Raw genomic sequence first — 56,206 nt, 5'->3', positions numbered from 1 at the left:
ATTTCGCGGCCACCGACCTGGCGATCGAACTGCTCTACCTGGTCGAGGCGAACACCGCGGCGATGGACGCGTCGCGCAAGCTGAACCAGCGGCTGGACGTGGCGCGGGTGGCCGCGCAGGAACAGGCCTATACCGACACGCTGACGGGTCTGAAGAACCGGCGCGCGCTGGATCATGTCCTGGCGCGGGTCGCCGGGCATGGCCGCGATTTTGCCCTGCTGCACCTGGACCTGGATTTCTTCAAGACCGTCAACGACACGCTGGGTCACGCGGCCGGGGATCATGTCCTGCAGCAGGCGGCCCGGATCATGGTCGCGGAAACCCGTGCCGAGGATACGGTGGCGCGGGTCGGCGGCGACGAATTCGTGCTGCTGTTCAATCGCGGGCTCGATCGCGCGACGTTGCGCGTGATCGCGCAACGGCTGATCGGGCGGCTGGAACAGCCGATTCAGTTCGGCGACCGTACCTGCCGGATCTCGGCCAGCATCGGCGCGCTGCGCAGCGTCGATGCAACCGCGCGCGATCCGGCGCGGATGATGCAAGAGGCCGACCTCGCGCTTTATGCGGCCAAGAACGCGGGCCGGGGCTGTTGCCGCATCTTCCCCGAAGGCGCCGGCGGCGCGGGGGCGCCCGGGTCGCCAACGGTGGTGCGGCGATCGGCCTGACGGGTGCCACCCGCGCCGCCGGGTCGCCGTCTGGCCGGGAGGTCGCACCGGGCCTGTCCGGCGGCGGCGGCGGGGCACTGGCCCTGTGCGCTTGCGGATTTGCCCGGCCGCGGCGTAAGATCAGACGCAGGGCCGGCCCCGGCGCGGAGCGGCCGGTCTGATCGGGGTCAGGTTTTCAGGTGCAATGCGATTTGCGGTGACACTCCTTGCGCTCTTGCTGATTGGCATTGTCGGGGCGTCCGCCTTTCTGTTGCTGCAATCCTGCGGTCTGCGGCTGCCGTTCACCGACCGGGTTCTGTCGGTCTGCGAAACCGCCGAAGACCTGAAGACGCGCGACGACCTGGCCGCCGCGCTGGACGACAGCCGCGCGCTCGAGGACCGGATCGCCTGGCTGGAGCGGCGGCTGGCGACGGTGCCCTGCAAGGCCACGCCGCCCGATCCGCCGCCCCCCCGCCAGACCCGAAACCCGAACCGAAACCCGAAAGCACGCCTTCGGGCCTTGCGCCCGATGCGTTCGACCGCGACGATATCTCGGTGATGGAAGGGTGCTGGCAATTGTCCACGGTCTATGACGTGCGCGACATCCGCACCGGCGCGATCACCAAGTTCCGCCATTGGCAGATCTGTTTCGACCGCGATGGCAAGGGGCGCGAGGTGATGCGCGCCACCAACGGCACGCGATGCGAGGGGACGCTGACGGGACAGCTGAGCAGCGGCAAGCTGACCATGCACGAACCCGGCAACCTGCGCTGCGACAACAATTCCTATATCTACCGGCGTGACATCACCTGTTCGCTGGATGCGGCCGGCCGCGCCCAATGCAACACCTACCAGCCCGAAACCCGTGGCCGCGGACGCGCCACACTGCGCCGGGCAAGGAGATAACCGCCATGGCCGATCATTTCCTGTCCAAGATCACCGTCGCGCCCGCGGACCTGGTGACCGCGGGCGACCGCCCGGTGCTGGAACGGCATGCCGAGCTGCGCGCGCTGCTGGCCGAACGGGCCGGGCCCGAGGTCGCGGCGATGTTTGCCGAACCGCTGGTCAGCCGCGGCAACGACGCCGCGCCGCCGACGGTGTCCTGGTACACCGAGGCCGAGGGCGAGGCGCGGCCGCTGTCGGCCTTGCCGCCGGGCGAACGCGATCGCGCCGAACGCTATCTGGCGGATCATCTGCGCCCCCTGCGGGTGCTGGCCGAGGATCCGGCCACATCCGATCTCGCGCTGGGGGTGCTGTCGGTGCCGGGGGGCGACGACATCCTGGTGGTGGGCGGCAAGCCGGTGATCGTGAACTGGGGGCTGTTGCCGGGGGGCGACGGCGCCAATGCGGGCAGCCGGCCGGCCCATTATGCGGACACGCTGGGGCGGTTCCTGCCCCTGACCCCGCCGGTGCCGGGAACGACGCACACGGCGCCGCATCCGCCGACCGCCGCTGCCGCGCTGGGCGCAGGCGCCGCCGCAGGGACCGTAGCAGGGACCGCAACGGCGGAAACGGGCGGCGAGACCGGCGCAGAGGGGCGGCCGGACCGGCTGCGTGTCATCACCCCGCTGGCCTGGGTGCCGCTGCTGGTGCTGCTGATACTGGCCGGGGCGATCCTGGCCTGGCTGCTGCTGCCGGGGACGCGGCTGTTTCATACTGGCGACACCCGGCCCGTGATTACCGACCAGGCGGCGCTCGACGCGGCGCGGGCCAACAATGCCGACATGCGGGCGCGGGCGCTGCTGCTGCAAGAGGCGATCGACGGCGCGGTCTGCCGTGCCGACGGGGTGCTGGTGGTTCCCGGCGGGCTGACGCCCGAGGGGCTGACCCCGCCGCCCCTGGGCACCGAACCCGAACGCCGCGCCGGTGCCGCGCCCGATGCGCTGCTGCCCAATGACGCGCAACGGGTGGTGGTGCCGAACCGGGGCGACGGCGAAACCGGCGAAACCACGCTGCTGCAGCTGATCGAGGCGCGGACCGTGCTGGTGATCGCGCGCGGCACGGCCAGCAAGACGACCACCGGGTCGGGCTTCGTGATCGGGCCGGGGCTGGTGGTGACCAATCAGCATGTGATCGCCTCCGCGCAGGGCGAAGGCGGGCAGATCGTCGTGACCGGCGCCGCGCTGGCCGAACCGCAGCAGGCGGACCTGCTCAAGGTGATGGGACCGCTGCAGGACACCGGCGGCGATTTCGCGCTGTTGCGGATCGGCGATACCAGCCTGCCGCCCTTCATCGTGCATCGCCCGACCGGATCGCTGAAGCTGACCAACGTGATCGCGGCGGGCTATCCCGGCGATGTGCTGGAGCTCGACGCGGCGTTCAAGGCGCTGAAATCCGGCGACATGACGGCGGTGCCGGGGCTGACGGTGACCGACGGGACCGTGAATACCGAGCAGCAGATCGGCCCCGCCACCCATATGCTGATGCATTCCGCGCCGCTGTCCGAGGGCAATTCCGGCGGGCCGCTGGTGGATATGTGCGGCCGGCTGGTGGGCGTCAATTCCTTTGTCAAGCAGGGCAGCATGCAGAACCGGGGCTATGCGCTCACCACGGGTGACCTGCTGGCCTTTCTGAACGGCACGCCCGCCGCGCCCGAAATCGTGTCCGAGGCCTGCGCGCCGCTGATCGTGCGCCCGCAGGTGGCGACAGTGCCCGCGTCCGACCCCGGGACCGACCCCGAAACCGACCCCGAACCGGCGGAGAACTGAGCGCAGATGTTCGAAGCTCTCCTCGTCACCACCTCGTCCGAAGGGTTGCAGCCGCTGGGATCGGCGGCGCAGCGGTCGTTCGAGCTGTTGACCGGGACGTTGCGGGCCCGGCTGGGCGAGGATTGCGCGCGGCTGCTGGCCGAACCGGTGGCGGCGGAACATGGCGAACAGATCGACTGGCATGCGCCGATGCCGGGCCGGGCGGTGGCCTTTCCCGACCTCGATGCCGGGGACCAGGCGCGGCTGAAGGCCGCGCTCGCGCCACGGATCGCGGCGATCCGTGCCGAGGCCGAGACGCTGGCCGCCAGCGACGCCCCCGAGGATCAGCGACTGGCCGAGGCGCTGGGCAATGCGATCGAGATACCCGGCGAAGAGATGATCTATGCCGTGCGCGGCGACGATGGCGCGGTCCACCCGGTGCTGGTGCACTGGGCCTGGGTCCGGCAGGAACGGCAGGCGGTGCGCGGCGTGCTGACCGCGATGATACCGCGCCCGGCGGCGGCGGGCGCCGGCGCGACGCTGGCCGCGGCGGCCCCGGTCGCGGCGCCGGGCCTTGCTGCCTGGGCCGGGTGGTGGTGGCTGATCCTGCTGGGCTGGCTGCTGCTGGCGGCGTTGCTGGCGGCGATCCTGTGGCTGCTGGTCGCGCCCTGCGGGCTGGATCGCAGCGGGCCGTATTTCTGCCCGGCCGACCCGCCCGAGATACATGCCGCGCTGAGCGAAAGCCGGGTCCTGGCTGACCGGGTGGCCGGGCTGGAGCATGAACTGGCGCTGCGCAACCGCATCTGCAAGCCGGTGATCCCGCTGCGCGGGGCCGAGGCCGCGCCGCCCGTGGCCCCGTCTGCCCCCACCGCCCCGGCACCCGCACCCGTGCCCGCGCCTGCCGACAAGGCCGAGGCACCGGCGGGGCTGGACGACCGCCTGCGCGAACGCGGCGCGGCGCGTGGCGCGTTGAACTTCACCCTGGTCTGGCACACGCGCGACGATATCGACCTGCGGGTCGAATGCCCGACCGGGCAGGAGGTGTCCTATCTCAAGCGCGATGTCTGCGGCGGCCGCTACGATCTCGACGCCAACCTGCGCGCCGATACCGCGATCGAGGATCCTGTCGAGAACGTGGTGTTCGACGCGGCCCGGCCCGGGCTCTACAAGGTGCGGGCGCATCTGCGCGGCGAACGGACCGACGGGGACAAGGCGGTGACCTTGCATGTGCTCTATGGGGATGGACGGGCCGAGCAGTATTCGGGCACGGTGAACGCCAGGCAGCGCAGCTGGGTGACCAATATCAGCATTTCGGGATAGGCATGACCATCAATCATCAGCATCTGGCACCGCTCACCGACTGGCGCGACGAGATCACGCTGGTGCCGTATTCCGGCATCCAGATGCTCGATTTCGGGTTCCGGCTCGACGATCTCGACCTGAAAAGCGCGCGCTTCGTGGAACGCCCTGTGGGCGGGACCGACGAGGCCGAGGAATGGGCGCTGCTGCCGCTGACCGGCGATGCCGAAACCGATGCCGAAATCGAGGCCGCCGCCACGGCCGAGGATGACGAATATTCGATCAGCAGCATCAAGGCGCTGGAGCCGTTCCTGTCGAAATGGATCCCGGTGCCGGTGCTGCGGATGCGCAACGACCGTGGCCCCGGCGGCGAGGAACGGTTCGATAACGGCCCGTCGAGCTGGGCGCGGATGCGCGTGGTCGAGCTGGAACAGCCCGATCCCGCCACCGGCCATACCCACCGGGTTCAGCTGGCGCTGGACACCGCGCTGATGGAGACCGGGCAGGATTACCGCTATGTCGCGCCGGGGCCGGACGATGCCGAGAAGTCCCGCGATTTCCGGTTCATCTCGGCCCCGGAACGCATGGACTGGTTCCTGCGCCGGCTGGAACCGGGCAGCGACGGCCAGCTGCTCGACCTGCAGAAATGGGTGTCGGACTGGCTGGACGACCTGTTCATGACCTTCCGCCGCGCGGAACGGCCGGGGCGGCGGATCACCCACGAGACGCTGACCCACAAGTTCGAACACTGGGCCCGCTACCTGGCCTGTCTGCGGCTGATCGACACCGCGGTGAATATCCCCCGGATGCGGTTCGCCAACACCGTCAGCGCCCGTGACCGGGTCACCCCGGTCGAGGTCGAACTGGTTCTGGACGTGGGCAATTCGCGCAGTTGCGGCATATTGATCGAACGGTTTCCCGGTGAAACGCAACTGGATCTGGCGCGGTCCTTTCCGCTGGAGCTGCGCGACCTGTCGCGGCCCGAATTTCACTATGCCGGCCTGTTCGAAAGCCGGGTGGAATTTGCCGAATTCCGCATGGGCGACGACCGTTTCGCGGGCCGGTCCGGGCGGCGCAACGCCTTTGTCTGGCCCGGTTTCGTGCGCATCGGCCGCGAGGCGCTGCGCCTGGTGGCGGGCGAGGAGGGGACCGAAACCGCCTCGGGCCTGTCGAGCCCCAAACGCTATCTCTGGGACGATGCGCCGGTGCAGCAGGACTGGCGGTTTCACCACCATTCCGACCCCAACAACCTGCCCAAGACCCTGCGTGCGGCGATGCGGTTCCTGAACGAAACCGGCGATGTACTGCAGCAGGTCGAGGCGGATGAACGCGACCGGCTGCGCCCGCGCGGCAAGGCATCCCGGGCGCAGGCGATCCGGCCCCGGTTCGCGCGCGCGTCGCTGTTTGGTTTCATGCTGGCGGAAATCATCGCCCATGCGCTGGTGCAGGTGAACGCGCCCGCGGGCCGCGCCCGGCGTCCGCAATCCGAACTGCCGCGCCGGCTGAGCCGGATCATCCTGACCCTGCCGTCGGCGACCACCGCGCAGGAACAGGCGATCATCCGGTCCAAGGCCAAGGGCGCGCTGGCGCTGCTGTGGTCGCTGATGGGGCTGGAGGGCGGCGAAAACGCGATCAACCCGATGCCCGAACTGACGGTGGAATGGGACGAGGCCAGCGCCACCCAATTGGTTTATCTCTATTCCGAGCTGACGCAGAAATTCGACGGGCGCATCGACCGTTTCCTCGGTCTCAAGGGGCGTCCGCGCGCGCGGGTGGCGGGCGCGGACCCGACGCCGTCGCTGCGGCTGGCCTGCATCGACATAGGCGGCGGCACCACCGACCTGATGGTCACCACCTACTGGGGCGAGGCGGGGCGGATGCTGCACCCGGTCCAGACCTTCCGCGAAGGCTTCAGGGTCGCCGGCGACGACATGCTGCAACGGGTGATCGCGGCGGTGATCCTGCCGGGGCTGGGCCGCGCGATCGAGGCCGCGGGCGGGCAGTTCGTGGACGACAAGCTGCGCGAGCTGTTCACCGGCAATATCGGCGGGCAGGATCAGCAGAGCGTGCAGAAACGCCGGCAATTCGCGCTGCGGGTGCTGATGCCGGTGGCGGTGGCGATCCTCAAGGTCTGCGAAACCGCCGGCGAATTCGAACCGCTGACGCTGGGGCTGCGCGACGTGCTGGCGCTGGACCCGGCGCAGGGCGACGCGGGCGGCGGCGACAAGACGGTGCCGCCGGTGCTGGTGGCCTATATCGAACAGGCCGCGGCCGAACTGGGGGCGCCCGATTTCCGGCTGGCGGATGTGGAGCTGGTATTCTCGCGCGAGGACGTGGACGCCATTGCCCGCGAGGTGTTCCAGAAGGTGCTGAGCAACCTGGCCGAGGTGATCGACCATCTGGGCGTCGATGTGGTGCTGCTGACCGGGCGGCCGTCGCGGCTGCCGGCGGTGCGCGCCGTGTTCGAAGAGATGCTGGTGGTGCCGCCGCACCGGCTGATCTCGATGCATGACCACAAGACCGGGCGCTGGTATCCGTTCCGCGACCCGGTGACCCAGCGTATCGGCGATCCCAAATCCACCGTGGCGGTGGGCGGCATGCTGATCGCCCTGTCCGAGAGCCGGATACCGAATTTCAAGGTCGACACCACCGCGTTCCGGATGCAATCCACGGTGCGCTATATCGGCGAGATGGACAATTCCGGGCAGATACTGGACAAGAACCTGCTCTTTTCCGATGTCGACCTGGACGCCCGCAAATCGGAAAGCGACATGGTGGCGACGATCACCATGTATGCGCCGGTCTTCCTGGGGGCGCGGCAGCTGCCGCTGGAACGCTGGACGACGACGCCGCTCTACCGGCTGGATTTCGCGACCCGCGCGGCGCAGAACCGGGCGCCGCTGAAGGTGACGTTCGAACGGACCGAGTTCGACGAGGACCCCGAGCGCGAGACATCGGAATCGGTGCTGCGCCGCGAGGCGATGCGCGAGGCCTTTGCGGTGACCGAACTCGAGGACAGCGAAGGCACCGGCATGAAACGCGGCGAGGTGCAGCTGAGGCTTCACACGCTGGGGTTCGAGGATGAATACTGGATCGATACCGGCCTGTTCCGGTTGTGAGGGGTGAACGGATGACCAATCAGCAGCAGGACAGGCTGGCCGCCGATTGCGCCGGGATCGTGGACCTGACGGGCCGGGCGCTGGGCTGGATCGAGGATCCGGAAAATGCCGGGCTGGTGGGGGCCGAGGGCAAATCGCTGGTCAAGGGGCTGCGCCGTGGCGCCCGCCGCGCCCGGCGCCTGGGCCGCGCGGCGCAGACCCGGATGTCGGTCAGCGTGTTCGGCCCCAGCCAGGCGGGCAAGTCGTTCCTGGTGTCGGTGCTGGCCCGGCCCGAGGCCGGGGCGCTGGTGGCCGATTACGACGCGCCCGGCGGCAAGCTCGACTATATCCGCGAAATCAATCCCGAGGGCGAAGGCGAAAGCACCGGCGTGGTGACGCGGTTCACCATGGAGCGGATGACGACACCCAACGGCTACCCGGTGCCGCTGCGCCTGCTGAGCGAGGCCGACATCGTGCGGACGCTGGTCAACAGCTTTTTCATGGATGGCGACCGGTCGGAGCCCGAACCCGATGCCGCCGCCATTGCCGCGCATCTGGACAGCTACAAGGCCCGGGCCGGGGGGCCGCGCGCGGGGATGGATTATGACGATGTCCAGGAAATCGGCGAATATGTGGAAACCGCCTTTGGCCGCGAGGCCTATGCCGCCGCGCTGCGGTCGTTCTGGGACGAGGCCGCCGAGATCGCGCCGGGGCTGACCGCCGCCGACCGCGCCGGGTTCTTTTCGCTGCTCTGGGGCGGGCATCAGCCGCTGTCGGATCTCTACCTGCGCATGGCGCAGGCGCTGGAACAGGTGGACCACGCCGGCGAGATCTATGCCGGGCTGGACGCGCTGGTCCCGCGTGAAACCTCGATCGTCGACGTGAAAACCCTGTCAGGCGCCGCCGATGACAGCCCGCTGGCCGTGGTCACCGCGCAGGGGCGGCGGGCCGAACTGGCGCGGTCGGTGATCTGCGCATTGGTGGCCGAACTGGTGCTGCCGATGCAGACCCGGCCTTCGCCCATGTTTGCCGAAACCGACCTGCTGGATTTCCCCGGGGCGCGCAACCGGTTCGAACAGGACCTGGCCAAGGCCTTTGCCGACGGGGGCGACGCGATCCTGCCCGAGCTGCTGCTGCGCGGCAAGGTGGCCTATCTGTTCGACCGCTATGTGCAGAACCAGGAAATCACCTCGATGCTGCTATGCGTGCCGGACAGCAACATGGAGACGGTGGATCTGCCGGGGCTGGTGGAAAACTGGATCGCCCGGACCCATGGCAACAGCCCGCGGATGCGCGCGGGCACCGATTGCGTGTTGTTCATGGTGCTGACCAAATTCGACAAGCATCTGGGCGATTCCGCCGCCGAGGGGGGGGACGACACGCGGTTCGAACGGCGGATGAAGGCGTCGCTGCTGGAAAAATTCGGACGCGGGGCCGACAACTGGGTCGAGGAATGGACGCCGGGCGCGGCCTTTGCCAACTGTTTCTGGCTGCGCAACCCGAACTACTATGTGGACGGGCTGATCGAATATGACGCGGCCAAGTCCGAACAGCGTATCCGCCCCGAGAAGGAAACGCGGGTGGCCGAGTTGCGCGCCGGGTGCCTGTCCGCCCCGTCCGTGCAGCGCCATTTCGCCGATCCCGCCGCGGCCTGGGACGCGGCGCTGTCGCTCAATGATGGCGGGGTCGGGTATCTGACCACGGCGCTGGAACGGGTGTGCAAACCCGATGCCAAGCTGCACCAGATCCGGGGCCAGCTGGAACAGGTGGCGCAGGCGTTGCAGGATGCGATCGGCCGGTTCCACGTCCCCGATGACATGGAAACGCGCATCGCGGAAAAGCGCGAGGCGGCGGCCATGGTGATCGACGATCTCGAACGGGTGCTGGCCCGGCACCGGTTCGGCGCGATGCTGGCCGCGCTCGGTGTCGACCAGGGCGAGATCGAGGGCCGGATCGCGCGGGTGCCCAGTTCGATCCGCATCACCAGCGCGGTGACCGGCGCCGTTGCCCGCCCCGCGCCCGACATGGCGGCGGGGAACGATGAACCATCCGGGCCGCAGCGCCCGGCCCGGCCCGCCCGACCCGCCCGGCCCGCACGCCCGGCCCCCGCTGCTGCCCCGGCTGCTGCACCCGCCGATCCGGTGGCGACACCGGCCGCGCCCGCGGACGGCCATGCCCCGGCCATTCGCACGATGACGCTGGAACAGTTCCAGGCGCAGACCGCGGTCGAACTCTGGATCGACCGGATGAAATCCTTCCGCGACGAGGCCGCCCGCCGCACCGCCTATGGGCTCGGCGACGCGGTTGCGGCCGATCTGGTGGGCGAACTGATCCACGCGGCGCGGCGCTGCGGGCTGGACCGGCGCATGGCGGCGCGGCTCGAACAGATCAATTTCGGGCTCAGCGTGGACAAGCAGGCGCAACCGGCCGCGATCGTCGGAGCCGAGGCGATCAACGATTTCGTCGCGACGCTGGGCATGCGCGCGCAGCCCGAAAGCGCGCGGCCGCAGGTCGAGACCGCCGATGGCGGCACCCGTGCCGTCTTTGCCGCGCGGGCGGGGGCCGACGATGTCGCCGGATTGCCCGCCAGCCCGCGCCCCACCGCCGAGGATGTCTGGACCGATTGGGTATTCGCGCTGGACGCGCTGTTCGTGGCCAATGCCAGGGACATGGCCGGCGGCGACATCAACGTGGAACAGAACCTGCGGCTGGGCCGTATTCTCGACGAACTGACCGGATACCGCGCCGCATGAGCCTGAGCGTCCAGTCCGACCCGGAGGAACCGGCAGGGGGGTATGCCTTTCTGGAACTGCCCGTGGGCACGTTGCCCGATGGCGCGGTCACGGTCGCGGTGTTCGATGCCTATGGCGAACGCTGGCTGGGCGATGGCGGTGCCGAGAGCGATGGCTGGCGGCCCGAACGGCATGATTTCGGCCCCTACGAGGTCTGGCGCCACGACGGGGCCGACTGGGTGCGGATCGGCCCCGAGATCGTTGACCGGCTGGAGGAATACCAATCTTTGCGCTTTTCCCTGGGCGGCCGCGATTATGACTTGAATTGGCCCGACAACGTGCCGCCACGGGCGCCGGCTGCCCAACCGGGCATATTGCAGGTCGTATCCCGCCCACGCCCCGTGGCCAAGCCGGACGTGCCGGTGGTCAGGCCTGCGCCGCCAGCGCCCCGGCCGGACCCGGAGCCGGACCCCTTGCCCGAACCGGCACCGCAGCCCGATCCGGTCGCCACCTCGGAAACGGACGCAGGGCGCAGGCGCCTCTGGCCGCTCCTGCTGCTGTTGCTGCTGGGCACCGCCGCCGCGGCCGGCTGGTGGTTCTATGGACGCGATGCCGAACCGGACCCGGCCACACCGGTTGCCGATACCGACCCGGCGGCCGGGCCCGCGTCCGGCGATGCCTGCACCCTGTCCGCGCTCTCCGCGCTGAAGGGTGGGTTCGCGGTGATCGGCCCGGCCATGCGCGGTTGCGGCACCCGGCTCAGCGCCGAGCACGCGCTGCGGCTGGTCGAGGATGCCGCCGCGCGGAACGAGGCCGGGGCGTTGCTGCTCTTCGGCACGCTTTATGACGGTGACGAACTGGACCCGCGCGTCGAGAACCTGATCGGGCTGAGTTTTGATGATGACCCGGCCAAGGCCGCGGAATATTATGCGCGGGCCGCGCGCGCGGGGTCGCAACAGGCCCCGGGCCGGCTGGACGCGGTTTGCGGGAAGCTGGCCGCGATGGATACAACCCTGGCAAAGGGGGCGCTTGATGACTATTGCCGCTGAAGCCCTGCCGCTCCGCGCGGTGGCCCTGATCCTGGCCCCGATCCTGGCGCTGCTGGCCGGGTGGCCGCCGACCGGGGTCGCAGCCCAGGCGGCGGAACGGCCATTGCTGGCCGAGGGCCGTCAGACCGTCTATCAGCGGGTGCTGACCCGACCGGGGGCGCTGCTGCACCCGGCACCCGATGCGGCCCCCGACCGGCAGTATCCCGCCTTCCAGCCGCTCTATATCTGGGAGACGAGGCCGGGTTGGTATCATGCCGGCCCATCCCTGTCGGCGGGCCCCGAGGGCTGGGTGCCGGCGGATGAGGTGGTGCCGTGGAAGCAGAACATCGTCGGGGCGTTCACCGTTGCCGCCGGGCGCGAACGTGCGCTGCTGTTCGCCGACGAGGCCCGGCTGCGGGCGCTGATGGAACACGAGGCGCTGCGCGACATGCAGGCGCAGATGCTGGACGAGGTCGATGCCGGCGCGGTGCCCGAGGATCGCGGGATCGTCGCCGCCGAGCCCGAGGAATATGTCGACATCGTCGAACGGCTCTACCTGATGCCGATTCTCGATTTCGTGCAGGACCTGCACCCGCTGAACTACGAGGAAAACCTGCTGATGAAGGTGGCGTCGGTGCCGCTCGAGGCCGAGGCGAAACCGTCCTGGTCCACGCCCGGCAAATTCGACGTGGGCATCGTGTTCGTGCTCGACACCACCCGGTCGATGGAACCCTATGTTTCGCGCACGCGCGCGGCGGTGGAACGGATCGTGGACGACATGGCCGGCAGCGAGGCGGGCAGGCAGATCCATTTCGGGGTGGTCGCCTTTCGCGACAACGAACGCGCGGCGCCGGGGCTCGAATACCGCACCCGCACCCTGCTGCCGTTGCAGCAGCGCGACAGCCAGACCGAGGTGGTCGCCACCATCCGCGCCGCCACCCGCGTCGCGGACGCCAATTCGCCCGGTTTCAACGAAGACAGCCTGGCCGGGGTCGAGGACGCGGTGGACCTGACCGACTGGGACAATGCCGGCGGCGATCCCTTTGACGCGCGGATCGTGATCCTGGTCACCGATGCCGGACCGAAGGATGCGCGCGACCCCAACGCCCGCAGCGCCATCGGCGCGGCCGAATTGCAGCGCGACGCGCAGGACAAGGGCGTGGCGATCATGACGCTGCACCTGCAGACCCCCGCCGGGGGCGAGGCGCAGCATGCCTATGCGGCGGCCCAGTATCGCACGCTGTCGCGGTTCCATGACGGGAATTTCTATTTCGGGATCGAAAACGGATCGGAACAGGCGTTCGAGACCACGGTGACCAACCTGGTGACCGGCCTGTCCGACATGATCCGCGAGGCCCGCAACGAGGCCCGCCTGCTGACCCCCGAAGAGGCGGGGGCGGACCTGGTCGACCTGGGCCGGGCCATGCAGCTGGCCTATCTCGGGCGGCTCAAGGGGACGCAGGCGCCCGACGTGATCGAGGGCTGGGTCTCGGAAAAGGCGGTCGAGAACCCGGCAAAGCTGGCGATCGAGCCCCGGCTCCTGGTGACGCGCAACGAATTGGCGACGATGGCGGATCTGTTGACGAACCTGCTGGAGCTGGGCGAACAGAGCCGCAGCGCCGAAGACGCGGCCAGTTTCTTTACCCAGGTGCGCGACGTGGTGTCCCGGATGGCGCAGAACCCCGACAGGCTGGTGAACACCAGGGCCGAGACGCTGGGCGGGGCGCTCGAATTTCTCGAGGACCTGCCCTATGAAAGCCAGATCATGCTGACCACCGAAGCGCGCTGGGCGCAGAGCGCGATGAACCGCCGCGCGATCCTCGACGGGATGCGCCAGAAGCTCGTGCAATACCGCAAATGGCTGCATGATCCCGATATCTGGACCGCGCTGCATGACGATGCCCCGGACGGCGAACATGTCTTTGCGATGCCGTTCGATGTGCTGCCCTGACCGGTGATGAGCGGCGGGCCGGGCAGATTCGGGCTGCGGCTGGACCGCGCGCAGGTCGATCTGCGCGACGGCAGGCGGCGGTTCCGGCTGCGGATCGACCGGCTGGAGCTGGCCGCCGGGCAGGCGGTGGCGCTGGTGGGCGCGAGCGGCTCGGGCAAGACGCTGCTGCTGGAATTGCTGGGCCTGCTGCGCGCGCCGGGGGCGGGCACCGCCTATGGCTGGACCGATGGAGCGGGCACGCGGCATGACCTGGCCGGGCTGTGGGCCGCGGGCACGCGCAGCCGGGCGCTGGCCGCGATGCGGGGCCGGCTGTTCGGGTTCGTGCCGCAGACCGGCGGGTTGCTGCCCTTTCTGAGCGTGGCCGAAAACGTTGCCCTGCCGCAGCGCGTGACCGGGCGGGTCGATGCCGGGTGGTGTGCCACCCTGATCGACCGGCTGGGGCTGGCCGACGTGGCGGCCCTGCGCCCCGGCGCGCTGTCGATCGGCCAGCGCCAGCGCTGTGCCATCGCCCGCGCGCTGGCCCATCGCCCGCCCTTCGTGATCGCCGACGAACCGACCGCCGCGCTGGATCCGGACGCGTCGGACCGGGTGCTGGCGCTGTTGCTCGAGGTGGCGGCGGGCACCGGCTGCGGCGTGATCCTGTCGAGCCATGACGTGGACCGGCTGGACCGGTTCGGCATCGCCCGGCTGGCGCTGGAAACCCGCACCGGCGAAGAGGGCGAAGTGACCGGCCGCATCGCCGGGGCGGCGCCATGCTGATCGCGTCGCTGGCCCTGCGCGACCTGCTGCGCGACCGGTTCTTCCTGTTCTGCAATGTGGCGGTGATGGTCGGTATCCTGGTGCCGCTGCTGGTGCTGTTCGGCGTCAAGAACGGGGTCTACGCGGCGCTGCTGGGCGAGATGCTCGCCGATCCCGCCAGCCGCCAGATCGACACCGCCGGCAATGCCACGCTCGGCGCCGAGGATATCGCGCCCCTGCGCGACTGGCCGGACATCGCCTTTCTCACGCCCAAGGTGCGGGGGCAGTTCGATTTCATGAACGTGCGCGAACAGGGCGGGCGGCGGATGCGGCCCGCGCTGGTGGTGCCGTCGGGGGCGGGCGATCCGACCCTGCCCGACGGGCTCGACCTGACCGGCGACGAGGTGGCGGTCAGCGCCCAGTTGGCCCGCGCGCTGTCGCTGGCGCCCGGCGCCGACCTGCAGCTGGTCAGCCAGGCCGAGGACCGGCCACGCCAGCTGGTGCTGCCGGTGCGGGTGGTCGCGGTGCTCGACGAGGCCGCCGTGGCCGGTGCGGCGGTGCTGGCGCCGTTTGCGTTGCTCGACCTGATCGAGGCCTTCTACGAATCCTATGCGCTGCCCCAGTTCGGCATTGCCGGCACGCGCCCGTTGTCGGATCGGATACCGGCCTATGAGGGCGTGCGGGTCTATGCGCAGCGGCTGGAGGACCTGGCCGCGTTGCAGGCGCGGATCGAGGCGCAGCTGGGGCTGGCGACGACGGCGCGCACGCGGGAGGTGGAATCGCTGCTGGGTCTGGGCCGCAAGCTGACCCTGGCCCTGGCGCTGACCGCCGGTCTGGCGGCGGTGGGGCTGGGCGCCGCGCTGATGCTGGCCTTCTGGTCCGAGGCGGCGCGCAAGCGGCAGGTGCTGGCGGGCATCGCGCTGCTGGGCGTGCCGGGCGCTGAGCTGGCGCTGTTCCCTATGGTGCAGGCGCTGGTGACGGCGGTGCTGGGCCTGGCGGTGTCCTTCGGTCTCTACCTGCTGGCCGGACGGGCGGCGGGTGCGATGTTTGCCCATGGATTGCCCGACGGGGCGGCGCTGGCGGTGATCCCGCCCGCGCAGGCGCTGGCCATCATCGCCGCCGTGCTGGGGCTGGTGCTGGGCGCGTCGGCCCTGGCGGCGTGGTCGGTGCAGCGGTTCGACCCGGCCTCGGTCCTGCGCGAGGGCTCGTGAACATGGTTCGCGCTCTGCCTGTCCTGCTGGGATGTTTCGCGCTGATCGCCACCATCGCGCGGGCGGATGACCCGGAACCCTGGCCGCGCGACCTGATCGATCCGGGCGCCGACCGCACGCCGGCGGATCTGCTGCTGCCGATGCCCTGCGGTGCCGAGATGGCGTTCCAGAAGGTCACCGTGCCGGTCGATGCGGCGGATCCGCTCGCCGACCGGCGGGTGCGGATGGGCCAGTCGCTGGGCGACACCGGCTATGCCGATTACCTGCGGCCGGCCTTCCTGCGCGGCGGTTTCAGCGATCCGTCCTCGGGCAGCACCTATTACTACATCGCCCGTTATGAGCTCACCGCCGGGCAGTATCGCGCGTTGCGGGGCGATTGCGCCGCGCCGTCCCGTGCCGACCGGCTGGCCAAGGGCGGGCTGAACTGGTTCGAGGCGGTCGATCTGGCGCGGCTCTATTCGCAATGGCTGCTGGCCAATGCCGGCGACGCGGTCCCGCGCGAGGACGGCACCGCCGCCTTTCTGCGCCTACCGACCGAGGCGGAATGGGAATACGCCACCCGCGGCGGCGCCCGCGTCGATGCGACGGTGTTTTCCGGGCCGACCTTCTTCGGGGACGGGGACCTGCGCAATTACGCGCGGTTCCAGGCGCCGGGATCGGCGCGCGGGCGGCTGGGGCCGGTCGGGCTGCGCGATCCGAACCCGCTGGGGCTCTACGATGTCTATGGCAATGCCGAGGAACTGATGCTCGAGCCGTTCCGCGTCAACGCCATCGGCCGGGCCGGGGGGCAGGTGGGCGGTGTGGTCACCCGTGGCGGGTCGGTGTTTTCGACCGCCGCCGAGATCTACAGCGCCCAAAGGCGCGAATACCCGCCCTATGACCCGTCGACCGGCGCGGCGCTCAGCGCCGATACGTTCGGGCTCAGGCTGGTGCTGGCGACGCCGATCGCCACCTCGGATGCCCGCGTGCGCAGCCTGCAGCGCCGCTGGCAGGATCTCGCCGATGGTGCGACGCGGGCGGCGGACCGGGACATCGCGCCCGAGGCGCTTCTGGCCGGCCTGATCGCCGCCGAGACCGACCCGCGCCGCCGGCAGGCCCTAACCGGCCTGCAACTGGAACTGCGCCGGTCGCGGGACCGGGCCCAGTCGGCGGTGCAGCAATCGGTCAGCGCGACCCTGATGGCCGGGGCCGTGTTCGTGCAGTCGATCAACGAATATGCCGGCGCGATCGCCGCCAAGGCGTCGAACATCCGGATGCTGGTCTGGCTGCAGCGCAGCGGCGACCGCAACGAGATCTTTGCCCGGCAACTGCGCAAGCATATCGACGAATTGGAGGATCTCAGGCAGTTCCAGTCGAACTCGCTGCTGTCGCTGCGCGCGGCGCTGGATACGCTGGCGACGGGGGCGAAACAGTCCGATCTCGACGTCGCCTATGCGGTGCTGCGCGAGGAACTGACGCTGTCGGACCGGGGTGACCTGCTGGGTCTGCTGAACCGGTTCTGGGCGGATCTGACCGCCTATCGCGACCGGCCCGACATGGAAGGGGCCGACCTGCTCGAGCTGGCGCTCGACTGACAGGGGGTCACGTTTTGGCGAACCATGGCCCATGAGCCGGGATCGGGCGGGCCGAATCCTTGACTTTCGGGCGGGTTTTTGTTCCGCTGATGTTCCATGAACGTCTGTATTCCTGCGGTGCGCGACCCCGGCCCCGGATGGGTATCGGGCGCGTGCCAATTGTGAGGGTTAGATCATGTTGAGAAGAAACATTTGTGCGACGCTGGTGGCTGCCAGCCTTGTCGCCGTCCCGGTCGAACGTGCCCAGGCCAACGATGCCGCGGCGCTGCTGGGTGGCGCGCTGCTGGGCGGTATCATCGTCAACGAAGTGCATAAGAACAAGCAGCGGCAGCGTGCCCGCACGACGACGCAGCGCACGACACGCCGCACCTACGGGGTGTCTTCGGCGCAACGTGCGCAGAACCGCCAGGTGCAATCGGCGCTGAACTATTTCGGGTACAACGTGGGCGTGGTCGACGGCTCGATCGGGCGCAAGACCCGCGCCGGTGTCGCCCGGTACCAGGCCGATATGGGATATTCGCCCGACGGGTATCTGGACGATTACGAACGCGATTTCCTGCTGAATTCCTATTCGCGGGCCCAGGTCAGTTCGCATGTGCCGCCCTATAACACGATCGTGGCGACCCAGGGCCAGCAGGCGCTGCTGCGCACCTATCGCAACGAACAGCTGGGCATTCCGACCCAGGGCGTCCAGCAGGCGGCCGCGGTCGCGCCGGCCCCGGTCGCTCCGGCACCGGCACCCGCGCCGGCCCCGGTTCCGCAACAGGTGGTGGCACCTGCCCCGGCACCCGCTCCGGCCCCGGCTCCGGTGGCGCCCGCCCCGGCCCAGCCGCAGGCTGCGCGGGCGGATACCGCGGCGCTGCCGTCCTTTACCTTCGGCCAGGTCAACCGGTCCGCGAACGACCATTGCGGCCAGATCAACGCGCTGACGGCCGCCAATGGCGGGGTGACCACCCCCGGCCGGGTCACCGATGCCGAGTTTGCGCTGAACGAACAGTTCTGCCTGGCCCGCAACCACGCGATGTCGGAAAGCAACGCGATTGCCGCGACGATCCCGAACATGACCGAAGGCCAGATCGAGGGCCAGTGCAACGGGCTGGCGCAGGTGATTGCGCCGCAATTGCAGCAACTGGGCGCCGGCAACCCGGATCAGGTCGCCAGCGCCACGCGCGGGGTTCTCGAGAAATCGGGCCAGCCGATGGACCAACTGACCTCGGGCGGCAAGGTGTGCCTCGGCATCGGCTATCGCACCGACAATGCCCAGATGGCGCTGGCATCGGCGGTGCTGCTGGTGGCCGCCGGGCAGGGCGGATATGGCGAGATCGTTTCCCACCACATGCGTGAAGGGATCGGCACCGGCCGCGCCTCGGCCCAGATGGCAGGGGCCTGGATGCAGAAGGCGCTGGGCGCGCTCGATACCGGTGGCGACATGGTGCTGGGCCAGTCGCCCGACCGGGTGGCGGTGCTGCGCGAGGCATCGGGCGGTGGCGCATCGGCCGCGGCCCTGCCGGCCTTCCCTTCGGGCAACTGACGCGACCCGATTGCAAAATGCGAACGCCGCCCCAAGGGGCGGCGTTTTTCGTTTTGGACCTGCATCGAGGCGGCGGGGGGGCCGGTCACCGGCCGACGTTCCGCCCCCGTGCGGCGGCCTATTTCTGCGGCAGCGGGCCGACCATCATGATCATCTGGCGGCCTTCCATCTTGGGCATGTTTTCGACGCGGCCGATTTCGCGGACGTCGTCGGCCACGCGTTCGAGCAGTTCGCGGCCGAGATTCTGGTGCGCCATCTCGCGGCCGCGGAACCGCAGCGTGACCTTCACCTTGTCGCCGTTCTCGAGAAACTTGAACACGTTGCGCATCTTGACGTCATAGTCATGCGTGTCCGTATTGGGCCGGAATTTGACCTCCTTGACATCGATGACCTTCTGTTTCTTGCGCGCTTCGCTTTCGCGTTTCTGCTGCTCGTATTTGAATTTGCCGAAATCCATGATCTTGCAGACGGGCGGATTGGCGTTGGGCGAAATCTCGACCAGGTCCAGGCCCACTTCGGCAGCGAGGTCCATGGCTTTGGCGGGATGCACGACGCCGAGATTTTCGCCATCGGCACCGATCAGGCGCACTTCGGGGGCGCGAATCTTGTCATTGACGCGCGGGCCGGTGTCGCGTTGCGGCGGCGCGTTGTGGGGTCTGCGAGCTATCGGTTCTGTCCTTTGATGGCTTCAATTCGTGGAGCGCAAATTAGCTATGGCGACGAGGCGGATCAACCCGCAAATAACCGCCGATCGGGGAACCGGGCAGAAGTTGCGCTTTGATTGGACGCGCATGCAAAGCAGAATTGCGCTAAGCTGCGGTCACAGTGGTTTTCAGGGTACGGAAGCAGTGGTTTTCACAGTCACTGAGGAGGAACCGATATGAAACCGGTATTGTGGATCGCAGCTGTCATCGTGGTCGTGATCGTGGGCTACATGTTCATGGGCGGCGTGCAGCCGACCGGCACCGAACAGCCAGCCGAGGCCGCACAGGACAGTTCGGCGACAGGTGATGCGGCGGACAGTTCCGACAGCAGCGCCGACAGCAGCACTGACAGCGGATCGACGACCGGTTCCGACTGACGGTTCGGGGGCGATCAGGGGGGCAGGGGTCAGCCCACGAAGGCCTTTTCGACCACGAATTCCCTGGGGTCTGAATTGGCGCCTTCGCGCAGTCCGAACCCTTCGAGAATCGCCTTGATGTCGTGGTTGAAGGCCAGCGACCCGCAGACCATGGCGCGGTCGGTTTTCGGGCGTATGCCGTCGATGCCGAGATCGCGGAACACGGTGCCGTCCTGCAGGAGCTCGGTGATCCGGCCCATGCGCGGGCTCTCTTCGCGCGTGGTGGTCGGGTAATAGCGGATCTTGTCGGCAAAGCCCGCGCCGATCAGTTCGGCCAGCATTTCATCCTGCCGGATGGCATCGACCAGTTGCCGGCCATAATCCAGTTCGGCCACCTCGCGGCAGGTATGGGTGATGATGACCTCGTCGTAATCCTCGTAGGTCTGCGGCTCGCGCAGCAGCGAGGCAAAGGGCGCAAATCCGGTGCCGGTGGCAAAGAACCAGATCCGCTTGCCCGGCAGCAGCGCGTCATGCACCAGCGTGCCGACCGGTTTCGGCCGCAGGATGATCTGGTCGCCCGGCTCGATATGTTGCAGTTTCGAGGTCAGGGGGCCGTCCTGCACCTTGATCGAGTAGAATTCGAGTTCCTCGTCCCAGGACGGCGAGGCGATCGAATAGGCGCGCAGCAGCGGTTTGCCATTGTCGCCCAGCAACCCGATCATCACGAATTCGCCGGACCGGAACCGCAATGACGCGGGGCGCGTGACCCGGAAGGAAAACAGGCGGTCCGTCCAGTGCCGGACATGGGTGACGGTCTGCGCATCGGGCAGGGTGGGGACTTTGACGGCGGCGGCTTCGGTCACGGGTCTCAACTCGGTCATATGGTTTCGGCGCCGGTTGCGGCGCTGCCTCTAGTTAGGGTGTGGGGGCACGAAGGAAAAGGAAAAACTCAGCCGCGCAGCCGCGACTGATAGTCATGGGCGCGCCAGTTGGCGCGCGACAGCCATTGGTCCTCGGGCTGGCGGGCGGCCAGGTCGGGGCCGATTTCGACCTCGTCGAACCCGGCGCGGCGGGCCATCGTGTACTGGTCCGCAAGGACGTGGCCACAGGCGCGCAGGCGGCCCGCATAGCCCGTCAGCCGCAATTGCCGGGCGATGGAAAATCCGCGCCCGTCCGCCGAGGACGGAAAATGCAGCCGGATCAGGTCGACGCCATCGAGCCTACCTGCCAGCGTTGCCGGATCGGTGTCGGGGGGCAGGTCCAGCACCCGCGGCGTATCGAACCCGCCGGTCCAGTCATCGGGGCCAAAGCCCGCATCGGTCACGATCACGTTCATCGTTCAGGTTCCGTTTCTCACCAGTTTGCCATCCACGAAATGGATGCCGCATTCGTCTTTCCGGCTGTTGCGCCAGCGTCCGGCCCGGGCGTCCTCGCCAGGGCGCACCTGCGAGGTGCAGGGCGCGCAGCCGATCGACGGGTAACCCTGTGCCACCAGCGGATGCCGGGGCAGGCGGTTTTCCTCCATGTAGTCGCGCACGTCCCCCGGCGTCCAATGGGCCAGCGGGTTGATCTTGATCCGCGCCGCGCCGGGTTCGGTCTCGAAGAAATCAAGCGCCGCGCGGCTGCCCGACTGGAACCGCTTGCGCCCGGTGATCCAGCCGTCGAACCGCGCCAGCGCCGCCTGCAGCGGTGCGGTCTTGCGCAGGGCGCAGCAGGCATCGGCGTCGCGCAGGTGCAGCAACCCGTCGGGATCCCGCGCCGGGATGTCGGCGGCCCGGACGATCGAGACATTGCGCAGGCCCAGCCGCTCGGTCACCTCGGCCTGATAGACCAGCGTTTCGGTGAACAACATTTCGGTATCGACGAACAGAACCGGTGTTTCCGGGTCGCTGATCGCGGCCATGTGCAGCAGCACCACGGATTCCGCGCCGAAGCTGGACACCAGCGCGACCCGGCCCGCCTCGGAGAGGGCCGCGCGCATCACGTCGATTGCACCGTGGTGGCGGTAGCGTGTATTCAGCGTGGCCACCCGGTCCTGCAGCGTCGCCGTGTCGTCGCCGTCGGAGCCTCCGGCGGGAGTTTTCTGGGCAAGACGAAGCATGGGGTCAGGCGGCCATGTCACTGGTCCGAGGGTAGAGTGCGGCGCGGAATGGCGCCATGCCCAGCCGGCGGAAGGTGTGCAGGAAGGTTTCGTCGCGGCTTTCGCGCAGGTCGAGATAGGCCAGCACCAGCCGTTCGACGGCGCCCACGATGTCATCGGCCGAAAAGCCCGGCCCGGCCCTCGTGCCGATCGCGGCATCGTCGGTGGCGTCGCCGCCCAGCGTGATCTGGTAGTTTTCCACCCCGGCCCGGTCGAGCCCCAGGATGCCGATATGGCCCACATGGTGGTGGCCGCAGGCATTGATGCAGCCCGAGATCTTGATCTTCAGCGGGCCCACGTCATGTTCCAGCTTCAGTTCCTCGAACCGGGTCGCGATCTGCTGGGCCACGGGGATCGACCGCGCGGTGGCCAGCGCGCAGTAATCCATGCCCGGGCAGGCGATGATATCCGAGATCAGGCCGATATTGGCGGTGCCCAGCCCCGCATTCCTAAGCGCGGCGTGCAGCGCGGGCAGGTCGGATTTGTGCACATGCGGCAGGATCACGTTCTGTTCGTGGCTGATGCGCAATTCGTGATGGCCGTAGCGTTCGGCGAGATCGGCCAGCAGCCGCATCTGGTCCGAGGAGGCGTCGCCGGGGGTGGCGCCATGGGCCTTGAGCGAGACCGTGACGATCGCGTAGCCGGGGGCGCGGTGCGCGGATAGGTTGGTGTCGGCCCAGGCGCGGAACACCGGGTCGGCGGCGCGGGCGTCGTCGAAGGCGCTGGACGGCGCATCGCGAAAGGCGGGCGGGGCAAAGAACGTCTCGATTTCCGCCAGCCGCTGCTGGTCGACGCCGGAGAAGTCGCCGCGCAGGCGCAGGAACTGTTCCTCGACCAGCGCGCGGATCTTGTCGACCCCGTGTTCGTGCAGCAGGATCTTTATGCGGGCCTTGAACTTGTTGTCGCGCCGCCCGAGCAGGTTGTAGGTGGTCAGCACCGCCTCGAGATAGGGCAGCAGATCGGCGCGCGGCAGGAAATCGCGCAGCGTGCTGCCGATCATCGGGGTGCGCCCGAGACCGCCGCCGACCACCACCTCGAAGCCTTGGGCGCCATCGCGTTCGACGATGCGCAGGCCGATGTCATGGGCGCGGATCACCGCGCGGTCATGGGTTGCGCCGGTGATGCCGATCTTGAACTTGCGGCCGAGGAACTGGTATTCGGGATGGTCGGTCGACCATTGCCGGATCAGTTCGGCGACCGGGCGCGGATCGGCGATTTCATCTGCCGCGGCACCGGCAAAGTGATCGGCGGTCACGTTGCGGATGGTGTTGCCGCTGGTCTGGATCGCGTGCAGGCCCACCTCGGCCAGCGCGTCCAGGATGTCGGGCACCTCGTTCAGCCGGGGCCAGTTGTACTGGATGTTCTGCCGGGTGGTGAAATGGCCATAACCCTTGTCCCAGCGATCGGCGATCTCGGCCAGCTTGCGCATCTGCGACGGGTTCAGCGTGCCGTAGGGGATCGCCACCCGCAGCATGTAGGCGTGAAGCTGCAGGTAGAGACCGTTCATCAGCCGCAGCGGCTTGAATTCGTCCTCGGTCAGCGAGCCGTCGATGCGGCGGGCGACCTGGGCGCGGAACTGGCGGTTGCGTTCGGCCAGAAAGGCGCGGTCGAACTCGGAATAGCGATACATCTCAGACGGCCTCCTGCTTGCCATGGGGATAGTTGGAGGGCCCCCGGCGGCGGAAATCCTCGCGGAAATGGGTCGGCTGCGGGCCGCCCGCGCCGGGGGCGACATCGGCCAGGTAGGCGCCGACGAGTTCGTTGGCCTGGCGTTCGGCATGCAGCAGGCGCAGCTGGGCATGGGCCTCGTCGGTGATGATCTCGGCCCTGGACAGGTCGCGCGACCAGGTGTCGTCGGCGGTCAGATAGATCACGTCGCCTTCGATCAGCGCGCTTGCGGTGACAACCTTGGGGGTGAACGGACGGGGCATCAGGCGCGTTCCTTTTGCAGTTCGGGTAGGGCGGCGACGGCCTTGCGCGGAGCAAGGCCCAGCATGGTGATGGCGGGGCCGCCCAGCGCGGCGGCGTCGAGATCGGCGGGCAGGGTGGCAAGCGCAGTGGCGACGATACGCTGTCCGGGGCGCGAGGCGTTTTCCACCACCGTGACCGGGGTCGCGGGGTCGGCGCCGTGCATCAGCAGCCGGCCCTGCAGGAACCGGGCGGTTTTCTTGCCCATATAGATCGCGGCCACCGTGCCGGGGCGCGCCAGCGCGACCCAGTCCTGTTCGGCAAAGCCGTTCACATCGTGGCCGGTCAGCAGGCGCAGGGCGCTGTTGCGGTCGCGTCTGGTCAGGCTCTGCCCGAGGGCGGCGGCCGCGGCCGAGGCGGCGGTAATGCCGGGCAGGATCGTCCAGGGCAGCCCGGCCGCGTCGCAGGCCGCGATCTCTTCGTCGAGGCGGCTAAAGATTGCCGGGTCACCAGATTTCAGGCGCACCACCCGCATGCCCCGGCGGGCGTGCGCGACGATCAGCGTGTTGATGTCGCCCTGCGGGGTCGAGGGCGCGAACCCGGTCTTGCCGGTTTCGATCAGCTGCGCGTCGGGGTTTGCCAATGCCAGCACCGCGGGGCTGGCCAGGCGGTCATGCAGGATCACCTCGGCGCGTTGCAGCGCGTGCAGGGCGTTCAGCGTCAGCAGGCCGGGATCGCCGGGACCTGCCCCGACAAAGGCGACGGGGTGCGGGCCGGGGGGCATCTGGCGGTGGCTGGGCATCGGTCGGGTTCCGGTCGGTTACGATATCGCAAGGTATAGGAAATTTTCCCCTTTACGCGCCAGATATGTTCGGAAATAAGAACAAATATCCAAATGAGGGCCAAATGAGCCGGGCTTGTGCCGGAAACATGGGGTGATCGCGAATGTCAGTGCGGATAGATGCAACCGACCGGAAAATCCTGATCGAACTGCAACGGGATGCCAGCCAGTCGCTCGATGAAATCGCGCGGCAGGTGGGGTCGTCGAAGACCCCGGTCTGGAACCGGATTCGCAAGATGCGCGAGGCCGGCGTGATCGGCCGGCAAACGGTGGAACTGGATGCCCAGGCCCTGGGTTTCGAGGCGTGTTTCTTTGTGCTGATCCGCACATCGGAACATGAGGCCGACTGGCAGGCGGCGTTCCTGCGGGCGCTGAAGGAACGCCCCGAGGTGCAGGAGGCGCACCGGCTGGCAGGCGATATCGACTATATCCTCAAGGTGCGGGTGAAGAACGCCCGCGCCTATGACGCGTTCTACCAGGCGCTGATTTCCGAGGTGCGCGTCTATAACGTGACCGCCCTGCTGTCGATGGAAGAGATCAAGTCCACCGGCGCGTTGCCGCTGGAGGCATGACGGAGGGCTGCGATCTGTTGTCACTGGTCAGGGCAAGCCCGGCTTTGCTAGGCTGGCCGGGATGAGCCACCCCCGTTTGCAACGCCACCTGATCGTGCCGGTGTTCCTGTTGGCGGTTGCCGCCCTGTCCGCCGTGGTCTGGCGATACGGGTATCTGCAGGCGCTGGGCCAGCTGTCGCGTCGCGGGGATTCGGATCTGGCATTGGCCAGCGACCGGCTGAGCGCGCAGTTGCAGGTCTATCGCGAACTGGCGGTGCTGATGGCGGATCACCCGGCCCTGTCCGGGCTGCGGATCACCGGAGAACTGGCCGGGGAACGAGACAAGGCGCGGGCGGTTCTGCTGGAGGTGGCCGACAAGACCGGTGCGCTCGACATCTTCTTTGCCGATGGTGCGGGCCGCGTGGTCGTGTCGTCGACCGGAAACAGCAACGGCCTCGCGGGGGACGACCCGGCCGTGCGCCGGGCGATGCAGGGGGCGCTGGGCAGCGACCACAGGTTCCGCGCCGGCGACAACCGCCGGATCTATACCCATGCCGCGCCGGTCTTTGCCGAAACCGGCAAGGTGCGCGGGGCGCTGGCCGTGGTGTCGGATGTCGAGCAGATCGAAACCGACTGGCGCGGCGACCGGCCGGCGGTGTTCTTCACCGATGATACGGGCGAGGTGTTTCTGACCAACCGATCCGAATTGCTGTTCTGGACCCGGCGCGGCGACGGGGTCGGTCTTGCCCCGCGCGACGGACCAGCGCCGTCCTTTGCCGCCGGTCAGACCGGCCCGCACGAGATCTGGCGCCTCGACTGGGGGCCGTATGTGCCGCGCCGCGCGCTGCACCTGGCGCGTGACCTGCCGGTGATCGGCCTGCGCGGCGAGGCGCTGGTCGATACCGCGCCGGCGCGGCGGCTGGCGGGCCTGCAGGCGGCGGCGGTGGCGGCGATCTGCCTGGCCTTCGGGGCGCTGTTGTTCCTGGCCATGGAACGCCGTCGTGCGCTGGCCGAGGCCAATTCCGAACTGGAACGCCGCGTGGCCCGGCGCACCAGCGCGCTGAGCGCGGCCAACACCGCCCTGCGCCGCGAGGTGGCCGAACGCGAAGAGGCCGAGGCCGCGCTGAAGCGCGCGCAGGATGACCTGGTGCAGGCGGGCAAGCTGTCGGCGCTCGGGCAGATGAGCGCCGGTATCAGTCACGAACTGAACCAGCCGCTGATGGCGATCCGGTCCTTTGCCGAAAACGGCGCGCTCTACCTGGAGCGCGGGCGCGGCGACAAGGCGGCGGACAACCTGTCGCGCATTTCCGACATGGTCCGGCGCATGGGGCGGATCATCCGCAACCTGCGCGCCTTTTCGCGGCAGGAAAGCGAACCGGCGGGCCGGGTCGACGTGGTGGCGGTGGTGGACAGCGCCATCGAACTGGCCGGCGCACGGCTGCGCCGTGACGGGATCGAATTGCGGTTCGAGCGCCCGTCCGCGCCGATCTGGGTGCGCGGCGGCGAGGTGCGGCTGGGCCAGGTCTTTGTCAACCTGATCGCCAATGCCGCCGATGCCATGACCGGCGCCCGGGTGCGGCGGCTGGACATCTCGATCACCCCTGCGCCCGGTCCCGCCGTGCGGTTTAGGGACAGCGGGCCGGGGCTGGATGCGCCGGACAAGGTGTTCGAACCCTTCTACAGCACCAAGGAGGTCGGCGCCTCCGAGGGCATGGGGCTGGGCCTGTCGATATCCTACGGGATCATCCAGAGCTTTGGCGGGGACATCCGCGGCGGCAATGCGCCGGGTGGCGGGGCCGAGTTTACCGTGCGGCTGGAACCCTGGGTCGAGGAGGTGGCCGCATGACCGCACCGCCGGTTCTGCTGGTCGACGATGACGCAGCCGTGCGCGAGGCGCTGGCGCAGACGCTGGAACTGGCGGATCTGCGCCCGATCCCGGCGGGCAGTTTCGTGGCGGCCAAGGATCACATCACCCGCGATTTCGAAGGGGTGATCCTGTCGGACATGCGGATGCCCGGCCGCGACGGGTTCCACCTGCTGGCCTATTCCCGCGAGATCGACGCCGACCTGCCGGTGGTGCTGCTGACCGGCGAAGGCGACATACCGATGGCGGTTTCGGCCATGGACCGGGGCGCGTTCGATTTTCTGGAAAAACCCTGCGCGCCGGACGATCTGCTGGCGGTGCTGGGCCGGGCGCTGGCGGCGCGGAAATCGGTGCTGTCCGCGCGCGCGGAACATGCGCGTTCGGAAACCGGCGACCCGGCGGCGCGGCTGATCTTCGGCACCTCCGACCGGGCCGAGGCGATCCGCGCGCGGGTGCGGCTGCTGGCGCGGACCGAGGCCGAGGTGCTGATATCCGGCCCGCCGGGCAGCGGCGTGTCCAAGGTTGCCGAGGTGATCCATCTGTGTTCGCCGCGCGCGCGCGGGCCGTTCGAGAAACGCGCGGCCGACGGGCTCGACCGGGGGGCGCTGGACGCCGCGTTGCAACTGGCCGGCGGCGGCACGCTCTATCTCGACGAGATCACCCGGATGCCCGCCGACACCCAGTTCGCGCTTGTCGGGCTGCTCGAATCCGGCACGGCGGCGCGGGTGATGGCCGGGTCCACCGCCGATCTGGATGCCGCCGCGATCAACGCCGATCTCTATTATCGCCTGCACGGGCTGGAGGTGCGTATCCCCTCGCTGGCCGAGCGGCCCGAGGATATTCCGGTGATGTTTCGCCGCTATGTGGCGCAGGCCAGCGAACAGGCCGGGCTGACCCCGCCCGAGATCACGCCGGAATACCTAGCGGCGCTGATGGCGCAGGACTGGCCCGGCAATGCACGATCGCTGATGTCGGCGGCGATGCGGTTCGTTCTGGGCATGCCCGAAGAGGCGACGCAGGCGGCCGGGCTGGGACTGGCCGAACAGATGGCACGGGTGGAGCGGTCCTTGCTCGCCGCGGCGCTGGGCCGCTACAATGGCCGTGCCGCCGAAGCGGCCAGGGCGCTGAAACTGCCGCGCAAGACCTTCTACGACAAGCTGGCAAAGCACGGGATCCGGCCCGATTCGTTCCGGCGCTGAAACTGTGCGGTTTTCCGCACAAACCCGCCCCCGGCTGTGCGATAATCCGCACGGGCGCCGGGCGCGGTGCTGCGCGGATCTGCGGGAAACCCGGCATAGGGTTCTGAAAAACCGTGAAAAATGACGCGGTCCGCGTTGCGACAAGCTGACCGTTGAGTGGTGGCGGGTGATTCGGTTCACTGCCGCCACCGCGTCGGGAAACGGCGCCGCCGGGCATGAGGGAGCCCGCACAAGATCGCTTACCTAGGGAGAGACCCATGAAATTCCTGACCACCGCCGCCACCGCGCTGGCGCTTTCCGTTACCGCCTCCGCCGGTTTCGCCGCCTGCGACGATGGCGAGATCGTCGTCAAGTTCGCGCATGTGACCAACACCGACAAGCACCCCAAGGGCATTGCCGCCGCGTTGCTGGAAAGCCGCGTCAACGACGAGATGAACGGCAAGATGTGCATCGAGGTCTATCCGAACTCGACGCTCTACAACGACGACAAGGTGCTCGAGGCGATGTTGCAGGGCGACGTGCAGCTGGCCGCGCCGTCGCTGTCCAAGTTCGAGAAATTCACCAAGCAGTTCCGCCTGTTCGACCTGCCCTTCATGTTCAAGAACATCGAGGCCGTGGATGCGTTCCAGGCTTCGGATGCCGGGCAGGCGATGAAGGACAGCATGCAGCGCCGGGGGCTGCAGGGGCTGGCGTTCTGGCATAACGGCATGAAACAGATGTCGGCCAACAAGCCGCTGATCTCGCCCTCGGATGCCAACGGGCTGAAATTCCGCGTGCAGTCCTCCGACGTGCTGGTGGCGCAGATGGAAGCCATCGGCGGCAGCCCGCAGAAGATGGCGTTTTCAGAGGTTTACGGCGCGTTGCAGCAGGGCGTGGTGGACGGGCAGGAAAACACCTGGTCCAACATTTACGGCAAGAAGTTCTTCGAGGTGCAGGACGGCATCACCGAGACGAACCACGGCATCATCGACTACCTGGTGGTGACCAGCGTGGACTGGCTCGACAGTCTCGACGCCGAAACGCGTGACCAGTTCCTGACCATTCTTGCCGAGGTGACCGAGGCGCGGAACAAGGAATCCCATTCGGTGAACCAGTCGGCGCGCCAGGCCATTCTCGACGCCGGCGGCACGATCCGCGAACTGGATGCCGATCAGCGCCAGGCCTGGGTCGATACCATGAAACCGGTCTGGGACCAGTTCGCCGGCGATGTCGGCCAGGACAAGATCGACGCCGCCCAGTCGATCAACGCCGGCATGTAACGCGGGCCAGGGCCGTGCCGCCGATGCGGCGCGGCCACCGGCGGGCCGGGGCGCGGCCCGCCGCCTCTTCCTTTTCTTCCAGACGGGGGGATCGCCATGTCGGGTGGGACAACCGCCGCGACCGGATGGGTCGACAGGGTCGAGGAGACCGCGATCGCGGTGATCCTCGGTCTGATGACCGCGATCACGTTTGCCAATGTCGTGGCCCGGTTCGTGTTCAATTCCAACATTCTCTGGGCGCTGGAACTGACCGTGTTCCTGTTCGCCTGGCTGGTGTTGCTGGGCGCGTCCTACGCGGTCAGGAAACACGCGCATCTGGGGGTGGATGCGATCCTGAACATACTCGCCCCCGGACCCCGCCGCCTGCTGGCGCTGGTTTCCGTGGCCATGTGCCTGCTGTTTTCGCTGCTGATGCTCAAGGGCGCCTATGACTACTGGGCGGTGTTCGCCGACCTGCCGCCGACCTCGGGCCGCTGGTTCCCCACCGGGTTCGACACCGGCGCGCGCAGCCAGAGCTTCTACGAGGTCGACGACATCCCGATGTGGGGTGTGCTGCGGTTTCTCGAGGGCGCGATCAACTATGGCGAGGCCTATGAGAAACTGCCCAAAGTGGTGCCCTACGCGGTGTTGCCGCTGTCGATGGTGCTGCTGGTGCTGCGGTTCGCGCAGGTGGCGGTCCAGATCTGGCGCGGCGAGGTCGACCGGATCGTCGCCAGCCACGAGGTCGAGGACGAAGCCCGGGATGCCCGGGCCCGGCAGGGAGAGCATGGCTGATGGACGTGGTGCTTCTCTTTGCCATGGTGATCGGCCTGCTGCTGATCGGGGTGCCGATCGCCGTTGCGCTGGGGCTGTCATCGACCATCTTCCTGCTGCTCTATTCGGACAGTTCGCTGGCCTCGGTCGCAAGCACGCTGTTCGAGGCGTTCGAAGGCCATTTCACGCTGCTGGCGATCCCGTTCTTTATTCTCGCATCGAGCTTCATGACCACCGGCGGGGTGGCGCGGCGGATCATCCGGTTCTCCATCGCCTGCGTCGGGCACCTACCGGGCGGCCTCGCCATTGCCGGGGTGTTTGCCTGCATGCTGTTCGCGGCGCTGTCGGGGTCGAGCCCGGCCACCGTGGTGGCCATCGGCTCCATCGTCATCGCCGGGATGCGGCAGGTGGGATATTCGCGCGACTTCGCCGCTGGCGTGATCTGCAACGCGGGGACGCTGGGCATCCTGATCCCGCCCTCGATCGTGATGGTGGTCTACGCGGCCGCGGTCGAGGTGTCGGTGGGCCGGATGTTCCTGGCCGGTGTGATACCGGGGGTCCTGGCCGGGCTGATGCTGATGGTCACGATCTATGTCATGGCCAAGGTCAGGAACCTGCCCAAGGGCGACTGGCTGGGCTGGGGTGAGGTCATCACCTCGGCGCGCGAGGCGGGCTGGGGCCTGTTCCTGATCGTGATCATCCTGGGCGGCATCTATGGCGGCATCTTCACGCCCACCGAGGCCGCGGCGGTGGCGGCGGTCTATGCGTTTCTCATCGCCAGCTTTGTCTATCGCGACATGGGGCCGCTGGCGGATGGCAATGGCAGCCTGTTCAGCAGGCCCTGGGCGCTGGTCACCGCCTTTTTCCACGCCGACACGAAACACACGCTGTTCGAGGCCGGCAAGCTGACCGTCACGCTGCTCTTCGTGATCGCCAACGCGCTGATCCTGAAACATGTGCTGACCGACGAACAGGTGCCGCAGCACATCGCGGGCGCAATGTTGTCGGCCGGGTTCGGGCCGGTGATGTTTCTGGTCGTGGTCAACGTGATCCTGCTGATCGGCGGGCAGTTCATGGAGCCGTCGGGCCTGCTGGTGATCGTGGCGCCGCTGGTGTTCCCCATCGCCATGGAACTGGGGATCGATCCGATCCACCTGGGTATCATCATGGTCGTGAACATGGAAATCGGGATGATCACCCCGCCGGTCGGCCTGAACCTCTTTGTCACCTCCGGCGTGGCGGGGATGCCGATGATGGGCGTGGTGCGCGCCGCGCTGCCGTTCCTCGCGGTGCTGTTCGTGTTCCTGATCATGGTGACCTATATTCCGTGGCTGTCCACGGTCCTGCCCAACACCTTCATGGGGCCGGAGATCATCACCAACTAGGGCCGGTGCCCGTCACCCGATGGGCGCCGTCCCGGTCACGGGTGTGCCCGGGAGGCGGCCAGCGCGGCGACGATGGGGGCGAAATCGGCGGCCTTGAGGCTCGCGCCGCCGACCAGTGCGCCGTCGACGTCTCCCACGGCAAAGATCTCGCCGGCATTCGCGGGCTTGACCGATCCGCCATAGAGCAGCCGCACCGCCGCGCCGGTCTGCATCCCGAACCGGTCCGTCAATTGCGCCCGGATGAAGCCGTGAACCTCGCCGATCTGCGCCAGCGTCGGCACCTTGCCGGTTCCGATCGCCCAGACCGGTTCATAGGCGATCACGAGCGTGGCGCCGGTGACCGCATCGGGCACCGACCCGGCCAGTTGCGCGCCGATCACCGCGAGCGTGTCGCCCGCATCGCGCTGTGCCAGGGTTTCACCGACGCAGACGATGGCGGTCAGCCCGGCCGCGATCGCCGCCTGCGCCTTGAGACGCACCTGCGCGTCGGTCTCGCCGTGGTCGGCGCGGCGCTCGGAATGGCCGAGGATCACATGGGAGGCGCCGGTATCCGCCAGCATCGCGGCGCTGACATCGCCAGTATGGGCGCCGCTGGCGGCGGCGTGGCAATCCTGTCCGCCGATGGCGATGGCCGACCCCTGCGCCGCCCGGGCCGCCCGATGCAGCAGCGTGGCGGGCGGGCAGATCAGCACGTCGCAGCCGGGGGTGCCGATGGTCTGCGCCAGCGCCTCAAGTTCCGCCAGCGCCGCGCCGGTGCCGTTCATCTTCCAGTTGCCTGCCGCCAGTTTCCGCCGCATGTCACGCTCCTGCTTGCCGTTCGCGAACAGGTAGCATCGGCGCCGGACGGGGGCAATCTTGGCCGCAATCTTGGCCGCAACCGGCGCTCAGGACGGTTTCTCGGCCGGTTCGTTGAACTTGATCGATTCGCCGCAGCCGCAGGCTTCGGCCACGTTGGGGTTGTTGAACCGGAACCCCGATTCCAGCAGCCCGGTTTCATAGTCGATCTCGGTGCCGAACAGGAACATCTGCGCCATCGGCGCGATCAGCACCCGGGCGCCGTCCTGTTCCACCACCTCGTCATTGGGATCCATGTCGGTGACATAGTCCATGGTGTATTCCATGCCCGCGCAGCCGCCTTTCTTGACGCCGATGCGCAGGCCCGAATGGCCCTCGCGGTCCATCAGCCTGACGATCTGCGCCGCCGCGCGGGGCGTCAGGGTCACGGCCTGCTTGCCTGGAATGCCGAACATGCTGCTTTCCCTACATGAACCCGAGTTCGAGCCGGGCCTCGTCGGACATCATTTCCATGCCCCAGGGCGGTTCCCAGGTCAGGTCCACATCCACCTGCTTGATACCGGGGATGGGTTCGATCGCGTCGGCCAGCCAGCCCGGCATCTCGCCCGCGACCGGACATCCCGGCGCGGTCAGGGTCATCACCACGCGCACCTCGTTCTCGGACGAGATGTCGATGGTATAGACCAGTCCGAGTTCGTAGATATTGACCGGGATCTCCGGGTCATAGACGGTGCGGCAGGCTTCGACCACCTGTTCATAGAGCGGGTGGTCAGTGCTTGACGGCGCAATCAGCGGCGCACCTTCCAGCGGTTCGGGGGCATGAGTCATCGGGGCCTCGGCTCTGTTCCTGACCGATTATATAGGAAAGCCGGGGCGGGGCGTCCAGTGCGGCGCAGCATCGCGGCCCCGGTCATGCGTGCCCAGGCCGATCAAAGACACGCCGCCCGATTGCGGCACATCCCGGCCCGGCGCGGGTGTGCGGCCCGCCACGGCTTCGCCTTGAAATTGATGCGGTGCCGCGATTTTGTTAGACTTCGATCTGCGAGGGTGAGGATGGGATGAAACAATTCTTCGGTGACTGGATGCGCGGCGCCTGCGTGTTTGCCTTCGCGCTCTGCTGGGCCTTGGCGGTCTCTGCCGAGATGGCACCCGACGAGGATGACGAGGACCAGGTCGAGCCGGGCGCAGCGCAGGTGCCTGTGCCTGACCCTGTGCCTGCGCCGACGCCTGTGCCTGACCCTGTGCCTGCGCCGACGCCTGTGCCTGCGCCGGATGTGCCCGTGTCGTCTTCGACGGCGTCCGGCGGTTCCGGCTTCAGCTCCTCGTTTGGTGTCGATGGTGGTGGCGGCGGCGGCAGCAGCCCAAGTAGCGGCGGGCGCGGCGTTCTCGGCGGCATGATCGGGATTGGCGGGATGTCGTCCGTGGCCCCCGATGCGGCGGGCGGTGGCCGGGCCTCGCGCATTTTTGCCGGGCCGGGCATGTTCCCGCCCGATCATTTTGCCGCCTATGCGATCATTGCCTTCAAATCCCGCCCGCTGGCGGGCGACCGCGACCGGTTCAAGGCGATCTGCATGGGCTATGTCGCCGCGATCCTGCTGCCGCGCGAGATCGACATTCCGCTGGACCAGCAACTGGTGACGGTCTGGCCGATGGACCATGATCCGTCGGCGGTACGGGCGATGGAAGACCATGACGAAACCGCCTGCGACAGGGCGGTGGACGGCTATGGGCTGGCCGCGTCGCTGCAGGCGCTGCGCGATGCGCGCAATGCGCTGGAACGCGAGGACATCGAACTTATGAACCGCAACGAGGGACCGTTCGTCCTGGCCTGGAGCCCGACCCGGATGAAGGGGGACGAAAACGCCCTGATCCTGCGGATGGACCTGTCCGGCGTGGTCACCGCCGCCCATGCCCGCGAAAGGTTCGAGGCGTGGCGGGACGAGGTCGAGGCGCGCCAGGATCTGTGGATCGACGGCTGGCACGAGGAACGCCTTTCGGATGTCATCGGCAGCTGGGCCGACCGCTGGGGCGGCAAGGTTCTCGGTTTCATCGGCGGCAGGAAAGGCTAGGCGGGGATGAACTGGTTTTCCTACGGCGCCTGGGGCGCGATCGGCCTGATCGCCGGGCTGGCGCTGGTCACCTATGCCAAGCCGGATACGACCGAAGGGGTCGGCCTGCTGTTGCTGATCTGCCTTGCGGTCAGCCTGGTCGTTCGTGGCCTGTGGGGCTGGGTCCGGCAGAAACGTGCCGCGCCGGAGAGCGAAGAGAATGAGGACGATGCGGAACCGGACGACAAGGACGACGAAAACGCCTGACCGGGATCACCCGTTGATGTCGTCGTGAAACCGTTTGACCTGCCCCTTGGGCAGCGCAAATATCCGGCGCAGGACCAGCCACGCCACCAGCGACAGCACCGCGAAGATCAGCAGCAGCGCCGGCAGGCCGAGGGTCAGCCCGGTGTTCAGCAGCAGCAGCGATACCGCCAGCGCGCCGATGGCAAAGCCGAGGAACACGAAACCGGGCACCAGCATCTCGAGTATGCCCAGGATCAGCGCGGCAGCCCCCCAGGCCCACCAGAGTGACCAGATCGGGTCGCTCATCCGCGGCCCCCTTTCAGCATCCGGAACGCATCGCCAAAAGCTTCGAGCGCGTTGGCGGGCAGGATCACGGTCTGCTTGCCTTCGCCGGCCCCCAGCGCGTTCAGCGCCTCGACCTGTTTCAGGGCGACCTGGTATTGCGCCGCCTCCAGCCCGTTATCCTTGATCGCCTGGGCGACCACGCCGGTGGCATAGGCCTCGGCATCGGCCTGGATGCGCCGCGCCTTGGCGGTCTGTTCGGCGGCGTAGAGTTCGCCATCCGCGGCCAGTTCGACGGCGCGCTTGCGCCCCTCGGCCTCGGTCACCTGGGCGCGGCGGGCGCGTTCGGCGTTGAGCTGCTGCAGCATCGCATCGCGGGTGGCCTGGTCGAGATTCACGTCGAGGATCTCGGCGCGCGTGACCTCGATCCCCCAGTTGTCCACGGCATCCTCGACGCTGGACTTGATGGTGTCGATCAGCTGCGCCCGGTTGGCCTGCACGTCGTCGAGGTCCATCTTGCCGATCTCGGCCCGCACGATCCCGGCCACCGTGGTCGAGATGGCCGCATCCACGTCGCGGATCCGGTAGACGGTCTTTTCCGGTTCGATGATCCGGTAGAAGACCGACGAATCCACCTGCACCAGCACGTTGTCGCGGGTGATCGCGTCCTGGCTGGCGGTGGGCAGCTGGCGCTCCAGGATGGAAATCTGGTGCGCCACCACGTCGAGCAACGGCACGATGAAGTTGATGCCGGGGCTGAGCACCGAATGCAGTCGTCCGAACCGTTCGACCACATGCTTTTCCGATTGCGGCACGATCCGGATGCCCTTGACGACGATGATCACCAGCAGGATCGCTCCGAGGATGTAGAGCAGATTGGCCGAAATCAGGTCGAGTATCAGTTCCTCGGTCATCGGGTGTGATCCCTGTTGGATGCTACAATATCTAGAAGGTGGGGGCAGGGTTGGCGCAAGTCAATGATGCTGTCCGGGTAACGGCGCCGCGACAGCCGGCCGATCCCTGCACAGGCGGGTCAGGGCGCGGGCCGGGGCCCGGGGTCCCAGACATCCTTGTGTATCGTGACATCCGCGTTCGGATAGGTGGCGAGGATGCGGCGGCGCAGGTCGGCGCCGATGTCATGGGCCTCGAGCAGGGGCTGGGCGCCGTCCAGTTCGACATGCAGCACGACGAAGATCCGCGAACCGGCCATCCGGGTTCTGAGGTCATGGAAATCGCGCACGCCGGGATGGTCGCGCGCGAGCCGGGCAATGGCGGCCTCGACCGCGTCTGGGGCCTTGCGGTCCATCAGGGCGTCGACCGCGCGTTTGCCGATGCGAAGCGCGCCAGCGGATATCAGCACGGCTGCAAAGACGGCAACCAGCGTGTCGATGACGTAGATCCCGAAATGCCGCGCTGCGATGAGCGACACGATGGCGCCGATATTTGGGATCAGGTCGCCCAGGTAATGCAGGCTGTCCGCCGCCACGATGCGGTTGTCGGTGCGCCGCGCGACCCAGCGCTGGAACAGGACCAGCGCCAGCGTCAGCGCCACGGACAAACCCATCACCGCGAGCCCGAGCGTTTCCGCGCGCAGCGGCGGCGGGGGCCCGCCGGTCAGCCGCTGGACAGCGGCGACGCCGATGGCGGCACCCGATGCCAGAATGACCACCGCCTGCCCGAGAGCGGCGAGATCCTCGGCCGAGCTGTGGCCGAACGCGTGGTCGGCATCGGGCGGACGGGCCGCATAGAGGATCGCGACAAGGGCGGTGAGCGAGACGAGGAGATCCATCGCGCTGTCGGCGGCCGACGCGGCGATGGCGAGCGATCCGGTCGCCGCAAAGGCCGACAGCTTGGCCAGCACAAGCAGGCCGGCCACCCCGACCGAGGCCATGCCGGCCTTTCTGTCGAGGCGTCGTCTTTCGGCCTGATCCACGGCAGCCTCTCTCATGTCGGTCCTGTCCTGCAACCGGTCGGGAAGTTGGCGCTTGGCGACTTCGCGCCGGGTCAGCAATCGGCGCTCAGTGCGCTTCGGCCCAGTTCGACCCCTTGCCCGCGTCCACGGTCAGTTTCACATCGAGCTTTACCGCCGGATCGGCGGCGCCTTCCATCGTCCTGCGCGCGGCGGCGATGGTGGCATCGACCGCGTCCCCGGCGACCTCGAACAGCAATTCGTCATGCACCTGCAGCAGCATCCGGGCGGGCAGCCCGTCGATGGCGTCAGGCATCCGGATCATCGCGCGGCGGATCACGTCGGCCGCGGTGCCCTGGATCGGCGCGTTGATCGCCGCGCGGCGTGCGAACCCGGCATGGGGGCCCTTGGCATTGATCTCGGGCGTATGGATCCTGCGCCCGAACAGCGTCTGCACATAGCCGTGTTCCTTGGCAAAGGCGATGGTGTCGTCCATGTAGGTGCGGATGCCGGGGAAGCGTTCGAAATAGCGGTCGATGAAGCCCTGCGCCTCGGCCCGCGGGATGCGCAGGTTGCGCGCCAGTCCGAAACCCGAAATCCCGTAGATCACCCCGAAATTGATCGCCTTGGCGCGGCGGCGCACCTCGGGCGTCATTTCCTCCAGCGGCACATCGAACATTTCCGATGCGGTCATGGCGTGAATGTCCTGCCCGTCGGCAAAGGCCGCCTTCAGCGCGTCGATCCCGGCGATATGGGCAAGGATGCGCAGCTCGATCTGCGAATAGTCCAGCGACAGCAGCACGTTGCCCGGCTCGGCCACGAAGGCCTCGCGGATGCGGCGGCCTTCCTCGGTGCGCACGGGAATGTTCTGCAGGTTCGGATCGGTCGAGGCCAGCCGTCCGGTATTTGCCCCGGTGATCGAATAGGAGGTATGAACGCGCCCGGTTTCGGCGTTGATATGGGTCTGCAAGGCGTCGGTATAGGTCGATTTCAGCTTTTGCAGCTGCCGGTAATCCAGCACGCGGGCGGCAAATTCGTGTTCGGTGGCGAGGTCTTCGAGCACGTTGGCCGGGGTGGACCACTGGCCCGTCTTCGTCTTTTTTCCGCCCTCCAGCCCCATGTCCTCGAACAGCACCGCGCCGACCTGCGCCGGGGATTGCACGTTGAAGTCGCGCCCGGCCATGTCGTGCAGGTCGGCCTCGAGCCCGGCCATTTTCTGTGCAAAGGCGTTGGACATGCGCGAAAGCGTGTCGCGGTCCACCTTGATGCCGTGCATCTCCATCTGCGCCAGCACCGGGATCAGCGGCCGTTCCAGCGTTTCATAGACGGTGGTCACCCCGGCGCGATGCAGCTGCGGTTTGAAGGTTTCCCACAGCCGCAGGGTGATATCCGCGTCCTCGGCCGCATAGCGGGTGGCATCGTCCACCGCGACGCGATCGAAGGTGATGGCCGATTTGCCGGACCCCAGCAGCGGCTTGATCGGGATCGGCCTGTGGTCGAGATAGGTGTCGGACAGGAAATCCATCCCGTGGCCATGTTCGCCGCCATGCATCGCGTAGGACATCAGCATGGTGTCATCGACCGGGGCCACGTCGATGCCATGGCGGGCAAGGATCTTGGCATCGTATTTCATGTTCTGCCCGATCTTCAGGATCGCGTCGTCCTCGAGCACCGGTTTCAGCAGCGCCAGCGCCTCGTCCAGCGGCATCTGCCCTTCCGCCAGCTGGTCCGAGCCGAACAGGTCGTCGGTCGCGCCCGCCTTGTGGGTCAGCGGGATGTAGCAGGCCGACCCGGCATCGACACAGAGCGAGATCCCGACCAGTCCGGCCACCATTTCGTCCAGCCCGGTGGTTTCGGTGTCGACCGCGACCCGGCCACGGTCGCGGATGCGGTCGATCCAGCCCCGCAGGGCGTCGGCATCGTGGACGCATTCATAGGCGGCGGCGTCAAAGGGCGGCTGTTCGGGCGGCGTTTCGGCGGTTTCCTGCGCCGGTTTTTCGGCGATCACCGGCGGGTCGATGCCCAGCTGGTCGGCGATCCGCCGGGTCAGGGTGCGGAACTCCATCTCGGCGAGAAAGGCCATCAGCCGGTCGGGGTCCGGGTCGCGCAGTTCGAGATCGTCCAGCGTGAAATCGAGCGGGGTATCGCGGTCGAGCTGCACCAGCTTCCGCGACAGCTCGATCTGGTCGCGCTTTTCGGTCAGCGTCTGGCGTCGCTTGGGTTGCTTGATCTCGCCGGCCCGCTCCAGCAGCGTGTCGAGATCGCCATATTCGTTGATCAGCAGCGCAGCGGTCTTGATCCCGATCCCCGGCGCGCCGGGCACGTTGTCCACGCTGTCCCCGGCCAGCGCCTGCACATCCACCACCCGTTCGGGGAAGACGCCGAATTTCTCGAACACGCCGTCGCGGTCGATGCGCCGGTTCTTCATCGCGTCGAGCATCTCGACCCCGTCGCCGACCAGCTGCATCAGGTCCTTGTCGGAACTGACGATGGTGACCCGCCCGCCGGCGTCGCGCGCCTGCACCGCCAGCGTCGCGATGATGTCGTCGGCCTCGTAGCCCTCGATTTCCTTGCAGGCGATGTTGAATGCCTCGGTCGCGGCCCGGGTCAGGGGGATCTGCGGGCGCAGGTCCTCGGGCATCGCCTCGCGGTTGGCCTTGTAGAGATCGTAGAGATCGTTGCGGAACGTGTGCGATCCCTTGTCGAAGATCACCGCCAGGTGGGTCGGCGCATCGGCGCCGTGATTGTCGGTGACATAGCGTTGCAGCATGTTGCAGAACCCCGACACCGCGCCGATCGGCAGGCCGTCGGATTTCCGGGTCAGGGGCGGCAGCGCGTGGTAGGCGCGAAAGATGAAGGCCGATCCGTCGATCAGGTGCAGGTGGCAGCCCTTGCCGAATGTGCTGGTCATGTCATGCCTTTCCTCGTCGCCCGCATCCTTGTGCCATGCGCGCAGGCGCCGGGCCAGAGCCTAGCGCGACCCGCGGGCAACCCGCCCGGCCGGACCAGGCCGGACCGCGAGGGCGGCGGGTCAGGCCTTTGCGTGGTCGCTATGGATGTATTTGCAGTCGCAATAGGGGCATTCGACCCAGCCGTGTTCCTGCGGGATCTGCAGCCACACGCGCGGATGACCCAGAGCCCCCTCGCCGCCGTCGCAGGCGATGCGGTAGCTGTCGACGATCTTGGTTTCCGGCGCTTCGATGGTCATCGCATGACGGTCCTTCTGGCTGCGGCCCCGTTGGCGGGCAGGGGCGTGAACTGCGGGTGTTTATGCGCAAAGGCCGGGGCGAGAACAAGGGGCAGGTGGCATTGCAGATCGCGGTTTCCCCCATCCGGATCTGGGGCTAGAAACCGGCAAGCCGTGCAGAAAGGAATTTGCCCATGACCGCGCCCGGACCCGTCGTCCTGTGTATCCTCGATGGCTGGGGGCTGTCCGACCGGCCCGACGCCAACGCGCCGCATCTGGCGAAGACGCCGAATTTCGATGCGATAATGGCCGGATGCCCCCATGCGACGCTCGTGACGCACGGGCCTGACGTGGGATTGCCGGCGGGGCAGATGGGAAATTCCGAGGTCGGCCACACCAATATCGGCGCGGGCCGGGTGGTGGCGATGGACCTGGGGCAGATCGACCTTGCCATCGAGGACGGCAGCTTTGCCGACCGCGCGGCACTGCGCGAATTCGTCGCGACGTTGCAGCGCACCGGCGGCACCGCGCATCTGATGGGGCTGGTGTCCGAAGGCGGGGTCCACGCGCAGCTGAGCCACATGATCGCGGCCGCCGGCATCATCGCCGGGGCCGGGGTGCCGGTGGCCCTGCACGCGATCACTGACGGCCGCGACGTGGCGCCGACCTCGGCGCCGGGCTATGTCGACAGGCTGCTGGTGGAACTGCCGCAGGGCGTGCGGGTGGCGACCGTGACCGGGCGCTTTTTTGCCATGGACCGCGACAACCGGTGGGACCGGGTGGCGCGGGCCTATCGCTGCATGGTGCGGGGCGAGGGGCAGGTCGCGCCGGATGCGCGGGCCGCCTTGGCCGCCGCCGGTGATCGCGGCGAAACGGATGAATTCCTCGCGCCCACGGTGATCGGCGACTATGCCGGGATGCAGGAACGCGACGGGCTGTTCTGCCTGAATTTCCGCGCCGACCGCGCCCGCGAGATCCTCGCCGCGATCGGCCAGCCGGATTTCGACGGCTTCGATACCGGTCCGCGCCCCGATCTCGCCGCGCGGCTGGGCATGGTTGAATACTCCGAGGGCCACACTGCCTATATGGCCACGGTGTTCCCGCCGCGGAATATCGTCAACACGCTGGGCGCCTGGGTGGCGAAACACGGGCTGCGCCAGTTCCGGCTGGCCGAGACCGAGAAATACCCGCATGTCACCTTTTTCCTCAACGGCGGCAAGGAAGACCCGGAACCGGGCGAAGACCGGTTCATGCCGAAATCGCCCGCCGTGGCCACCTATGACCTGCAGCCCGAGATGTCCGCGCCCGAGGTCACCGACCGGTTCGTCGCGGCGATCGGGGCGGGCTATGACCTGATCGTGACCAATTACGCCAATCCCGACATGGTCGGCCACACCGGCGACCTGCAGGCGGCGATGCGCGCCTGCGAAGCGGTGGATGCCGGGCTGGGCCGGGTATGCGCGGCGCTGCGGGAGGCCGGGGGCGCGATGATCGTCACCGCCGATCACGGCAATTGCGAGATGATGGTGGACCCGGATACCGGCGGGCCGCATACCGCGCATACGACCAACCCGGTGCCGGTGATCCTCGTCGGCGGTCCCGATGGCGCCACGCTGCGCAACGGGCGGCTGGCCGACCTGGCGCCGAGCCTGCTGGACCTGATGGGCCTCGAACAGCCCGCCGAGATGACCGGCCGCAGCCTGATCCGGCATTCGTGACCGGTCGCGGGGGCGAATTTCCCTCACCTGTCGGTGATCGCCCTTTCATTGCCGGTCCGGACAGGGTCTATATATGCAAACGGGATATCGCCGGACCCGCGCATGACCCGCGGTCCGGCCAGACAAGGATGGATGGTCAGCGATGAGGAAATTCGTTTTGGCCGCGCTGGGCGGCACCGCCGCGGGCGTGATTGCCGCAACCCAGGTGGCCGGGCCGCTGCTGGCCGAGGAAGCCGCCTCGAAGGCGGATGTGTATGAGCAGCTCGATTTGTTCGGGGATATCTTCGAACGCATCCGATCGGAATATGTCGAGGACGTGGACGCGGGCGAGCTGATCGAATCGGCGATCGACGGGATGCTGACATCGCTCGACCCGCATTCGTCCTACCTGTCGCCCGACGATGCCGAACAGATGCGGGTGCAGACCCGTGGCGAATTCGGCGGGCTGGGCATCGAGGTCACGCAGGAGGAGGGTTTCGTCAAGGTGGTGTCGCCGATCGACGGCACGCCCGCCGACGAGGCCGGGATCGAGGCCGGCGATTTCATCACCCATGTGGATGGCGAGAGCATGCTGGGGCTGACGCTGGACAAGGCGGTCGAGATGATGCGCGGGCCGGTCGGCTCCGAGATCGTCATCACCGTGGTGCGCGAGGGCGAAACCGAACCTTTCGACGTGACCATCGTGCGCGATACCATCAAGCTGACCGCCGTGCGCACCCGCACCGAGGGCGAGGCGGTGATCCTGCGTGTCACCACCTTCAACGACCAGACCATGGCCAATCTCGAGGCCGGGCTGAAGGAGCAGGTCGAGGAAGCCGGCGGCATCGACAAGATCGACGGCATCGTGCTGGACCTGCGCAACAATCCCGGCGGGCTGCTGAACCAGGCGATCCAGGTGTCGGACGCGTTCCTGGACGAGGGCGAGATCGTGTCGACCCGCGGCCGCGATCCCGAGGACGGCGAACGCTTCAACGCCACGCAGGGCGACCTGTCCGAGGGCAAGCCGATCGTGGTGCTGATCAATGGCGGTTCGGCATCGGCATCGGAGATCGTCGCCGGCGCGTTGCAGGATCACCGCCGCGCGATCGTGGTGGGCACCAAGAGCTTTGGCAAGGGGTCGGTGCAGACGGTCATGCCGCTGCGGGGTGACGGCGCGATGCGGCTGACCACGGCGCGTTATTACACCCCGTCGGGCCGGTCGATCCAGGCGCTGGGCGTCAGCCCGGACATCATCGTCGAACAGCCCCGCCGTGCCCCGGACACCGCGGCCGAGGAGGAGGAAGCCCAGGCGGCGCGCACAAGGTCCGAGGCCGATCTGCGCGGGCGTCTGAACAATGACAGCCTGAGCGAGGACGAGATCCGGCAGATCGAAGAGGACCGCGCCAAGGCCGAGGCCGCCGCGGAACGGCGCGAGCAGGATTACCAGCTGGCCTATGCCATCGACATCCTCAAGGGGCTGGCGGCGCTGGGTCCGGGCGACTGACGCGCCGCCCGCCAGGCTGGCCGGGACATTCCGGCCGGCCATGTTCCGCGACACCGGACGCGCAACGAAAAACCCCCGCCGGGCCGGCGGGGGTTTCTTTCGTTCGGAAGATCCGGATGAACCGGGATCAGTTCTTGGCGTAGAATTCGACCACCAGGTTCGGTTCCATCATCACCGGGTAGGGCACGTCGCCCAGGGCGGGGGTGCGCACGAAGGTGGCGGTCATCTTGGAATGGTCGGCGTCGATGTAGTCGGGCACGTCGCGTTCGGGCAGGCCGACGGCCTCGAGCACCACGGCGAGCTGCTTGGACTTGTCGCGCACCTCGATGATGTCGCCTTCCTTGACGCGGTAGGAGGGGATGTTCACCCGGCGGCCGTTCACCTTGACATGGCCGTGGTTCACGAACTGGCGCGCGGCAAACACGGTCGGCACGAACTTGGCGCGGTAGACCACGGCGTCGAGGCGGCGTTCCAGCAGGCCGATCAGGTTTTCACCGGTGTCGCCCTTGACCCGCTCGGCCTCGGCGTAGATGCGGCGGAACTGTTTCTCGGTCAGGTCGCCGTAGTAGCCTTTCAGCTTCTGCTTGGCGCGCAGCTGCAGGCCGAAGTCGGACAGCTTGCCCTTGCGGCGCTGGCCGTGCTGGCCGGGGCCGTATTCGCGGCGGTTGACCGGGGATTTCGGGCGGCCCCAGATGTTTTCGCCCATCCGGCGGTCGATCTTGTACTTGGCAGAGGTGCGTTTGGTCACCGTCTGATCTCCTTCGATATGTGGCACGCTCGTCCGCCCGGCGGGCGACCTCGCTTGCGCTGTGAAGGGCGTTGTCCTCTTGGGTCTCCCCATGACAGGCATCCCCTCGCGGGGGCCACCAACACCAGTGAAGCGGCGCTTATAGCCGGGCGGGCGGCAGAGTCAACGGCGAATGCGGCAGGGGTTGGCCAAGGTCCGGATTGGGGCTTGTCATGCCAACCGCAATCGCCATTCTGACAGCACGACAACGGGAGGATAACATGAACAAGATCGTAACCGGGCTGCTGGCCGCCGGGGCGTTCTGCGTCGGCGCGATGAGCGCGCAGGCGGCGGATACCACCTTGCGGATTTCCCTGCAATTGCCGCTCAAGAGCCACCTGGGCCAGAACCTGGCGCTGTTCAAGGACGAGGTCGAGGCCGCCTCGGGCGGGGATATCGCGGTCGAGATCTACGATTCCGCGCAGCTCTACAAGGACAAGGAGGTTCCGCAGGCCGTCGGCTCGGGCGCGATCGAGATGGGGGTGGCGTCGCTGACCCGTTATGTCGGCGACATCCCGGCGGTGGATATCTTCTACCAGCCGTTCCTGTTCGACAGCGAAGAGAAGGTGCGCAAGGCGGTGGCGCCGGGATCGCCGGTGCGCGGGCCGATCGATGATGCGATCGCCGGGACCGGGTCGACCGTGCTCTGGTGGCAGGCCTATGGCGGTGCGATCATGCTGTCCAATGGCGGTCCGGTGGCCACGCCCGCCGACATGGAAGGCAAGAAGGTTCGCGTCTTCGGCAAGACCCTGGGCGATTTTGTCGAGGCCGCCGGCGGCGCGCCGACGATCATTTCGGGGTCGGAACAGTATCTCGCCTATCAGCGCGGCACCGTCGATATCGGCATGACCGGGGTGTCCGGCGTCCAGTCGCGGTCGCTGTGGGAGGTGATGGACACGATCACCGTTACCAACAACGCGGATATCGAATTCATCGTGGTGGCAAATACCGAGTTCTGGAACGGTTTGCCGCAGGAGCATCGCGACATCATCGCCGCCGCGGCGGCCAAGGCCGAGCAGACCGTGCGCGACGACATGGCGGCGATCGAGGCGCGGGCCTATGCGGCGGCCGAGGAAAACGGCATGACCATCTATCGCCCGACCGCGGAAGAGCTGCAGGCGTGGCGCGAGGTTTCGGCGCCGGTCTACGAGGCCTATCTCGCCAAGACCGGCGACATGGGCAAGGCGATGATGGACGCCGCACGCGGCTTCTGAGCCGGTATGTCCCGCCGCCCGGCACCGGGCGGCGGGACAGCGCCGGGTCACATGCGGGGCGGGTAGGATGCCATTGCTTGCAGCTGTCGAACGCGGGGCGGCCTGGGTCGCGGCCTGCCTGCTGGCCCTGACGGGCCTGTTCCTGACCTGGGAGGTGGTGGCGCGGTATTTCTTCAACGCCCCGACGATCTGGGCGGCGGAACTGAGCCAGCTCTGCCTGATCTGGGCCTGTCCGCTGGCGATGGCCTGGGTGCTGTCCAGCCGTCGCCACATCCGGGTCACGGCGCTGACCGCACAGGCGCCGCGCCGGTTGCGTGTGCTGCTCGAGATCTTCGCGCTGCTGGTGATCCTGGTCTTTGCGCTGGTGGTGGTCGTCCAGGGATACGGCATCTTCCAAGATAGCCTGATGCGCGGGCGCACCTCCGGGACGATGCTGGACCCGCCCGCCTGGATCCCCGAGGCGGCGATCCCCGCGGGTTTCGCATTGCTGGCATTGTCGTGCCTGGCCAACATCGTCCGGGCGCTGCGCGGGGACATTCCCGAGGACGGGGAGGTCATGGAATGACCATCGGCCTCATCCTGGCCTGCCTGTTCGGCCTGTTGCTGGCGGGCGTTCCGGTCGCTTTTGCGCTGGGGTCGCTGGGGCTGGCGATGCTGTGGCTGGGGGGATTTTCCCCGCTGATGGCGCCGCAGGCGATCCTGTCGACGCTGGACGGGTTCATCCTGCTCGCGGTGCCGCTGTTCCTGCTGATGTCCAACGTGCTGCTGAAGGGCGGGGTCGGGCGCGACCTGTTCGCCGCGGTGCAGGCCTGGGTCGGGCACTGGCCGGGCGGGCTGGCGGTGGCGACGATCCTGTCCTGCGGGATCTTCGCGGCGATCTCGGGCAGTTCGGTGGCCACGGCGGCAACGATCGGAACCGTGGCCGCGCCCGAGATGATCTCGCGCGGCTATGACCGGCGCTTCGTCTATGGCCTGCTGGCGGCGGGCGGCACGCTGGGCATCCTGATCCCGCCGTCGATCCCGTTGATCATCTACGGCTTCGTGACCGAGGAATCGGTGATCGCGCTGTTCCTGGCGGGGATCGGGCCGGGGCTGGGGCTGATCGCGCTGTTCATCGTCTATTCGGTGGTTTCGGCGCGGTTCTTCCAGTCTTACGCGCCGGTGCCCGCGATCGGCTGGCGCGACCGCTGGCGGGCCACCGGGCGCGCGCTGCCGTCGATGCTGCTGGCGCTGGTGATCCTCGGCGGCATCTATTCGGGGGCCTTCACCCCGACCGAGGCCGCCGCCATCGGGTTCACGCTGGCATTGCTGATCACCGGGGTGCTGTTGCGCACGCTCAGCCTGCGCGCGCTGTGGGAGGCCATCGTCGATTCGATGGCCACCACCGTGGCGATCCTGCTGATCATCGGCGGCGCCAAGATCTTTGGCAAGGCGATCACGCTCTACCGCATCCCGCAGGATATCTCGGCCCTGATCGCGGACCATATCGCCAACCCGCTGGGGCTGGTGCTGCTGGTGTCGCTGGTGCTGCTGATGATGGGGCTGGTGTTCGAGGCGCTGTCGATGGTGCTGATCATGACCCCGGTGCTGCTGCCGGCGGCGACGGGGATGGGGTTCGACCCGATCTGGTTCGGCATCTACATGGTGGTGATGGTCGAATGCGCGCTGATCACCCCGCCTGTGGGACTGAACCTCTATGTGATCCAGTCGGTCACCCGCGCCACCTTGTGGGACGTGTCCCGCGGCACCTTGCCGTTTCTGGCGCTGATGCTGGTGATGGTGGTGCTGCTCTACCTGTGGCCGGCGCTGGCGCTCTACATTCCCTTCAAGCTCTGAGGACATACGATGACCCGTTCCGCCCCCGACCGGTTGCGCGCCCTGCTGGCGCAGCCGGGACTGATCACCATGCCCTGCTGTTTCGACCCGCTGTCGGCCCGGCTGATCGAACAGGCCGGATTCCCGTTGACCTTCATGTCGGGGTTCGCGGCCTCGGCGGCGCGGCTGGGGATGCCCGATACCGGGCTGATGTCCTATGGCGAGGTGATCGACCAGGGGCGCAACATCTGTGCCGCGACCACGATCCCGGTGATCGGCGACGGCGATACCGGCTATGGCAACGCGCTGAACGTGAAACGCACGGTCCGGGGCTTTGCCCAGGCCGGGTTCGCGGCGGTGATGATCGAGGACCAGGTGGCGCCGAAACGCTGCGGCCATACCGCCGGCAAGGCGGTGGTGTCGCGGGACGAGGCCTGCGCGCGCATTCGCGCCGCCGCCGATGCCCGCGCCGAGGGCCACGACATCCTGATCCTCGCCCGCACCGATGCCCGCCACGATCACGGGCTGGACGAGGCCATTGCCCGCGCCGCCGCCTTTCGCGATCTCGGCGCCGATATCCTGTTCGTCGAGGCCCCGCGCAGCGAGGAGGAAATGATCCGCATCTGCGCCGAACTGGACGCGCCGGTGATGGCAAACATCGTCGAAGGCGGGCTGACCCCGGCGCTGCCGCCCGCGCGGCTCGGGGAAATCGGGTTTCGCATCGCGGCCTATCCGCTGACGCTGTTGTCGGCGGCCATGCAGGCGATGGTGCAGGCGCTCGACGCCTTCGGGGCGGGCAATCCCGCGGCCGCGACCCTGATGCCCTTTGACGAGATGAAGACCCGGATCGGGTTCGATGCCTATTTCGCCGAAGAGACCCGCTATGCGCAGGATCGCTGACGCCGGGAAGGGGAGCAAAAGTTTTGCCTGTTGAATAGTTCGCAAAATGAAGTATATCTGCGCTCCGATTGGAGACGGTGATGACGGAACCCGCGGATGACAGGCATAGGCCGCGCCCGATGCAGGGGCTCGCGCCGGAACTGCGCTCGCTGATGGGCGTGCATGTGCTCTACTGGAAATTCGAGGAATGTGCCGATGCGGAAATCCTCGATCCGCCGCTGACCCGCCACGAACGCTACATGCTGGTGCGGCTGGAGATGCCGGCGCGCATGGGCGTGCTTGCCCGCGACATGCTGGCGCTGCCGTCGACGGTGACCGCGACCGCGGATGCGCTGGAAGCCAAGGGGTTGCTGACCCGTGAACGCGACCTCGAAGACCGCCGCGCCTGGCGGTTGCGGCTGACCGATGCCGGCGACCGGGCGCGGCGCGACCTGATGGAACGGGCGCGGCGGGTGTTCCGGGACATCACCGGCCTTGCACCTGACGAGGTCGACCGCCTTGCCGCGCTGCTCGACCGGGCGTCGTGCAACATTCTTGAAACCGGTGTTCCGGAGGGGCTGAAGAAATGAAACTGCTGAACCTTGCCTGCCTTCTGATCGCGCTGGGGGCCGCGCCGCTGGCCGCCGAAACCCTGCCCAAGCCCGCCAGGCTGATGGTGGTGTCGACCGAGGCGCAGCCGCTGGAACGCCAGTTCTTCGGCCAGGTGGCCGCGCGGCGATCGGTCGACCTGGCGTTCCAGGTCGGCGGGCAGGTGCTCCGGTTCCCGGTCTCCGAGGGGTTCACCATCGCCGGTGGCGAGCTGATCGCCCAGCTGGATCTGGAGCAGTTCGAACTGCAACTGGACCAGGCGCGGCTGCAGAAGGAACAGGCCGACCGCACGCTGGAGCGGCTGAACAAGCTGAAGGGCAGCACCGTCAGCCAGGTGGCGCTGGACGACGCGCAGACCGCCGCTTCGCTGGCCGCCATCGGCCTGCGCAACGCCGAATGGGCGCTGCGGCACGCAACGCTGACCGCGCCGTTCGACGCGCTGGTGTCGAGCCGGAATGTCGAGCTGTTCTCGACCGTGGCCGCGGGCGCGCCGGTGGTCCGGATCCACGACATGTCCGAGCTCTATATCGAGGTCGATGTGCCGGAGACCCTGTTCCAGCGCGCGCGGGACGAGGACCATGCCCGGATCACCGCGCGGTTTCCGGGCGACCCGGCCGAATATCCGCTGACCTTCCGCGAATTCGTGGCCGAAACGTCGAGCGTTGGCCAGACGTTCCGCATCACGCTGGCCATGACCCCGCCCGAGGGGCGCAACATCCTGCCCGGATCGTCGGCGACGGTCCAGGTCCGGGTGCCCGACCAGTACACCGGCATTCTGGTGCCGTCCTCCGCCATCGTCATGGATACCCACGGCGTGCCGGGGGTGATGCGGTTCGACCCGAGGGGCGCCGATACCGGCACCGTGACCTGGGTGCCGGCAACGATCGAACCGACTCAGTCGGGCGATGTCCGCATCACCGGAGGGCTCGAGAACGGCGCCGAGATCGTGCTGACCGGCGGGGCGGCGATGACCGACGGGCAGGCGGTGCGCCGGTTCGCCGGTTTCCCGAACTGAAGGCGGTCCCGCGATGAGCATTGCGCGCATATCCATCGAACGGCCGATCTATACCTGGCTGATCATCCTGATCTTCCTGTTCGGCGGCATCTGGGGCTTCCTGTCGCTGGGCCGGCTCGAAGATCCGGCCTTTACCATCAAGCAGGCGGTGATTTCGACCGCCTATCCCGGCGCGACCGCCGAACAGGTGGCGCTGGAAGTGTCCGAGCCGCTGGAATCCGCGCTTCAGAAGATGGGCGAGGTGGATATCATCACCTCGGTCAACCGGCCGGGCCTGTCGCTGATCGAGGTCGAGATCCAGTCGATCTATGACGGCTCGGAACTGCCCGAGATCTGGACCCGGATGCGGGCCCGGATCCGGGATGCGGCGCGCTATCTGCCCGAGGGCGTCGGCCAGCCGCTGGTCAATGACGGGTTCGGCGACGTGTTCGGCATCTTCCTGGCGGTCACGGCCGAGGGGTTCACCGATGCCGGAAAACACGAACTGGCCACCTTTCTGCGGCGCGAATTGCTGACCGTCGACGGGGTGGCCGATGTCGAGGTGGCGGGGCTGCCCGAAGAGGCGATCTTCGTCGAGCCGGACCTGGCCCTGTCGGTGAACCAGAACGTGCCCGTTCAGGCCATCGCCCAGGCCATCGCGACCGCGGATTCGGTGGCGCCGGCGGGGGCCGTCACCACCGGCGATTCGCGGGTGGGCATCCTCGCCCCCGAAGGGTCGGACAGCGTGTCCGCCATCGGCGGGCTGTCGGTGGGTGTCGGCGGGCGGGTGGTGAACCTGTTCGACATGGCCCATGTGCATCGCGGGCGGGTGAGCGACCCCGACCTGATCGTCCGGTTCGACGGGCAGGAGGCCTTTACGCTGGGCGTGGCCGGGCTGGCGACCGAGAACATCGTCGAAGTGGGCAAGCGGGTCGATGCCAAGCTGGCCGAACTGTCGCCTGAGATCCCGTTCGGCGTCGACCTGCACCCGATCTACCAGCAGCATGTGGTGGTCGAACAGGCATCGAACGACTTTCTCGTCAACCTGGCGATGTCGGTGGCGATCGTGGTCGCGGTGCTGGGCCTGTTCATGGGCTGGCGCGCCGCCGTGGTGGTCGGCACGACGCTGCTGCTCACGGTGGTGGGCACGCTGCTGTTCATGAACCTGCTGTCGATCGAGATGGAGCGCATCTCGCTGGGCGCGCTGATCATCGCCATGGGGATGCTGGTGGACAACGCCATCGTCGTGGCCGAGGGCATGCAGATCACCATGCGGCAGGGGCGCGGGTCGGTCGAGGCGGCCGAGGAGGTCGCGGGCAAGACCCAGGTCCCGCTCCTGGGGGCCACGGTGATCGGGATCATGGCCTTTGCCGGGATTGGCCTGTCGCCGGATGCGACCGGCGAATTCCTGTTCTCGCTCTTTGCGGTGATCGGGATTTCGCTGCTGCTGTCCTGGCTGCTGGCGCTGACGGTGACGCCGATGCTGGGCCATTACCTGTTCGAACAGGGCCGCGCCGATGACGGTGACGCCTATGGCGGCTGGCTGTTCCGGCTCTATGGCTGGAACCTGCGGCTGGCGCTGAAACTGCGCTGGCTGGTGCTGGCCGGGCTGGTGGTGGTGACCGCGGCGTGTTTCGTGGGCTTCGGCATGCTCAGGGAACAGTTCTTTCCGAACTCGAACACACCTCTGTTCTTCGTCCATTACAAGCTGCCGCAGGGCACGCCGATCGGCACGGTGTCGGATCACCTGACCGGGATCGAGGACTGGCTGAAGGACCGCGACGAGGTGGTTTCGGTCGCCACTTTCGTCGGGCAGGGGGCCACGCGGTTCATGCTGACCTATTCCGCCGAGAAACCGAACCCGAGCTACGGGCACATGATCATCCGCGCCCGGTCGCTGCAGGACATTCCCGCGCTCCAGCAGGAACTGGAGGCGGTCGGGGCCGCGCGTTTCCCCGAAGGCGAGTTCCGCACCAAGCGGCTGGTGTTCGGGCCCGGCGGCAGCGACCCGATCCAGGTGCGGTTCTCTGGCAAGGACCCCGCCGTGCTGCGCGATCTGGCCGCCGAGGCGGCGCGGATCCTCGCGGCGAGCTCGGACCACCTGACCGGCATCCGGCAGGACTGGCACGAACAGGAACTGGTGCTGCGGCCGGTCTATGCGACCAACCGGGCGCAAACCGCCGGGGTCAGCCGCGACGACATCGCCAGCATGCTGCTGTTCTCGACCGATGGCGTCACCGGCGGCGTGTTCCGCGAACGCGACCGCCTGATCCCGATCGTCATCCGCCGGCCGCGGGCGGACAGCTACAACGTCATGGACCAGATCGTCTATTCCGCGACCGCGCAGGATTTCGTGCCGATCGAACAGATGGTCGACGGGTTCGAGTACCAGGCCCTCGACACGCTGGTGCATCGCCGCGACCGGGTGGCGACGATCACCGTGGGCGCGGACATCCCGCATGACGTGACCGCCGCCACCGTCCAGGCCGAGGTCATGGGGCCGATCGAGGCGATGGAGCTGCCGCCGGGCTACAGGATGGAATGGGGCGGCGAATACGAGGATTCGAAGATGGCGCAGGAGGCGCTGGGCAAGCAGCTGCCGCTGAGCCTGCTGATCATGGTGCTGATCTCGGTGCTGCTGTTCAACGCCCTGCGCCAGCCGGTCATCATCTGGCTGCTGGTGCCGATGTCGGTGAACGGGGTGGTGATCGGGCTGCTGGGCACCGGCCTGCCATTCACCTTCACCGCGCTTCTGGGGCTGCTCAGCCTGTCGGGGATGCTGATCAAGAACGGCATCGTCCTGGTCGAGGAAATCGACCTGGTCCGGGCCGAGGGCCAGCCCCTGCGCGAGGCGATCGTGACCGCGTCGGTGTCGCGCCTGCGCCCGGTGATGCTGGCCTCGGTGACCACCATTCTGGGCATGGTGCCGCTGCTGACCGATGCGTTCTTCAAGTCGATGGCGGTGACCATCATGGGCGGGCTGGCCTTTGCCACTGTGCTCACGCTGGTCGCGGCGCCGGTGCTCTACCTGGTCTTCTTCGGCCGGGACGAGCGACGAGAAACGGCGGCGCAGCCGGCCTGAACCGGCCCGCCGCCACGGTTGCGTCGCGATCGCGTTTGGCTGTATCTGGGGCGGCTTCCGCAGCGTCACGAGGGCAGGTGAGCCATGTCACACGAAACCGGCGTCTTTTCGCATCCCGACCATGACGGCCACGAATCGGTGGTGTTCCACGCCGATCCGGCATCGGGCCTGCGTGCCATCATCGCCATTCACGACCGGGCGCTGGGCCCGGCGGCGGGCGGGTGCCGGATCCATCCCTATCCCGACGGGATGACGGCGCTGGCGGATGCGCTGCGCCTGTCGCGGGGCATGTCCTACAAGAACGCGCTGGCGGGGCTGCCGCTGGGCGGCGGCAAGGCGGTGATCATCGCCGATCCGCGAACGGACAAGACCGAGGCGAAGATGCGGGCCTTTGGCCGCGCGGTCGAGGGGCTGGCGGGGCGCTATGTCACCGGCGAGGATGTCGGCTGTGCCGTGGCCGACATGGACGCGGTGAAACGCGAGACGGCGCATGTGATGGGCGCCTCGGATGCCGAGGGCGACCCGTCGACCCACACCGCCCGCGGCGTGTTCCTGTGCATGGAACGCGCGGTGCAGGCCAGGCTGGGGCGGTCGCTCGACGGGGTGCATGTCGCGATCAAGGGGGCGGGCAATGTGGGTTTCGCCCTTGCGCGTATGCTGCATGAACGCGGCACGCGCCTGACCGTCGCCGAACCGCGCGACGACATCCGCGCCCGCGCCGTCGCCGAACTGGGCGCCGCTGTCGCGGGGCCCGATGACATCGTCACCGCCGGGGCCGACGTGTTCGCGCCCTGTGCGCTGGGCGGCGACCTGACCGCCGAGGCGGTTGCGGCCATGCGCTGCGCCATCGTCTGCGGCGCGGCGAACAACCAGCTGGCCGAACCGCGTGTCGACGGGCTGCTGCGCGATCGCGGCGTGCTCTATTGCCCCGATTATCTGGTCAACGCGGGCGGCATCGTCGCCATCGGGCGCACGGTAGCGGGCTGGACCGAGGACCAGGCGCTGGCGGCGATCGAGAGGCTGCCGGAAACGCTCGACCGGGTGCTGGCCGATGCCGCTGCCAGCGCCGCGCCGACCGGGCAGGTCGCCGACGCGCTGGCGCGGGCACGGATGCAGGGCGGCGCGGCCTGACCGGCGCGGTCAGACGAAGATCACCACTGATTGCATGCCGTCCACGACCAGATCGCCGGCGCTGTTCCAGACCCGCATCACCTGGCTGCTGAACCCGTCCCGCGCGGCGGTCAGGTCGGTTTCCACCTGCCACCAGCCGTCATCGGTTTCGGGGCTGTCGACGAGAATGTTGCAGATCCAGTTCATCGAGCTGTTCGGCCCGATCTGGCGGCACAGCGGGAACACCGCCGGCGGCAGGATATCGGCCAGGCACAGCAGCGATTCGATGCCGCTGCGCGACGCCGGATCCCGGTGCCGCGCCCAGCCCCGGACATAGCCCCGCTGCGACCCGGTCATCGGGCGGTCGCCCTCGATCAGGCGCAGGTCGAAATTGTGATGGAAGCCGGGCGCGAAACGGGCGGCCTGTGGCGGTATCATCAGCTCGCAGGCGTCGGGCGCGGGGGCGTCGCGGTGCGGCGCGTCGGCGCGAATATGGCTGTCCTGCGCGGCGCCAAAGGAAAACAGCCCCGCCGCCGCCACCTGATCGCCGATCCGGGCGCGGGCGGCGATCGAGGTCACGTTCCGGCCGCGCCGCAAGGTTTCGGTGGTCAGGCGCGGCGGCGCCGATACCGGGCCGGTGAAGTTGATCATCGCCGACCGCAGCGGCGGCAGGTCGTCGGTCCCGCGCAGCACGGCGCCCAGCAACAGCGCGGCGGTAAAGCCGCCAAAGGCGGTGCGCCCCTGCATCCAGTTCGCCGGCGCGGGGGCCAGCATGGCATCGCCCTGCGGTTCCAGCCCGTCCAGTGCCGCCCGCAGGCTGCCGGTTTGCAGATCGCCATCGGCCATGTCGCGTTCTCCTGATCCTGTCGCCCGCGTCCTGTCTAGCCCGCGGGGCGGGACGGGGCACCCCTGCCGTTGCGTTCACTATTCTCGGCATGCCGTCAAAATCGCTGTTTCACCCGGCACGGGGTGCAGCTATACCGGCGCCGGTTTGCAGGCAATCAGCGAAAGGATCCGGCATGGCCAACGTCGTGGTAGTCGGCGCCCAGTGGGGTGACGAGGGCAAGGGCAAGATCGTGGACTGGCTGTCGGAACGCGCCGACGTCATCGCGCGGTTCCAGGGCGGGCACAACGCCGGGCATACGCTGGTGATCGACGGCGAGGTCTACAAGCTGTCGCTGCTGCCGTCGGGTATCGTGCGCGGCGGCAAGCTCTCGGTGATCGGCAATGGCGTGGTGCTGGACCCGTGGCACCTGGTCTCGGAAATCGAGGGCCTGCGCCGGCAGGGCGTGACGATTTCGCCCGAGACGCTGATGATCGCCGAGAACACGCCGCTGATCCTGCCCATCCACGGCGAACTGGACCGCGCCCGCGAGGCCGCCGTGGCGGTGGCCAAGATCGGCACCACCGGGCGTGGCATCGGCCCGGCCTATGAGGACAAGGTCGGCCGCAGGTCGATCCGGGTCGCCGACCTGGCCGACGAGGCCACGCTGGAACTGCGCGTGGATCGTGCGCTGGCCCATCATGACGCGCTGCGCCGTGGCCTCGGGCTCGACCCGGTGGACCGGGCGGCGCTGCTGGCGCAGCTGCGTGAGGTGGCGCCCGGCATCCTCGAATATGCCGCGCCGGTCTGGAAGGTGATGAACGAAAAGCGCAAGGCTGGCAAACGCATCCTGTTCGAAGGCGCGCAGGGCGCGCTTCTGGATATTGATTTCGGAACCTACCCCTTTGTCACCTCGTCGAACGTGATCGCCGGGCAGGCGGCCACCGGCACCGGCATCGGGCCGGGGTCGATCGATTTCGTGCTGGGCATCGTCAAGGCCTATACCACCCGTGTCGGCGAAGGCCCGTTCCCGGCCGAGCTGAACGACGATGACGGCCAACGGCTGGGGGAACGCGGCCACGAATTCGGCACCGTCACCGGGCGCAAGCGCCGCTGCGGCTGGTTCGACGCGGTTCTGGTGCGCCAGACCTGCGCCACCTCGGGCGTCAACGGCATCGCGCTGACCAAGCTCGATGTGCTGGACGGGTTCGATACGCTGAAGATCTGCGTGGGCTACGAGCTCGACGGCCAGCGCATCGACCACCTGCCCACGGCGGCCGACCACCAGGCGCGCTGCGTGCCGGTCTACGAGGAGATGCCGGGTTGGAGCGAATCCACCGAAGGCGCGCGCAGTTGGGCGGACCTGCCCGCGAACGCGATCAAGTATGTGCGCCGGGTCGAGGAACTGATCGACTGCCCGGTTGCGCTGCTGTCCACGTCGCCCGAGCGCGAGGACACCATTCTCGTCACCGACCCTTTCGCTGACTGATGGCCCTGTCCTACAAGGCCCGGCGCCGCTGGTCACTGGTCATCCTGCTGGTCGGCCTGCCGCTCTATATCGTCGCCGTGGTCACGGTGCTGAATTGGCTGGACCGGCCGCCGATCTGGCTCGAGTTCATCGTCTATGTGGTCCTCGGCCTGCTGTGGGCGCTGCCGTTCCGGTTCATCTTCCGCGGCGTGGGGCAGGCGGACCCCGATGCCGGTGACGGGCCCGAGGATCGACCCTAGGTCTCTGTTGCGCCGGGGCTGTCCGGTGCGGCCCGGACAAAGTG

General features: G+C 68.1%; 52 protein-coding genes (2 of these 52 cut by a window edge). 34 read left to right on the top strand and 18 right to left on the bottom strand.

Going from position 1 to position 56,206, the window contains the following annotated elements; all coding sequences use genetic code 11:
• The 13 genes from C6Y53_RS04420 to C6Y53_RS21350 all read left to right on the top strand — a co-directional run.
• Positions 1–665 carry the 3' portion of a GGDEF domain-containing protein gene (locus C6Y53_RS04420; RefSeq protein WP_106471328.1) on the top strand. It extends 355 nt beyond the left edge of the window, so the window shows 665 of its 1,020 coding nt (coding positions 356–1,020); its start codon lies off the left edge, out of view; its stop codon occupies positions 663–665.
• Positions 666–861: 196 nt separating this feature from the next.
• Positions 862–1,203, top strand: coding sequence for a hypothetical protein (locus C6Y53_RS04415; RefSeq protein ID WP_149615456.1), 342 nt, complete (start codon positions 862–864; stop codon positions 1,201–1,203).
• A complete protein-coding gene (locus tag C6Y53_RS04410) occupies positions 1,203–1,550 on the top strand; it encodes a hypothetical protein (RefSeq protein WP_106471326.1) in 348 nt (115 codons plus the stop codon). Before C6Y53_RS04415 ends, C6Y53_RS04410 begins: the two co-directional genes overlap by 1 nt.
• A 5-nt stretch (positions 1,551–1,555) precedes the next feature.
• Positions 1,556–3,352: a trypsin-like peptidase domain-containing protein gene (locus C6Y53_RS04405; RefSeq protein WP_106471325.1), complete on the top strand. Its 1,797-nt coding sequence runs from the start codon at positions 1,556–1,558 to the stop codon at positions 3,350–3,352.
• 6 nt (positions 3,353–3,358) lie between these two features.
• Complete coding sequence (locus tag C6Y53_RS04400) at positions 3,359–4,651, top strand: hypothetical protein (RefSeq protein WP_149615455.1); 1,293 nt, start codon at positions 3,359–3,361, stop codon at positions 4,649–4,651.
• 2 nt (positions 4,652–4,653) lie between these two features.
• Positions 4,654–7,749, top strand: a complete 3,096-nt coding sequence (locus C6Y53_RS04395) for a virulence factor SrfB (RefSeq protein ID WP_106471323.1) — start codon at positions 4,654–4,656, stop codon at positions 7,747–7,749.
• Between the two features lie 11 nt (positions 7,750–7,760).
• Positions 7,761–10,481, top strand: a complete 2,721-nt coding sequence (locus C6Y53_RS04390; protein ID WP_106471322.1) for a virulence factor SrfC family protein — start codon at positions 7,761–7,763, stop codon at positions 10,479–10,481.
• Positions 10,478–11,509: a hypothetical protein gene (locus C6Y53_RS04385; protein WP_106471321.1), complete on the top strand. Its 1,032-nt coding sequence runs from the start codon at positions 10,478–10,480 to the stop codon at positions 11,507–11,509. Before C6Y53_RS04390 ends, C6Y53_RS04385 begins: the two co-directional genes overlap by 4 nt.
• Positions 11,493–13,439 (top strand): vWA domain-containing protein, encoded by a 1,947-nt coding sequence (locus C6Y53_RS04380; RefSeq protein ID WP_149615454.1) that lies wholly within the window; start codon positions 11,493–11,495, stop codon positions 13,437–13,439. The genes C6Y53_RS04385 and C6Y53_RS04380 overlap by 17 nt, the downstream gene beginning before the upstream one ends.
• A 6-nt stretch (positions 13,440–13,445) precedes the next feature.
• Positions 13,446–14,198, top strand: coding sequence for an ABC transporter ATP-binding protein (locus C6Y53_RS04375; RefSeq protein ID WP_106471320.1), 753 nt, complete (start codon positions 13,446–13,448; stop codon positions 14,196–14,198).
• Positions 14,192–15,388 carry an ABC transporter permease family protein gene (locus tag C6Y53_RS04370; protein WP_106471319.1) on the top strand — a complete coding sequence of 399 codons (1,197 nt, stop codon included), beginning with the start codon at positions 14,192–14,194 and terminating at the stop codon, positions 15,386–15,388. The genes C6Y53_RS04375 and C6Y53_RS04370 overlap by 7 nt, the downstream gene beginning before the upstream one ends.
• A gap of 2 nt (positions 15,389–15,390) precedes the next feature.
• Positions 15,391–16,962, top strand: a complete 1,572-nt coding sequence (locus C6Y53_RS04365; protein ID WP_106471318.1) for a formylglycine-generating enzyme family protein — start codon at positions 15,391–15,393, stop codon at positions 16,960–16,962.
• Between the two features lie 175 nt (positions 16,963–17,137).
• Positions 17,138–18,493 carry a peptidoglycan-binding domain-containing protein gene (locus tag C6Y53_RS21350; protein WP_106471317.1) on the top strand — a complete coding sequence of 452 codons (1,356 nt, stop codon included), beginning with the start codon at positions 17,138–17,140 and terminating at the stop codon, positions 18,491–18,493.
• A 118-nt stretch (positions 18,494–18,611) separates the two neighbouring features.
• Here C6Y53_RS21350 and infC read toward each other — a convergent pair whose 3' ends face one another.
• Complete coding sequence (gene infC / locus C6Y53_RS04355; protein WP_342212773.1) at positions 18,612–19,082, bottom strand: translation initiation factor IF-3; 471 nt, start codon at positions 19,080–19,082, stop codon at positions 18,612–18,614.
• Positions 19,083–19,373: 291 nt separating this feature from the next.
• Here infC and C6Y53_RS04350 point away from each other — a divergent pair, with 291 nt between their 5' ends.
• Entirely contained in the window at positions 19,374–19,574 is a 201-nt protein-coding gene (locus C6Y53_RS04350; RefSeq protein ID WP_106471315.1) for a hypothetical protein, read from the top strand.
• 29 nt (positions 19,575–19,603) lie between these two features.
• On the opposite strand, the gene C6Y53_RS04345 is transcribed toward C6Y53_RS04350, so the two are convergent.
• The 6 genes from C6Y53_RS04345 to cobA all read right to left on the bottom strand — a co-directional run bounded on the left by C6Y53_RS04345 (position 19,604) and on the right by cobA (position 24,403).
• Positions 19,604–20,434, bottom strand: a complete 831-nt coding sequence (locus C6Y53_RS04345; protein WP_106471314.1) for a ferredoxin--NADP reductase — start codon at positions 20,432–20,434, stop codon at positions 19,604–19,606.
• Between the two features lie 68 nt (positions 20,435–20,502).
• On the bottom strand, positions 20,503–20,889 hold the full coding sequence (locus C6Y53_RS04340) for a DUF934 domain-containing protein (protein ID WP_106471313.1): 387 nt from the start codon (positions 20,887–20,889) through the stop codon (positions 20,503–20,505).
• 3 nt (positions 20,890–20,892) lie between these two features.
• On the bottom strand, positions 20,893–21,654 hold the full coding sequence (locus tag C6Y53_RS04335) for a phosphoadenylyl-sulfate reductase (protein ID WP_106471312.1): 762 nt from the start codon (positions 21,652–21,654) through the stop codon (positions 20,893–20,895).
• A gap of 4 nt (positions 21,655–21,658) precedes the next feature.
• The gene (locus tag C6Y53_RS04330) at positions 21,659–23,323 is read right to left on the bottom strand and encodes a nitrite/sulfite reductase (protein ID WP_106471311.1); all 1,665 of its coding nucleotides are present in this window, start codon (positions 23,321–23,323) and stop codon (positions 21,659–21,661) included.
• 1 nt (position 23,324) lies between these two features.
• Complete coding sequence (locus C6Y53_RS04325) at positions 23,325–23,624, bottom strand: DUF2849 domain-containing protein (RefSeq protein WP_106471310.1); 300 nt, start codon at positions 23,622–23,624, stop codon at positions 23,325–23,327.
• Positions 23,624–24,403 (bottom strand): uroporphyrinogen-III C-methyltransferase, encoded by a 780-nt coding sequence (cobA, locus tag C6Y53_RS04320; protein WP_106471309.1) that lies wholly within the window; start codon positions 24,401–24,403, stop codon positions 23,624–23,626. Before cobA ends, C6Y53_RS04325 begins: the two co-directional genes overlap by 1 nt.
• Before the next feature lie 143 nt (positions 24,404–24,546).
• Here cobA and C6Y53_RS04315 point away from each other — a divergent pair, with 143 nt between their 5' ends.
• From C6Y53_RS04315 to C6Y53_RS04290, 6 genes are all read left to right on the top strand, one after another.
• Positions 24,547–25,014, top strand: coding sequence for an Lrp/AsnC family transcriptional regulator (locus C6Y53_RS04315; protein ID WP_106471308.1), 468 nt, complete (start codon positions 24,547–24,549; stop codon positions 25,012–25,014).
• A 61-nt stretch (positions 25,015–25,075) separates the two neighbouring features.
• The gene (locus C6Y53_RS04310) at positions 25,076–26,839 is read left to right on the top strand and encodes a sensor histidine kinase (protein WP_211299455.1); all 1,764 of its coding nucleotides are present in this window, start codon (positions 25,076–25,078) and stop codon (positions 26,837–26,839) included.
• Positions 26,836–28,056, top strand: coding sequence for a sigma-54-dependent transcriptional regulator (locus tag C6Y53_RS04305; protein WP_106471306.1), 1,221 nt, complete (start codon positions 26,836–26,838; stop codon positions 28,054–28,056). Before C6Y53_RS04310 ends, C6Y53_RS04305 begins: the two co-directional genes overlap by 4 nt.
• A gap of 257 nt (positions 28,057–28,313) precedes the next feature.
• Complete coding sequence (locus tag C6Y53_RS04300; protein WP_106471305.1) at positions 28,314–29,315, top strand: DctP family TRAP transporter solute-binding subunit; 1,002 nt, start codon at positions 28,314–28,316, stop codon at positions 29,313–29,315.
• A 96-nt stretch (positions 29,316–29,411) separates the two neighbouring features.
• A complete protein-coding gene (locus C6Y53_RS04295) occupies positions 29,412–30,089 on the top strand; it encodes a TRAP transporter small permease (protein ID WP_106471304.1) in 678 nt (225 codons plus the stop codon).
• Positions 30,089–31,453 (top strand): TRAP transporter large permease, encoded by a 1,365-nt coding sequence (locus C6Y53_RS04290; RefSeq protein WP_106471303.1) that lies wholly within the window; start codon positions 30,089–30,091, stop codon positions 31,451–31,453. The genes C6Y53_RS04295 and C6Y53_RS04290 overlap by 1 nt, the downstream gene beginning before the upstream one ends.
• Positions 31,454–31,488: 35 nt before the next feature.
• Here the strand turns inward: C6Y53_RS04290 and tpiA are convergent, their stop codons facing one another.
• From tpiA to C6Y53_RS04275, 3 genes are all read right to left on the bottom strand, one after another.
• Entirely contained in the window at positions 31,489–32,250 is a 762-nt protein-coding gene (gene tpiA / locus C6Y53_RS04285) for a triose-phosphate isomerase (RefSeq protein WP_106471302.1), read from the bottom strand.
• Positions 32,251–32,337: 87 nt separating this feature from the next.
• Positions 32,338–32,703: a HesB/IscA family protein gene (locus C6Y53_RS04280; protein ID WP_106471301.1), complete on the bottom strand. Its 366-nt coding sequence runs from the start codon at positions 32,701–32,703 to the stop codon at positions 32,338–32,340.
• Between the two features lie 10 nt (positions 32,704–32,713).
• A complete protein-coding gene (locus C6Y53_RS04275) occupies positions 32,714–33,076 on the bottom strand; it encodes an SUF system Fe-S cluster assembly protein (protein WP_106471300.1) in 363 nt (120 codons plus the stop codon).
• Between the two features lie 230 nt (positions 33,077–33,306).
• On the opposite strand from C6Y53_RS04275, the gene C6Y53_RS20935 reads away from it, so the two are divergent.
• Together C6Y53_RS20935 and C6Y53_RS04260 are read left to right on the top strand one after the other, a co-directional pair.
• Positions 33,307–34,317, top strand: coding sequence for a hypothetical protein (locus C6Y53_RS20935; protein WP_211299454.1), 1,011 nt, complete (start codon positions 33,307–33,309; stop codon positions 34,315–34,317).
• A gap of 6 nt (positions 34,318–34,323) precedes the next feature.
• A complete protein-coding gene (locus C6Y53_RS04260; protein WP_106471297.1) occupies positions 34,324–34,563 on the top strand; it encodes a hypothetical protein in 240 nt (79 codons plus the stop codon).
• Between the two features lie 6 nt (positions 34,564–34,569).
• Here C6Y53_RS04260 and C6Y53_RS04255 read toward each other — a convergent pair whose 3' ends face one another.
• The 5 genes from C6Y53_RS04255 to C6Y53_RS04235 all read right to left on the bottom strand — a co-directional run bounded on the left by C6Y53_RS04255 (position 34,570) and on the right by C6Y53_RS04235 (position 39,941).
• Entirely contained in the window at positions 34,570–34,848 is a 279-nt protein-coding gene (locus tag C6Y53_RS04255) for an NfeD family protein (RefSeq protein ID WP_106471296.1), read from the bottom strand.
• Positions 34,845–35,738, bottom strand: a complete 894-nt coding sequence (locus C6Y53_RS04250) for an SPFH domain-containing protein (protein WP_106471295.1) — start codon at positions 35,736–35,738, stop codon at positions 34,845–34,847. The genes C6Y53_RS04255 and C6Y53_RS04250 overlap by 4 nt, the downstream gene beginning before the upstream one ends.
• A gap of 119 nt (positions 35,739–35,857) precedes the next feature.
• Positions 35,858–36,772 carry a cation diffusion facilitator family transporter gene (locus tag C6Y53_RS04245; protein ID WP_106471294.1) on the bottom strand — a complete coding sequence of 305 codons (915 nt, stop codon included), beginning with the start codon at positions 36,770–36,772 and terminating at the stop codon, positions 35,858–35,860.
• Between the two features lie 70 nt (positions 36,773–36,842).
• Complete coding sequence (gene polA, locus C6Y53_RS04240; protein WP_106471293.1) at positions 36,843–39,644, bottom strand: DNA polymerase I; 2,802 nt, start codon at positions 39,642–39,644, stop codon at positions 36,843–36,845.
• 120 nt (positions 39,645–39,764) lie between these two features.
• Complete coding sequence (locus C6Y53_RS04235; protein ID WP_106471292.1) at positions 39,765–39,941, bottom strand: zinc-finger domain-containing protein; 177 nt, start codon at positions 39,939–39,941, stop codon at positions 39,765–39,767.
• 173 nt (positions 39,942–40,114) lie between these two features.
• Here C6Y53_RS04235 and gpmI point away from each other — a divergent pair, with 173 nt between their 5' ends.
• Both gpmI and C6Y53_RS04225 read left to right on the top strand, forming a co-directional pair.
• Positions 40,115–41,638: a 2,3-bisphosphoglycerate-independent phosphoglycerate mutase gene (gpmI, locus tag C6Y53_RS04230; protein WP_106471291.1), complete on the top strand. Its 1,524-nt coding sequence runs from the start codon at positions 40,115–40,117 to the stop codon at positions 41,636–41,638.
• Between the two features lie 142 nt (positions 41,639–41,780).
• A complete protein-coding gene (locus C6Y53_RS04225) occupies positions 41,781–43,121 on the top strand; it encodes a S41 family peptidase (RefSeq protein ID WP_106471290.1) in 1,341 nt (446 codons plus the stop codon).
• Positions 43,122–43,248: 127 nt separating this feature from the next.
• On the opposite strand, the gene rpsD is transcribed toward C6Y53_RS04225, so the two are convergent.
• Positions 43,249–43,869: a 30S ribosomal protein S4 gene (rpsD, locus tag C6Y53_RS04220; RefSeq protein WP_106471289.1), complete on the bottom strand. Its 621-nt coding sequence runs from the start codon at positions 43,867–43,869 to the stop codon at positions 43,249–43,251.
• A 260-nt stretch (positions 43,870–44,129) separates the two neighbouring features.
• Between rpsD and dctP the strand changes: the two genes are divergently transcribed.
• The 8 genes from dctP to C6Y53_RS04180 all read left to right on the top strand — a co-directional run bounded on the left by dctP (position 44,130) and on the right by C6Y53_RS04180 (position 53,632).
• Positions 44,130–45,122, top strand: a complete 993-nt coding sequence (gene dctP, locus C6Y53_RS04215) for a TRAP transporter substrate-binding protein DctP (protein WP_211299453.1) — start codon at positions 44,130–44,132, stop codon at positions 45,120–45,122.
• A gap of 67 nt (positions 45,123–45,189) precedes the next feature.
• The gene (locus tag C6Y53_RS04210) at positions 45,190–45,687 is read left to right on the top strand and encodes a TRAP transporter small permease (RefSeq protein ID WP_106471288.1); all 498 of its coding nucleotides are present in this window, start codon (positions 45,190–45,192) and stop codon (positions 45,685–45,687) included.
• Positions 45,684–46,958, top strand: a complete 1,275-nt coding sequence (locus C6Y53_RS04205) for a TRAP transporter large permease (protein WP_106471287.1) — start codon at positions 45,684–45,686, stop codon at positions 46,956–46,958. The genes C6Y53_RS04210 and C6Y53_RS04205 overlap by 4 nt, the downstream gene beginning before the upstream one ends.
• Positions 46,959–46,967: 9 nt before the next feature.
• Positions 46,968–47,837 carry an isocitrate lyase/PEP mutase family protein gene (locus C6Y53_RS04200; protein WP_106471286.1) on the top strand — a complete coding sequence of 290 codons (870 nt, stop codon included), beginning with the start codon at positions 46,968–46,970 and terminating at the stop codon, positions 47,835–47,837.
• Positions 47,838–47,917: 80 nt separating this feature from the next.
• Positions 47,918–48,406 carry a MarR family winged helix-turn-helix transcriptional regulator gene (locus tag C6Y53_RS04195; RefSeq protein ID WP_244614937.1) on the top strand — a complete coding sequence of 163 codons (489 nt, stop codon included), beginning with the start codon at positions 47,918–47,920 and terminating at the stop codon, positions 48,404–48,406.
• Positions 48,403–49,440, top strand: coding sequence for an efflux RND transporter periplasmic adaptor subunit (locus C6Y53_RS04190; RefSeq protein WP_106471284.1), 1,038 nt, complete (start codon positions 48,403–48,405; stop codon positions 49,438–49,440). The genes C6Y53_RS04195 and C6Y53_RS04190 overlap by 4 nt, the downstream gene beginning before the upstream one ends.
• A gap of 13 nt (positions 49,441–49,453) precedes the next feature.
• A complete protein-coding gene (locus C6Y53_RS04185; RefSeq protein WP_106471283.1) occupies positions 49,454–52,501 on the top strand; it encodes an efflux RND transporter permease subunit in 3,048 nt (1,015 codons plus the stop codon).
• A gap of 84 nt (positions 52,502–52,585) precedes the next feature.
• Positions 52,586–53,632 carry a Glu/Leu/Phe/Val dehydrogenase dimerization domain-containing protein gene (locus tag C6Y53_RS04180; RefSeq protein ID WP_106471282.1) on the top strand — a complete coding sequence of 349 codons (1,047 nt, stop codon included), beginning with the start codon at positions 52,586–52,588 and terminating at the stop codon, positions 53,630–53,632.
• Between the two features lie 9 nt (positions 53,633–53,641).
• Here C6Y53_RS04180 and C6Y53_RS04175 read toward each other — a convergent pair whose 3' ends face one another.
• Positions 53,642–54,457: a thioesterase family protein gene (locus C6Y53_RS04175; protein ID WP_106471281.1), complete on the bottom strand. Its 816-nt coding sequence runs from the start codon at positions 54,455–54,457 to the stop codon at positions 53,642–53,644.
• Between the two features lie 173 nt (positions 54,458–54,630).
• Here C6Y53_RS04175 and C6Y53_RS04170 point away from each other — a divergent pair, with 173 nt between their 5' ends.
• A complete protein-coding gene (locus C6Y53_RS04170; protein WP_106471280.1) occupies positions 54,631–55,923 on the top strand; it encodes an adenylosuccinate synthase in 1,293 nt (430 codons plus the stop codon).
• The gene (locus C6Y53_RS04165) at positions 55,923–56,162 is read left to right on the top strand and encodes a DUF2842 domain-containing protein (RefSeq protein ID WP_106471279.1); all 240 of its coding nucleotides are present in this window, start codon (positions 55,923–55,925) and stop codon (positions 56,160–56,162) included. Before C6Y53_RS04170 ends, C6Y53_RS04165 begins: the two co-directional genes overlap by 1 nt.
• Here C6Y53_RS04165 and C6Y53_RS04160 read toward each other — a convergent pair.
• Positions 56,159–56,206 carry the 3' end of a hypothetical protein gene (locus tag C6Y53_RS04160; protein WP_149615452.1) on the bottom strand. The gene runs 879 nt beyond the window's last position, so the window shows 48 of its 927 coding nt (coding positions 880–927); its start codon lies off the right edge, out of view — the gene reads right to left on this strand; the stop codon is at positions 56,159–56,161. The genes C6Y53_RS04165 and C6Y53_RS04160 overlap by 4 nt on opposite strands.

It is taken from the genome of Pukyongiella litopenaei, assembly GCF_003008555.2.
Lineage (GTDB): Bacteria > Pseudomonadota > Alphaproteobacteria > Rhodobacterales > Rhodobacteraceae > Pukyongiella > Pukyongiella litopenaei.
Note: the sequence above shows the minus strand (reverse complement) of the source record. Positions and strands in the feature narration are given on the sequence as shown.

Coding starts and splice junctions, on each gene's coding strand:
- C6Y53_RS04410 (WP_106471326.1), top strand. CDS start 1,203: ATGGAAGGGTGCTGGCAATTGTCCACGGTCTATGACGTGCGCGACATC.
- C6Y53_RS04405 (WP_106471325.1), top strand. CDS start 1,556: ATGGCCGATCATTTCCTGTCCAAGATCACCGTCGCGCCCGCGGACCTG.
- C6Y53_RS04400 (WP_149615455.1), top strand. CDS start 3,359: ATGTTCGAAGCTCTCCTCGTCACCACCTCGTCCGAAGGGTTGCAGCCG.
- C6Y53_RS04395 (WP_106471323.1), top strand. CDS start 4,654: ATGACCATCAATCATCAGCATCTGGCACCGCTCACCGACTGGCGCGAC.
- C6Y53_RS04390 (WP_106471322.1), top strand. CDS start 7,761: ATGACCAATCAGCAGCAGGACAGGCTGGCCGCCGATTGCGCCGGGATC.
- C6Y53_RS04385 (WP_106471321.1), top strand. CDS start 10,478: ATGAGCCTGAGCGTCCAGTCCGACCCGGAGGAACCGGCAGGGGGGTAT.
- C6Y53_RS04380 (WP_149615454.1), top strand. CDS start 11,493: ATGACTATTGCCGCTGAAGCCCTGCCGCTCCGCGCGGTGGCCCTGATC.
- C6Y53_RS04375 (WP_106471320.1), top strand. CDS start 13,446: ATGAGCGGCGGGCCGGGCAGATTCGGGCTGCGGCTGGACCGCGCGCAG.
- C6Y53_RS04370 (WP_106471319.1), top strand. CDS start 14,192: ATGCTGATCGCGTCGCTGGCCCTGCGCGACCTGCTGCGCGACCGGTTC.
- C6Y53_RS04365 (WP_106471318.1), top strand. CDS start 15,391: ATGGTTCGCGCTCTGCCTGTCCTGCTGGGATGTTTCGCGCTGATCGCC.
- C6Y53_RS21350 (WP_106471317.1), top strand. CDS start 17,138: ATGTTGAGAAGAAACATTTGTGCGACGCTGGTGGCTGCCAGCCTTGTC.
- C6Y53_RS04350 (WP_106471315.1), top strand. CDS start 19,374: ATGAAACCGGTATTGTGGATCGCAGCTGTCATCGTGGTCGTGATCGTG.
- C6Y53_RS04345 (WP_106471314.1), bottom strand. CDS start 20,434: ATGACCGAGTTGAGACCCGTGACCGAAGCCGCCGCCGTCAAAGTCCCC.
- C6Y53_RS04340 (WP_106471313.1), bottom strand. CDS start 20,889: ATGAACGTGATCGTGACCGATGCGGGCTTTGGCCCCGATGACTGGACC.
- C6Y53_RS04335 (WP_106471312.1), bottom strand. CDS start 21,654: ATGCTTCGTCTTGCCCAGAAAACTCCCGCCGGAGGCTCCGACGGCGAC.
- C6Y53_RS04330 (WP_106471311.1), bottom strand. CDS start 23,323: ATGTATCGCTATTCCGAGTTCGACCGCGCCTTTCTGGCCGAACGCAAC.
- C6Y53_RS04325 (WP_106471310.1), bottom strand. CDS start 23,624: ATGCCCCGTCCGTTCACCCCCAAGGTTGTCACCGCAAGCGCGCTGATC.
- cobA (WP_106471309.1), bottom strand. CDS start 24,403: ATGCCCAGCCACCGCCAGATGCCCCCCGGCCCGCACCCCGTCGCCTTT.
- C6Y53_RS04315 (WP_106471308.1), top strand. CDS start 24,547: ATGTCAGTGCGGATAGATGCAACCGACCGGAAAATCCTGATCGAACTG.
- C6Y53_RS04310 (WP_211299455.1), top strand. CDS start 25,076: ATGAGCCACCCCCGTTTGCAACGCCACCTGATCGTGCCGGTGTTCCTG.
- C6Y53_RS04305 (WP_106471306.1), top strand. CDS start 26,836: ATGACCGCACCGCCGGTTCTGCTGGTCGACGATGACGCAGCCGTGCGC.
- C6Y53_RS04300 (WP_106471305.1), top strand. CDS start 28,314: ATGAAATTCCTGACCACCGCCGCCACCGCGCTGGCGCTTTCCGTTACC.
- C6Y53_RS04295 (WP_106471304.1), top strand. CDS start 29,412: ATGTCGGGTGGGACAACCGCCGCGACCGGATGGGTCGACAGGGTCGAG.
- C6Y53_RS04290 (WP_106471303.1), top strand. CDS start 30,089: ATGGACGTGGTGCTTCTCTTTGCCATGGTGATCGGCCTGCTGCTGATC.
- tpiA (WP_106471302.1), bottom strand. CDS start 32,250: ATGCGGCGGAAACTGGCGGCAGGCAACTGGAAGATGAACGGCACCGGC.
- C6Y53_RS04280 (WP_106471301.1), bottom strand. CDS start 32,703: ATGTTCGGCATTCCAGGCAAGCAGGCCGTGACCCTGACGCCCCGCGCG.
- C6Y53_RS04275 (WP_106471300.1), bottom strand. CDS start 33,076: ATGACTCATGCCCCCGAACCGCTGGAAGGTGCGCCGCTGATTGCGCCG.
- C6Y53_RS20935 (WP_211299454.1), top strand. CDS start 33,307: ATGAAACAATTCTTCGGTGACTGGATGCGCGGCGCCTGCGTGTTTGCC.
- C6Y53_RS04260 (WP_106471297.1), top strand. CDS start 34,324: ATGAACTGGTTTTCCTACGGCGCCTGGGGCGCGATCGGCCTGATCGCC.
- C6Y53_RS04255 (WP_106471296.1), bottom strand. CDS start 34,848: ATGAGCGACCCGATCTGGTCACTCTGGTGGGCCTGGGGGGCTGCCGCG.
- C6Y53_RS04250 (WP_106471295.1), bottom strand. CDS start 35,738: ATGACCGAGGAACTGATACTCGACCTGATTTCGGCCAATCTGCTCTAC.
- C6Y53_RS04245 (WP_106471294.1), bottom strand. CDS start 36,772: ATGAGAGAGGCTGCCGTGGATCAGGCCGAAAGACGACGCCTCGACAGA.
- polA (WP_106471293.1), bottom strand. CDS start 39,644: ATGACCAGCACATTCGGCAAGGGCTGCCACCTGCACCTGATCGACGGA.
- C6Y53_RS04235 (WP_106471292.1), bottom strand. CDS start 39,941: ATGACCATCGAAGCGCCGGAAACCAAGATCGTCGACAGCTACCGCATC.
- gpmI (WP_106471291.1), top strand. CDS start 40,115: ATGACCGCGCCCGGACCCGTCGTCCTGTGTATCCTCGATGGCTGGGGG.
- C6Y53_RS04225 (WP_106471290.1), top strand. CDS start 41,781: ATGAGGAAATTCGTTTTGGCCGCGCTGGGCGGCACCGCCGCGGGCGTG.
- dctP (WP_211299453.1), top strand. CDS start 44,130: ATGAACAAGATCGTAACCGGGCTGCTGGCCGCCGGGGCGTTCTGCGTC.
- C6Y53_RS04210 (WP_106471288.1), top strand. CDS start 45,190: ATGCCATTGCTTGCAGCTGTCGAACGCGGGGCGGCCTGGGTCGCGGCC.
- C6Y53_RS04205 (WP_106471287.1), top strand. CDS start 45,684: ATGACCATCGGCCTCATCCTGGCCTGCCTGTTCGGCCTGTTGCTGGCG.
- C6Y53_RS04200 (WP_106471286.1), top strand. CDS start 46,968: ATGACCCGTTCCGCCCCCGACCGGTTGCGCGCCCTGCTGGCGCAGCCG.
- C6Y53_RS04195 (WP_244614937.1), top strand. CDS start 47,918: ATGACGGAACCCGCGGATGACAGGCATAGGCCGCGCCCGATGCAGGGG.
- C6Y53_RS04190 (WP_106471284.1), top strand. CDS start 48,403: ATGAAACTGCTGAACCTTGCCTGCCTTCTGATCGCGCTGGGGGCCGCG.
- C6Y53_RS04185 (WP_106471283.1), top strand. CDS start 49,454: ATGAGCATTGCGCGCATATCCATCGAACGGCCGATCTATACCTGGCTG.
- C6Y53_RS04180 (WP_106471282.1), top strand. CDS start 52,586: ATGTCACACGAAACCGGCGTCTTTTCGCATCCCGACCATGACGGCCAC.
- C6Y53_RS04175 (WP_106471281.1), bottom strand. CDS start 54,457: ATGGCCGATGGCGATCTGCAAACCGGCAGCCTGCGGGCGGCACTGGAC.
- C6Y53_RS04170 (WP_106471280.1), top strand. CDS start 54,631: ATGGCCAACGTCGTGGTAGTCGGCGCCCAGTGGGGTGACGAGGGCAAG.
- C6Y53_RS04165 (WP_106471279.1), top strand. CDS start 55,923: ATGGCCCTGTCCTACAAGGCCCGGCGCCGCTGGTCACTGGTCATCCTG.